Here is a 57,671-nt window from a genome sequence, read left to right as displayed (position 1 = left end):
ATCAGCCGCTACAGTGCCGAGCTGCTCACCGCCACGGCCCGCGCCGTGGCCGAGGACCCCCGCGTGCGGCTGTGCGCGCTGATCAGCGACCCCGCCCAGGCCGCGTACCTTCCCGAGCTGCCGACCATCACCGGGCCGTCCGTGACCTCCCCCGCGGAGGCACTCACGGCGCTCGCCGTGAACAGGCACGCACCCGACGTCGTGTTCTCCCCCATGCAGACCATGGGCTCCCTGGGCCGCCGCCACCGCCTGATCCTCACGCTGCACGACCTCATCTACTACGAGCACCCCCAGCCGCCCGGTGATCTGCCCCTGCCCGTGCAGTGGGGGTGGCGCGCCTACCACAAGGCGTGGTGGCCCCAGCGGCTCACCCTGAACCGCGCGGACGCCGTGGCCACCGTGTCCGAGACGTCACGGCAGCAGATCCTCGCGCACCGCCTCACGAAACGGGACGTGCGCGTGGTGGCCAACGCGGCGCCGTCGTCCGGGATCCCGGGGGCCGAGGCGCTGCAAAGGCTCGAACGCCGCGGCACGGACCTTGTGTACATGGGATCGTTCCTGCCGTACAAGAACGTGGAGACCCTGCTGCGCGCCATGGCCCACCTGCCGGGGCACACGCTGCACCTGCTCTCCCGGATCACCCCCGCGCGGGAGGCTCAGCTGCGGACGCACGTCCCCGAGGGCGCGCACGTGGTCTTCCACCGCGGGGTGGGCGAGGACGAGTACCGCGAGCTGCTCACCTCGTGCGCCGCACTCGTCACGGCTTCGCGCGCGGAGGGCTACGGGCTGCCGCTCGTGGAGGCCTTCGCGCAGGGGGCCCCGGTCGTGTGCTCGGACCTGCCGATCTTCCACGAGGTCGCCGGGGACGCCGCCGGCTACGCCCCCTCGGACGACGACGCCGCGTTCGCCGCCCGGGTGCGCGAGCTCACCGATCCCGGTGTGGCCCGCGAGCGCGTCCTCGCCGGACTGGAACGGATCCGTGAGCACACGTGGGGGGACTCCGCCCGGGACCTGCTGGACCTGGCGTGGGAGCTGCACCAGCGCGGTTGAACCGCTGTGCACAGTTCCCCCGTACTCGCCCCCCGGTTCTCGGCCCTGGGGTCTTCAACCCGGAAGATTTCAGCAGCCAGTGCTCCGGACGGTGACCGGGGGTGCCGTGGGCGACCCGCTCAGGTGCGCACCACCCGTTCCCGCAGCAGCACCTGGGCGAGGGCGTCCAGCGCAATGCCGAGCAGTCCGATGGCGAGGATCACCACGAGCATCTCGTCGTAGGCCAGCCGGTCCCGGGCATTGAGGATCTCGTAGCCCAGCCCGGTGCTGACCCCGAGCATCTCGGCGGGCACCAGCACGACCCACGAGATGCCCAGTGCCAGACGGACCCCCGTCATGACGTGGGGCCGGATACTCGGCAGCACCACCGTGCGCAGCCGCTCGAACGGCGTCGCCCCCAGGGTGCGCGCCACGCGCAGGTGGGCCGGGTCCAGAGCGGCGACCCCCGCCGCGGTGTTCAGGGCGATCGGCCACACCGCCGCGGCCGCCACGAGGAAGAGCACCGGCGCGCTGCCCACCCCGAACAGTGCCACCGCCACCGGAGCCCACGACAGCGGCGAGACCATCCGCAGGAACTGCACGACCGGCGCACTCGCCCACCGCACCCGCTGCCACGATCCGATCACCAGCCCCAGCGGCACCCCGATCACCGTGGCCAGCAGCAGTCCGCCGAGCAGCCGCCACAGGCTCGTGGCGGCGTCCTGCAGCACCACGCCGCGTTCCAGGAGCGAGCCGACGGCGTCAGGCAGCTGTTCGGGGCGGAACGCGGCGATCATCGTGGACCCGCCGGCGGCGGCGTGGGTGAACACCCACCACACGGCCACGCTCACGAGCACCCCGAAGGCGCCCCAGGCCACGGCCGCACTACGCTCGGCACCCCGGGTCGCCCGTCCCCGGGAGCTGGCGCGCGACGTGGCCCGGGAACCGTGCGGTCCGGGCCCGTTGTCGCCCGAGGCAGTCGAGCCAACCCCGTCCGACGACCGCGCGGCGTCGGGATCCGTGCGTGTGCTCTCGGGCGCGCTGCGGGACGTGCGTCTCATGCCTGGATCTCCTCGGTGCGTGTGGTGCCGTGCAGCCCGAAGACACCCCAGCCGCCCGCCTTCGCGATGCTGCGGGTCACCAGGGCGTCGTCCACCAGTTCTCGGTGCGCGGCGGCCGGGTCGAGCTCGGCGAGGAAGCCCTCGGGGGCGTCCACCACCGTGTCCTGCATCGCGCGCACCAGCTCCTGCGTGAAGCTCGGGTACGGGTAGGGCCGGAAGTCCAGTGACTCGCCGTGCCACCCGGGATGGTGCAGCGCCCCGGTGTGCTCGGCGGCCGAGTAGGTCAGGGCGCGCTGGATCACCGGCTTCGGCTGCGGGAGATAGCCGGAGGCCAGGACCGCCGCCGTCTCGGGGCGGTTCGTGCGCGCCCACGCCTGAGCGCGGACCAGCGCGTCCATGAAACCCGCCGCCTGATCGGGGCGCTCCCGCAGCAGCTGCCCGCGCAGCACGGTGACGCAGCACGCGTGGTCACGCCACACGTCCCCCAGGAACCGGTGGATCGTGCCCACGTGCTTCGCCTCCGCGGCCGCGTTGAACGGGTCCGCGACCACGTAGCCGCCGATCACCCCGTTGCTCAGGGCGGGCAGCATGTCCGAGGGGGCCATCGGCACCAGGGCCACGGTCTTGGCGCTCGTGGACGGGCTCTCGCGCATCACCGGGGTCAGCCCCTCGGCACGCAGCATCTTCTGCACCACCACGTTGTGGATCGACCACCACGCGGGAATTGCCACGGTGCGCCCCGCGAGACCCGCCAGCTCCGTGATCTCCGGGTGCACCGTCAACGACGAGCCGTTCGTGTGGTTCCACGCCGTGATCCGCACGTCCGCCTGCAGGCCGTAGCGCATGTACAGCGCCATGGGCATGAGCATGTGGATGGCATCCACCTTGCCCGCCACGAAGGCCTCCGACAGTGAGGACCAGCTGCGGAACAGGACGGGCCGCGCGACGGCCACCCCGGCGTCGTCGTAGTAGCCGTTGGCGTGGGCCACCAGCAGGGGCGCGGCATCAGTGATCGGCAGGTACCCGATGCGCACGGGCCGTGAGCCGTCGTCACCACCGCTGCCGGTGCGGGTTCCCGTGTAGAGGGAACCGGCGCCCCAGGCCGCACCCGTCAGTGCCACCGCCGCGGTCCCAGCGCGCAGGACGGCCCGCCGTGTGGTGAGCGGCCCGCTCATATCTCCCAGGTTCCCGCCTCGTCGTCCGTGCCGCGGTACGTCGCGAGAATCTGTCCGGCCGTGGTGCCGTCCTGGGACGGAACCCACTGCTGCCGGAAACCGCGCGGTCCGGCGAAGAAGCCGATCCGGTCCCCCAGCGCCATGGCCTCGGCGACGTCGTGCGTGACCAGGAAGACCGTCAGCCCGAGGTCAGTGGTCAGCTGCCGCAGCCACTGCTGCAGGTCCTCGCGGGTGGCGGGGTCCAGCGCACTGAAGGGCTCGTCGAGCAGCAGCACGTCCGGGCGCACAGCGAGGGCCCTGCCCACGGAGACCCGCTGGGCCTGGCCGCCGGAGAGCTCCTGCACGGGGGTGTGGGCGAGGTGGGAGAGGCCGAGGATCTCGAGCAGCTCGCCCACGCGCTCGTCGTCGAAGCGGTCGCGGTTGCGCCGGTACCTGCCGCCGAGGGCGATGTTGCGCCGCACGGACAGCCAGGGGAACAGTGCCGGGGACTGGAAGACCACGGCGAGGCGGGCGTCAGGGTCTGAGAACGCGATGCTGCCAGCGTCGAGGGTCTCGAGCCCGGCGATGGCACGCAGCAGGGTGGACTTCCCGGAGCCGCTGGGGCCCAGCACGGCGAGGGTCTCGCCCCGGTGCAGGGTGAGGTCCACGCCGTCGAGGGCGGGGTCGGAGGCCCCCGGGTAGGTTTTGCTGACACCGAGCACCCGAAGCGCGGTGCCCGGGTCCGTGGTCACCGCGGCGCCGTCGCGCCCGTGCCCGGACCTCACCCGAGCCTGCGCAGTTCCCACCGCAGGTGGCCTTCCGTGGGTGACTGGACGGGCAGGAACGCTGCCTCCCGTGCGCGGCGCGCCGTGGGCGAGGACAGCGCGTAGCCGCGGCCGCCCACGATCTTCGCCTCCAGGCGGGTGGCCTCGCCGGTGAGCAGGGCTGCGTCGAGGCGCAGCTGCAGGAGCTCGCGGGGTGCGGCGGCACGCGGTTCCCGTGCCAGGCGCACGAGATCCGCGCGAAGGCGCTGCTGCTCCGCCACGGCGTCGTCCAGGTCCTCGCGGAACATCTCGCCGACGCCGCCCAGGTTCTCCCGCGCGCTCGTCAGCGCCGCCGCGGAGAGACCGAGGCAGAACGAGGTCTGCAGCAGCAGGAACGGTCCGCGGACCGTGGCCAGGAACCCGGGGACGTCCTCGGTGAGGACGTCCTGCTCCGCGTCGATCTCCACGCCCTCCAGACGCAGGATGCCGGACGCCGTGGCGTTGAGCGCCATGAGGTTCTCCAGCGGCCGCACGCTGACCCCGGGCAACGCCACCCGGGTGCGGACGATCGCGGGGCGTCCGTCCTCCCGGACGACCGGCAGGATCACGACGGCGTCCGGGTACAGGTTCGAGGCCCACGGCACGGTGCCGTCGAGCACCAGGTGGTCCCCCCGGCGGGTGAGCGTCACGGGGATCTCACCGATGCCCGCCGCGGCCTTGAACGCCGGTGCCATGGCGGAGCACAGCGGCACTTCGCCGGTGCGCAGCTCAGACGCGACGGGCGCCCCCACCGCGTCGAGGTACTCCAGGCCGGAGCGGTGGCCCCACAGCGAGAACGCCGTGGCCGTGCACTCGGCCGCGAGGTCGAAGACGACGGCAGCCTGTCCACGCAGGTCCCCGCCCCCGAGACCCAGGTCCAGCAGGCCCCGCTGCCCGAGCTCGCGCAGGGTCTCGAACGGGGTGGTGTCCGCCTCGTCGGTGGCCCGGGCACGCTCGGCCGCGCGTGCCCGGACCAGGCCGTGTTCCGGGTAGTCGGTCAGTGGGGCCAGGAGATCCTGGGCGGAGGCGGTCGCGAGGGTTGCCGAAGCACTGGGCTGGGACATGGGTTCCGTTCTGACGGGGCGTGCGCCGGGTGCCGCGGCCCGTGGTGGGCGGCGGCACCCGGTGGTGGTGACGGGTGGACGCGGGACTCAGACCTCGAGCTTGAACATCCGGTCGAAGGGGGTGTCCACGGCCGCGCGGGCGCGCGCCACGGCGTCCTCGTCCGGTGCGTTGTAGAAGCACAGGCACTTGGCGGTGTCCTCGCGGACGTAGGTGCGCAGGAACGACACCTCGGGAACCTCGGCGTACTTGGGCGAGTTCGCCTTCTTGCGGGTGAGGTACTGCTCCATGGTGATTTCGGCGGGGATGTCCCACTCCACGAGGTAGTCGGTCTGGCCACGAAGCTTCTTGATGTCCTCGAGCTCCGCGCCCACCAGGCGCACCTCGTCCGGGCCGGTGACCTCGGTGACGGAATCCCCCAGCGCCGTGCGCACGGTCTGCGCAAGACCCTCGGGCGTGTCCTGCTGCGTCTCCACAACGACGAACACGCGAGCGTGGTCCGCCGTCACCTGGGACTCGATGAGTTCGGCAGAGGCCTGCGTGACAGCGCTCGACGTCGCGTCGATGATCGAGCGCACGGCCTCCTTCTCGGCCACGGCGGGAACAATTTCAATGAGCTGCAACGACATGCGGATCCTTTCGGGAACGGGTCTGCGGTGATGACTCGGGCGCACGCCGGGACTCTCTGCCCCGGTGCGCGGTGCCACCCCGCGTGAACGTGCCCTCCACCGTAGGACTGCCACGTTCGCCCCGTGCAGGAGGATTAACAGTTCGACACATTGGACTGAGCAGGTCAGCCAGTCCTGGTGCACGCATGCGGTCCCGGTCCCGCCTCGCGATCCGCGGCACGTCAGGCTCCGCCGACGACGGCTGTGACGCGCCCTACAGCAGGTCGGCGACGTCGCAGCGCACCGTGACCGGCGCGTGTTCGCGCAGCGCGGAGGCGCGTGCCTTCTCCGCCCGCAGGGCACCGGTGACCCGCGGCGCGATCCCGAACCCAAAGAACAGAAGCGCACAGTAGAGCCGGTTCCCGCCGCGCTCCGGGGAGCCGGCGACGTCGACGGCATCCTGAGTGGCGGGCTCGGCCAGGTCCGCACCGTTTCCGGGTGTTTGCTCCACCGGCGCTGGCCCGACCACGCGAACACGCTCGGGCAGTGCGAGGTCACGCAGAGTGGCCTCCACGGCGTCGCGCGGGCCGGTCAGCGCCGCGGTCCGTACCGCTGGCGGCAGACCCAGCTCATGACGCTCCTGCAGCTCCCGCGCGGAGTGCCCTGCCGGATCCCAGCGCACGAGCGCCGAGACGGCACGGTCCTGGTCCGCCGTGACCACCACGGTGCCCCCGTCGGAGGACGACCGCACCAGGGCGGCCGCGTTGAACCACCGGCGCAGGGTCTGCTCCTCCGCGCGCAGCCAGGGTCGCGCGAGCATCTGGTTGCCGTCCAGCAGCAGGGCTGCCGCGTAGCCGCCCTCGGCCACGGGTTCGGCACCCGGCGTGGCCACCACGAGTGCAGGTGCAGACCCCACTCGCGCACGCACCGTGCGCTCGCTCGAGGAGATCACCGGCACCTGGGGGAAGGCGCGGCCCAGCTCCTCGGCAGTGCGCCCCGCGCCCACCGAACTCAGACGCACCCGCGCGAACCCGCACTCCGCGCACCGCCAGTCGTGGGCCTGGCGACCGCACCAGCTGCACACGGGCACCGCCTGCGCGGAGCTCAGCGCCAGGGGCCCGTTGCACGCGCGGCAGCGCGCGGGAGTGCGGCAGCGCTGGCACGCGAGCACCGGTGCGTAGCCCTTGCGGGCCACCTGCACGAGCACCGGGCCGCGCTCCAGCCCCGCGCGCGCCACCCGGAACGCCTCCTGCGGCAGCCGGGCCCGCGCCGCAAGCGGGTCCCGCTCACTGTTGAAGGAGTCCGACGTCGCCTCGATCCGCGGGGAGAACCGCCGCAGCACGGACCGGGGCGGAGCCACCCGCGCCGCCCAGCCCGTGGTCACGAGCCGCTGCGCCTCCGGGCTCACAGCGTGGCCGGTGAACAGACTCGCGAGCCCCTCGCGCTGCGCCCGCAGCAGGAGCACGTCGCGCGTGTGCTGGTAGGGCGCACGCTGCTCCACGAAGTTGACGTCCCCGTCGTCGTGGCAGCACACGAGAGCGAGGTCCTGCACCGGGGCGTAGGCCGCCGAACGGGTCCCCACGGCCAGCTTCTTGCGGCCCAGGGCGAGCTCGAGGAAGCCTCGGTAGCGCGGGGTCGGGCCGTCACCGGCGTGCAGCCGGACGACGGCGTCCTCCCCCACCAGCTCGTGGAGCGCCTTCTCGAGGCGGTCAAGGCCCTTGTGGTCCGCGACCACACCCACCGCGCCCCGGCCAGCGGCGTAGGCCGTGGCCATGGCGTGGGCCGTGAGGAGCGCCCAGTCGTGGTCGGGGGCGGCGGGCAGCACCTCGACGACGGCGCGCGCGGGCTCGCCCGCCGCCACCGCGGCGATGTACTCGGGGCCGCCCTTGTAGTGATCCCAGAGGGCTGGCGACGGCGCGTGGGCGGGTGAGGTGTGCGCAGGCGCCTCGTGGGCGGGAAGCGAGTCCGCCCGCAGCGGGTCACCAGATGACGCTTCGGCAGGCAACGGGTTTGCCCGCGGAGGGGCGGCGGCATCGGTGGGGGCCGCCGATGAGGCAGCCTCGTGGGAAGGGTTTCCCGGTGCTTGACCGGTGGGTGAGGACGTGACCTCGCCGTCCCCGGACTGTTCCGCCGAGGAGAACTCCTTGTCCACCCGGGCGACCCGCGGGGCGATGGCCACCCGCAGCACGTCCGCGGCAGTTCCCGCGCAGCGGTCCGCCACGGCCTGCGCGAGCTCCACGATCTCGGGCCGTGCAACGGGCAGGGGGCTGAGCACCCGACGCACGGGCAGCAGACGGTCCTCGGGGACGTCCGTGTGCGCCACCCGGTGCACGACCCACCCGGACATCTTGCGGCCCGAGAACAGCACGGACACCTTGGAGCCCACCACGGCCTGCGTGTCCAGCGCGGCGGTGACGCGGTAGTCGAAGAGCCGGTCCAGGTGGGGCACGTAGGCCTCCAGCAGCACCTGCGCCACGGGGTTCTCGGGGGCTGTGCCCTCGGAGCCCACCGCACGGCGGACAGGTGCCGCAGCAGCGTCGCGCCCGGTGCCCGCAGCAGGGGCCTTCGCCGGCCTCGCCACGGCCCGCGGAAGTCCCGCGAGGGTCAGCTGCTCTCCCGGCTCGTTGGCCCCGGCAGCAGCCGCCGGTGCGGACTCGGTCGGACCGGACCCCTGCTCGGGCTCCGGGGTCACAGACCCACGGCGGAACGCAGCTCCTGGACGCGGTCCGTGCGCTCCCACGTGAAGTCCGGGTCGTTGCGGCCGAAGTGGCCGTGGGCGGCGGTCTTGGCGTAGATGGGGCGCTTCAGGTCGAGGTCCTCGATGATGGCCAGCGGGCGCAGGTCGAAGACCTCCGTGATGGCCTTCTCGATCCGCACGGGGTCCACGGTCTCGGTGCCGAAGGTCTCCACGTAAAGACCCACCGGGTGCGCCTGGCCGATCGCGTACGCCACCTGCACCTCGGCACGGCGCGCGAGGCCTGCCGCCACCACGTTCTTGGCCACCCAGCGCATCGCGTACGCGGCGGAGCGGTCCACCTTGGACGGATCCTTGCCAGAGAACGCGCCGCCGCCGTGACGGGACATGCCGCCGTAGGTGTCCACGATGATCTTGCGCCCAGTCAGCCCGGCATCCCCCACGGGCCCGCCGCGCACGAAGTTCCCCGCGGGGTTCACGATGATCCGCGCGCCGGAGAGATCCAGTCCGGACTCCTCCAGCACCGGGTTCACCACGCTCGAGGTGATGTCGCTGGTGAGTTGCTCGAGGTCGTAGTTCTCCACGTGCTGGGAGGAGACCACCACGGTGTCCACGGACACCGGCGTGTGGCCGTCGTAGCCGAGGGTGACCTGGGTCTTGCCGTCCGGGCGCAGCCCCGGCAGCACGGCGGTCTTGCGCACGCGCGTGAGCTGCTCAGACAGGCGGTGCGCGAGCAGGATCGGCGCGGGCATCAGGGCGTTCGTCTCGTCCGAGGCGTAGCCGAACATGATGCCCTGGTCCCCGGCGCCCTGCGCGTCCCGTGGGTCCTTGGCGGTGCCCGTGCGCTCCTCCAGGGACGTGAAGACGCCCTCGTAGATCTCGTTGGACTGCTCCCCCACGCTGATGGACACGCCGCAGAACTCGCCGTCGAAGCCGTGGACCGAGGAGTTGTAACCGATGTCCAGCAGGGTCTTGCGCACGATGTGGGGAATGTCCACGTACGCGTCCGTCTTGACCTCGCCCGCCACGTGCACGAGGCCCGTGGTCACCATGGTCTCCACGGCCACCGAGGACTCCGGGTCCTCCGTGAGCAGGGCGTCCAGGATCGTGTCCGAGATCTGGTCGCAGATCTTGTCCGGGTGGCCCTCGGTCACGGACTCGGAGGTGAAGATTCTCAGGTGCTCACTCGATGCTGTCACGGAAGACCACACTACCTGCAGGCTCAGACGTGGAGTTCGGAGGCGATCCGGGCCACCACGAACCGTGCCACCTCGTCCTTCGTGCCGCGCGCACCGGACTCGTCCTCCGAGTGCGCCGAGAGGACCACAACCTCGGTGTCGTCCCGGCCGAAGACCTTGTCCGTGCCCACCTCGTTGAGCACGAGGAGGTCGCAGCCCTTGCGCCGCAGCTTGGCGCGGCCGAAGTCCAGGACGGAGCGCTCGGCGTCGCCCGTCTCCGCGGCGAAGCCCACCACGAGCTGCTCCCGACCCTGCTCGTTGCGCAGCGTCACCAGCTCCCGCAGGATGTCCGGGTTGCGCACCAGGCGGATCACGGGGTCCGTGCCGTCCTCGGACTTCTTCATCTTGTGCTCGCCCACGGTGTCGGGGCGGTAGTCGGCCACGGCAGCGGCCATGACGACGACGTCGCAGCCTTCCGCCGCGGCCAGGCTCGCATCGCGCAGCTCCAGCGCCGAGGACACGCGGGTGACCCGGACGCCTTCGGGCAGCGGGGTCTCCACGTGCGCCGCGATCAGGTGCACGTTCGCACCGGCGTCGCGGGCGGCGCGGGCGATCGCGATCCCCTGCTTGCCGGACGAGCGGTTGCCGAGAAACCGCACGGGGTCCAGGGCCTCCCGTGTACCCCCGGCGGTGATGAGCACGCGCCGACCGGCCAGGGCGCGGGTGCCGGGCCCGGCGGCCTGGTCGGCCGCACCGTGAGCGACGGGTTGTCCGGTCCCCCGGGGCGGTTCGTCCAGGAGCGGTTCGTGCTGGTGCGATTCGTCCAGGCCGTGCCCCTCGGCGGTGTGGGCCGCGGGGGCAGACCCGGTGCGGTCAGCGACGAGCGCCAGGGCGGCATCGACAATCTCCCGGGGCTCCGGGAGCCGGCCGGGTCCGCTGTCCGCGCCCGTCAGACGACCCGAGGCCGGTTCCAGCACCGTGTGGCCGTGCTGGCGCAGCAGTTCCACGTTGCGCCGGGTGGCGGGGTTCTGCCACATCTCGGTGTGCATGGCCGGGGCCAGGAGCACGGGCGCAGCGGTTGCGAGCACCGTGGTGGTGAGCAGGTCGTCAGCGTGGCCGTGGGCGATGCGCGCCATCAGGTCAGCCGTGGCCGGCGCGATGACCACGAGGTCCGCCGCCTGACCCTGCGCCACGTGGTTGACGGTGTCCACGCGCTCAAACACGGAGTCCGTCACAGGCTCACCGGTCAGCGCCTCCCACGTGGGTGCGCCCACGAACTCCAGGGCGGAACGCGTGGGCATGGGCACGACGTGGTGGCCAGCCTCGGAGAGGAGGCGGGACACCAGGGCGGCCTTGTATGCGGCAATGCCCCCGCCCACACCAAGCACGATGCGCAACGAAGCGCTCGGGCCGGAGGGGACGGGGGCGGGGCCGGTGGAGTTCACCGTCACTGCTCGGTGGGCTCCGTGGAGTCCTCGGTGGCCTCCTCGGCCACGGTCTCCGTGACGGTCTCGGTGCCCTCGGGGTGCTGCTCCTCGGCAACCTGCACGCCGTCCGAGAAGACCGCCGCGCTGCCGGCATCCTCACCCTGGGCGAAGAAGTCCCCGGTGAACATCTCGGTGGCCGTGGGCTCGTCCGAGACCAGCTGGCCGTTGGGGGTGAAGCCCCCGTTGGTCACGTGGTCGGCCTCGATCAGGCCCTCGTCGATCTCGCGGAAGGCGATGGACAGGGGCTTCTCGTTGAGCTGGGTGTCCACGAGCGGGCCCACGTACTCGAACAGGCCCTCGTGCAGCTGCGAGTAGTACGCGTTGATCTGGCGGGCGCGACGCGCAGCGAAGATCACCAGGCCGTACTTGGAATCCGTCTTGTCGAGCAGCCGGTCCACGGGCGGGTCGACGATGCCTTCGTTGTTCATGCTCACGTGTGTCAGGACTCCTCTGAAGTGCAGGTGGATGTCTGTGCTGGCTCGGGGTGGACCGCGCAGGTCCCCGGACGCAACGGGCTCAGCGGCCCTGTTCGTCCGGCAGCCCCATGAGAGCCACGAGTTCGGCGGCGGCGCGCTCCACGGTGTCGTTGACCACCGTGTGGTCGAACTCCGAACGTGCCGCAAGTTCCAGTTTAGCCGTTTCCAGGCGTCGCTGCTGCTGCTCGGGGGTTTCGGTGCCCCGGCCCACGAGCCGCTGCACCATCTCCTCCCAGCTGGGCGGCGCCAGGAACACGAAGCGCGCGTCCGGAAGGCTCTGGCGGATGCTGCGCGCGCCCTGCAGGTCGATCTCCAGCAGCACGCTGCGTCCGGCGGCCAGCGCCTCTTCCACCTTGTGCCGCGGTGTGCCGTAGCGGTGCAGGTTGTGCACCACGGCCCACTCGAGCAGGTCGTGGTCCTCGATCATGCGGTCGAACTCGTCGTCGCTCACGAAGAAGTAGTGCACGCCCTCCACCTCTCCGGGCCGCGGGGCCCGGGTGGTCGCGGAGACCGAGAGCCACACCTGCGGGTAGTGGTCCCGGACGTAGGTGGAGACCGTCCCCTTTCCCACGGCCGTGGGGCCGGCCAGGACGGTCACGGTGGGCGACGGGGTCACGGAATACCTCCAGCGGAGCAGTGGTGGACGAGCGGTCGGCTCGTCCGCCACTGTACCAACCACCGGCCGCACCGACCCGGCGGGGTACCGTCAGGCGCGACGTCGCCCGCAGGCCAGTGCCGGGGCCGGGGGGCTCAGTGGTCGAGGTACTCCACGAGCGCGCGGCGTTGGTGCTGGCCCAGCCCGCGCACGCGGCGCGTGGGTGCGATCCCGATGTGCTCCATGATCGCCGCGGAGCGCACCTTCCCGATCCCGGGGGTTGCCTCCAGCAGCTCGGTGACCTTCAGTCGGCTGACGGCCTCGTCCGTCTCACTCCTGGTGAGGACGTCCGCGACGCTCAGCGAGCCGTCCCGCAGCCCCTTCTTGATCTCCGCCCTCGCGGTCCGTGCCGCGGTGGCCTTCTCCCGAGCGTGCGCGCGCTCTTCATCCGTCAGTGGCCGTAGTGCCATGCCCAGCTCTCCTCCTCGTGTGCCTTCACCCCCGGGTGCGCCCGTGTTGGGGGGTGGCGCACCGGGGTGGTCACCCTGAAAGTACCCGACGCGTTTGCCCCGGTAAACACGGTGAACGCCCCCTGACGTGGCCGGACGGCTCACGGTCAGGGGGCGTTCCCGAGGTTGGACGGGTCAGCGCAGGGCGGCGGAGAGCTCCTCGCTGGAGCGCCGGATCGCTTCCCGCAGGGCAGCCGCGTCCGGGCCGTGAGCGAGGATGCCGCGCGAGGAATTCGCGAGCACTGCCGGTCTGACGTGCTGGAACACTGCCGCGAGGTCACCCGCCCCCGCGCCCTGGGCGCCGTATCCCGGTGCCAGGATCGGCCCGTCGAGCGCGCTCAGGTCGATGTCCAGGCGCTCGAGCGCGTCCCCCACAGTGGCCCCCACGACCACGCCGCACGAGCCGAGAGCGCCCCTGACAGGTGACGTCACGATTTCGTCACGATTCGCGAGACCCGCCCGCGCGGCGTCGTGGGCTCCCACCTGGGACGACGCCGCCGCGTCGCCCCAGGTGCCGGGCCGCGCGCCATCGTGCGCCACGACGTCGCGTGCGGGCGCGTTCTCGTGAGCCACCGCGTCGAGCACGGCCCCCGCCACGGAGCTGGTGCCGCCCACGTGCTGGACCGCCGCGCCCTCCGGGTTGGAGGTCAGCGCCAGCACGAACGTGCCACGGCCAGTCTGCCGCGCGAGGTCCAGGGCAGGGCGCAAGGACTCGAACCCGAGGTAGGGGCTGAGCGTCACGGCGTCGGCGGCCAGGGGCGAGTCGTCGGCGAGCCACGCCTGGGCGTAGGCCGCCATCGTGGAGCCGATGTCCCCGCGCTTGGCGTCCGCGATGCTGAGCACCCCTGCCTCACGGGACTCCCGCAGCACTCGTTCGAGCACCACAAAACCCGCCGAGCCGTAGGCCTCGAACAGCGCGACCTGCGGCTTGACCGCGGCGGCCAGACCCGCGGCGGCCTCCACCACGCTCAGCGCGAAGCGCTCCAGTCCCGAGACCGTGCGGGGCAGAGCCCACGCGTCCAGCAGGGCCGGGTGCGGGTCGATCCCCACACAGAGGGGACCGGTCGCGCCCATGGCCGCCGCGAGGCGGGCGCCGAAGGGCTCACGCACCCGTCCGCTCCCCCGCCACCTGGCTGCGCAGGTTCTCCTCGTGCTCCTGCAGGGAGGTCACGGACCACGAGTACTGCCGCTGCGCCGTGATTGCCTGCAGTGCGGCACCGAGCTCCGAGACCGTCGTCATGGTCGGCACGCCCACGGACGTGGCCGCGGCGCGGATCTGGTAGCCGTCTCCGCGCGCCGCCTGGCCACCGGAGGGGGTGTTGAAGATCAGGTCGATCTCTCCCGCCGTGATCAGGTCCGCCACCGTGGGGCCGTCCTCGCCCGTGTCCGCGATCTTGGCCACCACACGGGACTCGATGCCGTTGCGACGGAGCACCTGCGCGGTACCGCCCGTGGAGACGATCTCGAAGCCGAGGTCCGCAAACATCTTGACGGGGATCACCGCCGAGCGCTTGTCCTTGTTGGCCACCGAGACAAACAGCCGGCCCGCGGTGGGCAGGGGGCCGCCGGCCGCGGCCTGGGCCTTGGCGAACGCGGTGTCGAAGTACTTGTCGATGCCCATGACCTCGCCCGTGGAGCGCATCTCCGGGCCGAGCAGCGAGTCCACGACCGCGCCCTCGGGGGTGCGGAAGCGGGCGAACGGGAGCACGACCTCCTTCACTGCGGTCGGTGTGTTCTCCGGCAGGGTGGTGCCGTCGTAGTCTGCCGGCAGCACGCCGTCGGCCCGCAGCTGTGCCACCGTGCGCCCGGTGCCGATCAGCGCTGCGGCCTTGGCCATCTGGACCCCCGTGGCCTTCGAGACGAACGGGACCGTGCGGGAGGCACGGGGGTTCGCCTCGATCACGTAGAGCACGTCCGAGGCCAGCGCGAACTGCAGGTTGATGAGACCCCTCACACCCACACCGCGGGCAATCGCCCCGGTGGCCTCGCGCACGCGGGCGATCACGTCGGGGCCGAGGGTGATCGGGGGCAGCACGCACGCGGAGTCACCGGAGTGGATCCCGGCCTCCTCGATGTGCTCCATGATCCCGCCCACGTAGCAGTCCCGGCCGTCGTAGAGGGCGTCCACGTCGATCTCGATCGCGTCCTCGAGGAACTTGTCGATCAGGGCGGGGCGGCTCGGGCTGATCTCCGTGGCGTTGTCCAGGTAGGTCTTCAGGGAGGCCTCGTCGTAGACGATCTCCATGCCCCGGCCACCCAGCACATACGAGGGGCGCACGAGCACGGGATAACCGATCTCGTGGGCGATCCGCCGCGCCTCGGCGAAGTCGTAGGCCGTGCCGTTCTTGGGCTGGCGCAGTCCGGCCTCGGTGAGCACGCGGGCGAACTCCCCGCGGTCCTCGGCGAGGTCGATCGCCTCAGGAGTCGTGCCCAGGATGGGCACACCCGCGGCCTTGAGGTCCGCGGCGAGCTTGAGCGGGGTCTGCCCGCCGAGCTGCACGAACACGCCCAGCAGCCCGCCCGAGCGGCGCTCGGCCTCCACGACCTCCATGACGTCCTCGAACGTCAGCGGCTCGAAGTACAGGCGCGTGGAGACGTCGTAGTCCGTGGACACGGTCTCCGGGTTGCAGTTGAGCATCACCGTCTCGTAACCGGCCTCGCGCAGCACCATGGAGGCGTGCACGCACGAGTAGTCGAACTCGATGCCCTGCCCGATCCGGTTGGGCCCGGAGCCCAGGATCATCACCGAGGGCTTCTCGTGCGGGGCGACCTCCGACTCCTCGTCGTAGCTCGAGTAGTGGTACGGGGTGAACGCCTCGAACTCCGCGGCGCACGTGTCCACGGTCTTGTAGACGGGGCGGATGTCCAGGGCGTGGCGCACCCCGCGCACCACGGACTCCTCCAGGTGCACGAGCTCGCCGATCTGCGCGTCCGAGAAGCCGTGCCGCTTGGCCTCTTGCAGGGTGGCGGGGTGCAGGTCCGGGTCCTGGCGGATCAGCTCGGCGGTCTCGTTGAGCAGCTGGACCTGGTCCAGGAACCACGGGTCGATCGCGGTGGCCTCGAAGACCTGTTCCACGGTGGCACCAGCCAGCAGCGCACGCTGCACGTTGCGCAGCCGCTGCGTGGTGGTCTCCCGGGTCTTCTCGACCAGGCGCGCCACCGTGTTGGGCCCGGGCTCCACGGCGGGCCTGGCGAAGCTGAAGGACGAGCCCTTCTGCTCCAGCGAGCGCATGGCCTTCTGCAGGGCCTCCGTGAAGTTGCGCCCGATGGCCATGGCCTCGCCCACTGACTTCATGGTGGTGGTCAGCGTGGGGTCCGCCGCGGGGAACTTCTCGAACGCGAAGCGCGGGACCTTCACCACCACGTAGTCCAGCGTCGGCTCGAAGCTCGCCGGGGTCTTCTGCGTGATGTCGTTGGGGATCTCATCCAGTGTGTAGCCCAGGGAGAGCTTCGTGGCGATTTTGGCGATCGGGAAGCCCGTGGCCTTGGACGCCAGCGCCGAGGAGCGGGAGACGCGGGGGTTCATCTCGATCACCACGATGCGCCCGGTGTCGGGCTCCACCGCGAACTGGATGTTGCACCCACCGGTGTCCACGCCCACCTCGCGGATCACGGCGATCGCGATGTCGCGCATGCGCTGGTACTCGCGGTCGGTCAGGGTCAGGGCGGGGGCCACGGTGATGGAGTCGCCGGTGTGCACTCCCACGGGGTCCACGTTCTCGATCGAGCACACGACCACCACGTTGTCGTTGGCGTCGCGCATCATCTCGAGCTCGTACTCCTTCCAGCCCAGGATGGACTCCTCCAGGAGCACCTCCGAGGTGGGCGAGTACTGGATGCCGGCGCCGGCGATGCGGTGCAGGTCCGTCTCGTTGTACGCGAGCCCGGAGCCGAGCCCGCCCATGGTGAAGGAGGGCCGCACGACCATGGGGTAGCCCAGCTTCTCCGCGGCCGAGAGCGCCTCGTCCATGGAGTGGACGATGACCGAGCGGGCGGACTCGGCGCCGCAGCGCTCGACGACGCCCTTGAAGGCCTCGCGGTCCTCACCGAGGTTGATGGCGGCGACGTCCGCGCCGATCAGCTCGACGTCGTACTTCTCGAGCGCTCCGTTGGCGTCCAGGGCGAGCGCGGTGTTCAGCGCGGTCTGACCACCCAGGGTGGGCAGCACGGCGTCCGGGCGCTCCTTGGCGATGATCTTCTCGACCGTCTCCGGGGTGATGGGCTCCACGTAGGTGGCGTCCGCGAACTCCGGGTCGGTCATGATGGTGGCCGGGTTGGAGTTGACCAGGATCACGCGCAGCCCCTCGTCCTTCAGGACGCGCAGGGCCTGGGTGCCGGAGTAGTCGAACTCCGCGGCCTGGCCGATCACGATGGGCCCGGAGCCGATCACCAGGACGCTGTTGAGGTCTTGCCTGCGGGGCATCAGTTGTCTCCTGCTTCCGGATCGGAGCCCTGGCCGGCCCGGTCCATCACGTCGATAAAGCGGTCGAAGAGGTAGGCGGAGTCGTGGGGACCGGCCGCGGCCTCGGGGTGGTACTGCACCGAGAACGCGGGGATGTCCTCGCAGCGCAGGCCTTCCACCACGTTGTCGTTGAGCCCCACGTGGGACACGGCCACCCGGCCGTAGCGGGACTCGGGGGCGGTCACGGTCTCGCCCACTGGGGCGTCCACGGCGAAGCCGTGGTTCTGGGAGGTGATCTCCACCGTGCCCGTGGCGAGGTCCATCACGGGTTGGTTGATGCCGCGGTGGCCGAAGGTCAGTTTGTACGTGCCGAAGCCGAGCGCGCGACCCAGCAGCTGGTTGCCGAAGCAGATTCCGAAGAACGGGATGCGGGCGTCGAGCACCTGGCGCAGCAGGGCCACCTGCTCGTCGGCGGTCGCCGGGTCACCGGGACCGTTGGAGAAGAACACACCATCCGGGTCCAGCTCGCGGAGCTGCTCGAAGGTCACGTCCGCGGGCACCACGTGCACGCGCACCCCGCGCTCGGCGAGTCGCTGCGGCGTCATGGACTTGATGCCGAGGTCCACGGCGACGACGTCGTGGCGCACCGGGGCGTCCCAGCCGTGCTCGGAGGGCTCCACCACATAGGCCTCGTCCACGCTCACGTGCTCCGCGAGCGAGCGTCCCGCCATGGCGGGCTGCCCGGCCACCTGCTGCACGAGCTGCGCGGTGGGCTGCTCGGCGGCCTCCCCGGAGAAGATGCCGGCGCGCATCGCACCCTTGTTGCGCAGGTGGCGGGTCAGGGCGCGGGTGTCCACGCCCTGGATCCCGGTGATGCCCTGCTCGGCGAGCTCCTCGTCCAGGCTGCGCTCGCTGCGCCAGTTGGAGGGGCGGCGGGCGGGGTCACGGACCACGAAGCCGTTCACCCAGATCCTGTGGGACTCCATGTCCTGCAGGTTCACGCCCGTGTTGCCGATGTGCGGCGCGGTCTGGATCACGATCTGCCCCGCGTAGGAGGGGTCCGTGAGCGTCTCCTGGTAGCCGGTCATCCCGGTGGCGAAGACCGCCTCGCCGAATGCCGTGCCGGGGGCGCCCCAGGCACGGCCACGGAAGACCGTGCCGTCCTCGAGGACCATGACGGCCGGTTCGATGCGTGGTGAGTTCATGGTGAACTCCTTTCGTTGAGCATGCTGGGAGGCTCCTTTGCGGTGCCGTCCCGGGATCAGGTTCTCGGGGTGTCTTCTCGGGTTCTGTGCTCAGGCGTCCAGCAGGGCCGACGCCGCGTCCTCCAGTTCGCGGGAGCCCTCACCGGTGCGGGCGCGGAAGCCGGTGTCCACACGGGTGTCCCCCAGGTCCCACGTGAGCACCACGAGTCCGCCGCGCTCCACGAACTTGCCGACCATCCCGGAGGCGGTCGACACAGCGCGCAGATGCTCCCGGGGGATGAAGACGTCCGGGGCGCCCTGGCGGTTGAGGAACACGCCCTCGGGTGCCACCACGGCCTCCGCAGTGGTGCGCACGCCGAGGCCGTGGCTCGCGATCCGCTCCAGCGGCTGGGAGGCGTAGGTGGTGACCACGTACATCCCGTCCACCCGGGCCGTGGCGCGCTGCATCAGGTCCCGCGGGGCCTGCGCCACGGGAGGCAGCCCCGACTGGCGTCGCACCCGACCCCGCCAGCCCCACCAGAGCAGGGCGAAGAGCACCACCACGATGAGGATGGTGAGCAGGGTGGGGACGAGCTTGTCCGACATCGAGACAGAACCTTTCGTGAACGCGCGGGGATCAGCGGGCCAGGGGGGTGGTCAGTTCCCCGTCCAGGACAACGGGGTGGCCGCGGTAGAACGTGGCGCGCACAGCCCCCGGCAGGTTCATCCCCCGGTAGGGGCTGTTGCGGCCCTTGGAGACGTGGCTCGCGGGGTCCACCGTCGTGGAGCCCTCCGGGTTCCACAGCACGATGTTCGCCGGCGCGCCGGGCTCCAGCTTCTGCCCCTGGTCGGAGAGCCCGAGGATCTCGGCCGGACGGTGGGACATGATCTGCGCCACCCGCTCCCAGCCCATGAGTCCGGTGTCCACGAGGGTCTGCTGCACCACGGCCAGAGCGGTTTCCAGCCCGGTCATCCCGTGGGCCGCGCAGCTCCACTCGCACTCCTTGTCCTCTGCGGGGTGCGGCGCGTGGTCGGTGCCGACCACATCGATCACGCCCTCGGCGACGGCGCGGCGCAGGGCCTGGACGTCCTCGTCCGTGCGCAGCGGGGGGTTGACCTTGTAGACGGGGTCGAAGGTTCGCACGAGCTCGTCCGTGAGCAGCAGGTGATGGGGGGTCACCTCGGCGGTGACGACCACTCCGCGCTCCTTGGCCCAGCGCACGATCTCCACCGAGCCAGCGGTCGAGACGTGGCACACGTGCAGGCGGGAGTCCACGTGCTGCGTCAGCAGCACGTCCCGGGCGATGATCGCCTCCTCGGCCACCGCGGGCCAGCCCGTGAGGCCGAGGTCCGCGGACACGGTGCCCTCGTTCATCTGCGCGTCCTGCGTCAGGCGCGGCTCCTGGGCGTGCTGCGCGATGATGCCACCGAAGGACTTCACGTACTCCAGCGCCCGGCGCATCAGGAGGGGGTCGTGCACGCACTTGCCGTCGTCGGAGAACATCCGCACGCCCGCGCGGGACTCGGCCATGGCGCGCAGCTCCGAGAGCTGCGTGCCCTCGAGGCCCACGGTGACCGCGCCCACCGGGTGGACGTCCGCCCAGCCCGCGTCGCGGCCCAGGCGCCAGACCTGCTCCACCACGCCAGCAGTGTCCGCCACGGGGTGGGAGTTGGCCATTGCGAAGACGGCGGTGAACCCGCCCTTCGCCGCGGCACGGGTGCCGGTCTCCACGGTCTCGGCGTCCTCGTGGCCTGGTTCACGCAGGTGGGTGTGCATGTCCACGAGACCGGGCAGTGCGACGGCGCCCGCGGCGTCGACGGTCTCGGTCCCCTCGGGCGCCTCCAGGGTTCCGGGGGCGCCCACGGACGCAATGACGCCGTCCGTGACGAGGATGTCCGCCGGCTCACCGCCCTCGGGGCGGGCACTGTTGATCAGGTAGGAGCTCATGGGACCGCCTCAGTTCTCGCTCGGGTAGGGGGTGCTCTCGTCTCCGGAGAGCAGCTGGAAGAGCACGGCCATGCGCACGGAGACGCCGTTGGACACCTGTTCCAGCACGGTGGAGCGCTCCGAGTCTGCGGCCTCGGAGGAGATCTCCAGGCCGCGGTTCATTGGACCGGGGTGCATGAACACCGTGGGCGCGCCGAGGGCCTCGAGACGCTGCACCCGCTGGGAGGTCAGCCCCCAGCCCCGGGTGTACTCGGCCTCGCTCGGGAAGAACGCCGCGTTCATCCGCTCACGCTGCAGCCGCAGCATCATCACGGCGTCCGGAGCCTCCGCCAGCACGGCGTCGAGGTCGTAGGAGACCTCGCACGGCCAGTCGTCCATGGCCACGGGCAGCAGCGTGGGCGGGGCCACGAGCGTGACCCGGGCGCCCAGGGTTGTGAGCAGCCACACGTTGGAGCGGGCTACCCGCGAGTGCAGCACGTCACCCACGACCACCACGTGCATACCGTCCAGGTCCATGCCCGTCGTGGGCGTGCCCGTGCGGCGGGAGCGCACCTGGCGCAGCGTCATCGCGTCCAGCAGCGCCTGCGTGGGGTGTGCGTGCTTGCCGTCCCCCGCGTTGACGACGGCGGCGTCGATCCACCCGGAGTCCGCGAGCTGCTGCGGCGCGCCGGAGGACGCGTGGCGGATCACCACGGCGTCCGCGCTCATGGCCATCAGGGTCTGGGCGGTGTCCTTCAGGGACTCGCCCTTGGACACGGACGAGCCCTTCGCGGAGAAGTTGATCACGTCCGCGCTCAGCCGCTTGGCCGCCGTCTCGAACGAGATCCTCGTGCGCGTGGAGTCCTCGAAGAACAGGTTCACCACGGTGCGCCCGCGCAGCGCGGGCAGCTTCTTGACGGAGCGGGAGGACACGGCGGCCATCTGGTCCGCGGTGTCCAGGATCTGGACGGCCTCCCCGTAGGAGAGCTCGGCAGTGGAGAGCAGGTGCCTCATCAGCTCGTCCCCTCCCCCGCGGCCTCGGCGTCCCTGGCGACGTCCGGGTCCGAGGCCACCGGCGCGTCGATCACCACGCAGTCCTCGTGGCCCTCAGCGCGCGTGTCCGGGTCCGTCTCGCGCAGCAGCACCCGCACCTTCTCCTGAGAGGAGGTCGGCAGATTCTTGCCCACGTGGTCCGCGCGGATCGGCAGCTCGCGGTGCCCGCGGTCCACCAGGACGGCCAGCCGTACGGCCCGGGGCCGACCCACGTCCACGAGGGCGTCGAGCGCAGCGCGGATGGTGCGCCCGGAGCACAGGACGTCGTCCACGAGCACCACGGTGCGCCCGTCGATCCCGGAATCTGGGATCAGCGTGGGCTGCGGGGTGCGGGCGGGGTGGCGGCGCAGGTCGTCGCGGTACATGGTGATGTCCAGCTGCCCCGTGGCGGCGCGGGCCGTGAAGTCGGGGTCGATCTGCTCGAGCCTGGCCGCGAGGCGCTGGGCCAGCGGGAAGCCGCGACGGGCGATCCCCAGCAGCACGAGGTTCTCCGAGCCCTTGTTGGACTCCAGGATCTCGTGGGCGATCCGGGACAGGGCCCGGTCGATGTCGGATGTCGAGAGGATCACTCGGGAGACTGTGCTCCCCGGTGCCTGCTCGGCGTGTTCGGGCACGCTCACGTGCCGCCTCCTTCCCCGCCTCACCGGACGGAATTTAAAGGGTGCGATCTGTCTTTGAAGCTACCACACGGAAAAACCCCGGCCCGTGGGGTCCACGAACCGGGGTCACGGTCTCAGTCGTCCAGCAGGGACGGCTTGACCTTCTGCAGACGGCCCAGCAGGCCGTTGACGAAACGGGGCGAGTCGTCAGTGGACAGCTCCCGCGCCACGGCCACCGCCTCCGCCACGGCCACGCCGTCCGGGACGTCGTCGTTGTAGAGAAGCTCCCACGCGCCCACGCGCAGGGCGTTGCGGTCCACTGCGGGCATCCGCGAGAGCTCCCAGCCCTGCGAGTAGGTCTGCAGGAACTCGTCGATGTCCTCGCGGCGCCCGTCCACGCCCTCGAGGATCTCCACGGTGTAGGGCTGGATGGGCGAGGTCGAGTTCTCCCGCCGGCGCACCAGGGCGTCGCGGACCGACTCGTCACGTTGTTCGGCCTCGAAGAGGATCTCGACGGCGCGGACCCGGGCCTTGCTGCGTGCCCCGCTCACTCGTTGACGCGTCCCAGGTAGTCGCCGGTGCGGGTGTCCACCTTGACCTTGGTGCCCTGCTCGAGGAACAGGGGGACCTGGATCTGGTAGCCGGTCTCCACGGTGGCGGGCTTCGTGCCGCCCGTGGAGCGGTCACCCTGCAGGCCGGGCTCGGTGTAGGTGATCTCCAGGACCACCGAGGGCGGCATCTCGATGTACAGCGGCGCGCCCTCGTGGATGGCCACGGTCACGTTCTGGTTCTCGAGCATGAAGTTCGCCGCGTCCCCCACCACGACACCCGGGACAGTGATCTGGTCGTACGTGGAGTTGTCCATGAACACGTAGTCCTCACCGTCCTGGTAGAGGTACTGGTACTCGCTACGGTCCACCGTGGCGGTCTCGATCTTGGCACCCGCGTTGAACGTCTTGTCCACCACCTTGCCGCTCGTCACGTTGCGCAGCTTGGTGCGCACGAACGCGCCCCCCTTGCCGGGCTTGACGTGCTGGAACTCGATGGTCTGCCAGAGGTTGCCGTCGAGTTTGAGGATGGTGCCGTTCTTGATGTCGTTGCTGGTTGCCACGGTGTCACTTTCTCGTCGGGAACGTCTGCGGGCGGGATCGGCTCGTGGAGCCGCACCAGTCTACCGCGTGGCCGGGCCCGTCCGCCCGGTGGCCACGGCACGGGCCGGCGTGGCGGGTCTCAGTCCGCGATCTCCTGGTAGCACGCGAAAAGGATCGCGGGGTCCGGAACCTCCATGATGCGCGGTGCGGCAATGCGGTCCAGGACCACGAAGCGCAGCAGGTTGCCCCGCGTCTTCTTGTCGCGCTTCATGACCTCCAGCAGCCGCGGCCACTGGTCCGCACGGTAGCTCACGGGCAGCCCCAGGGAGGTGAGGATCTCGCGGTGACGGGCCACGACGTCGTCGTCCAGGGTTCCTGCCGCTCGCCCCAGTTCCGCCGCGAAGACCATGCCCACCGAGACTGCGGCACCGTGGCGCCACTGGTAGCGCTCGTTGTGCTCGATCGCGTGGCCCAGGGTGTGGCCGTAGTTCAGGTACTCACGCCGCCCGGACTCCTTCAGGTCCGAGGAGACGACCTCCGCCTTGACCCGTACACTGCGCTCCACCAGTTCCCGGACCACGTCCGACTGGCTGTCGCGCACCTGCTCGGGGTTCTCCTGGATCAGCTGCAGGATCTGCGGATCGGCGATGAAACCGCACTTGACCACCTCGGCCATCCCGGTCAGCAGCTCGTTCTCGGGCAGCGTGGCCAGGGAGTCGAGGTCGCACACGACCGCGGCTGGCGGGTGGAAGGAGCCCACCAGGTTCTTGCCCTCCGCGGTGTTGATCCCGGTCTTTCCGCCCACGGCGGCATCCACCATGCCCAGCAGAGTGGTGGGAAGGTGGACCACCCGCACCCCGCGCAGCCACGTGGCGGCCACGAAACCAGCGAGGTCGGACACGGCCCCGCCGCCCACGGAGACCACGGCGTCCGTGCGCGTGAAGTCGGACTGGCCCATGATCTGCCAGCAGAAGGCCGCCACCTCCACGCGCTTGCCCTCCTCCGCGTCCGGGATCTCCGCGACGAAGCTCTGGATGCCCGCCTGCCCGAGGTCCTCCTGCACCACGTCCCCGGTGGTTCGCAGGGCGCGCGGGTGGATGATGAGGACCTTCTTGACGCGCTCACCCAGCAGCTGGGGCACGCGGCCCAGCAGGCCGTGGCCCACCAGGACGTCGTACTGGTTCTCGGGGGTCTCCCCGCGGACGGGGATCACGGTCTCGGTCATGCGGTGTGCTCCTTCCCGCGTGCGGTGAGCACGGAGGTCTGCGGCTCACCGAGCGCGGCGTAGAGGTCGTGGGCGATCTGCGCGACGCTGCGGGGCGCGCGGCCGTCCAGGCGGATGGTGGCGAGCCGCTCGAAGGTCTCCCGGCGCTCGTCCAGGATCTGGCTCCATCGGACCTCGGGGTCCGGCTGCAGCATGGGCCGGGTGGTGTTGCCGCGGATCCGGGGTCGCACGGTGTCCAGGTCCACTTCCAGGTACGCGACCATTCGTCCACTGAGCAGGGGCTGCACGAGCGGGGACATGGGTGCTCCCCCGCCCAGGGAGATCACGCACTCCCGGTTCTGCGGGTCGTCGAGGGCCTCGGCCACGACTTCGGCCTCGACCCGGCGGAACTCCGCCTCCCCTCGCGCGCGGAACAGCTCCGGGATGGGTCCGTGGCGGGACACGATCAACCTGTCCGTGTCCACGTGGCGCAGTCCGTAGTGCGATGCCATGTGACGGGCCACGTGGGACTTGCCGGCAGCCATGGGCCCGATCAGCACCACGGGCAGGGGTGCGTGCCTCACGAGAGGTCCCCGCGCACCTCGTCCAGGGCCGCCAGCGCGGCGGGATCGGCAAGTTCCGGGGAGGTGCGCAGCTGGGCTGGGATCGCGGCCAGGTAGGCGTTCCTGTTCCGGATGACCTCCGCCACGGAGTCCCCGCCGAACTTCTCGAGCACGGCCTCGGCGAGCACGAGGGCCACCATGGCCTCGGCGACGACGCCCGCGGCCGGCACCGCACACACGTCAGAGCGCTGGTGGTGGGCCCGTGCGGGCTCACCCGTGGCGACGTCCACCGTGTGCAGGGAGCGCGGCACGGTGGCGATCGGCTTCATGGCCGCACGCACGCGCAGCAGGTCCCCGATGGACATGCCGCCCTCGATGCCGCCGGCGCGGTTGGACACGCGGTGCACTGCACCCTCCTCGGGCAGCGTCTCGTCGTGCGCCTGGGATCCGGGGCGCGCGGCCGTGCGGAAGCCGTCCCCGACCTCCACGCCCTTGATGGCCTGGATGCCCATGAGCGCGGCAGCGAGCCTGGCGTCGAGACGGCGGTCCCAGTGGACGTAGGAGCCGAGTCCCGGGGGCAGCCCCTCGGCGAGTACCTCCACGACGCCGCCCAGGGTCTCCCCCGCCTTGTGGGCCTCGTCCACGGCGGCCACCATGGCCTGGGAGGTCGCGGCGTCGAAGCAGCGCAGCGGGTCCGCGTCGAGCGCGGCGACGTCGTCCGGGCCGGGCAGCGGGGCGTCGTCGGGCACGGCGACGTCGGCGATGGCGGTGGTGTGCGCGACCAGGCGGATCCCCAGGGCCGCCAGGATCTGCGCAGCGACCACCCCGAGGGCCACGCGCGTGGCGGTCTCGCGCGCGGAGGCGCGCTCGAGCACCGGACGGGCCTCGTCGAAGCCGTACTTCTGCATGCCCGTGAGGTCCGCGTGGCCGGGACGCGGGCGGGTCAGCGGCGCGTTGCGGGCGCGCCCGGCGAGCACCTCAGAGTCCACGGGGTCGGAGCTCATGACATCCTGCCACTTGGGCCACTCCGTGTTGGCGATCTCGATGGCCACCGGCCCGCCCTGGGTGATCCCGTGGCGCACCCCGCCCAGGATCCGCACGCGGTCCTGCTCGAACTTCATGCGCGCGCCCCGGCCGTAGCCGAGCCGGCGCCGGGCCAGTGCGTCCTGGATCATCCCCGTGGTCAGTTCCACCCCGGCGGGGACGCCCTCGATGATTCCCACAAGTGCTTCACCGTGGGACTCTCCGGCCGTGAGCCAACGCAACATCCAACACTCCAGTTCTCAAGTTTTCGCGAGTCGTCTGCGCCGGGACCCGTGCGGTCCCGGTGTCGTGCGTGCCCTCCCGCGGCTCCGCGGCCCGGACGACACCTGCCACCCACGGTACGGGGCCGCGGCGGGCGGGTCAGCGCGGGAGCCGCGTGGTCTGCGCCTGCCGGACGCGCGCCGGGACGACACGCTCCGGGCGCTCCACCGCCCGGCACATGGCTGCGGTGACCTCGTTCTCGCGGGGCAGCGCGCGGGACGAGTCCCCCTGCGTGAACCAGCGCAGCTGGTCCACCGCCTGGAAGATGAGCATATCGACCCCGGGGGCAATGGCGCCGCCCGCGTCCTGCCACGCGGCCGCCAGGGCCGAGGGCCACGGGTCGTAGGCGACGTCGAGCAGCACACCGGACACCCGCGGGTGCTCCTCGCGCCAGCCCCGGGCCAGCTCGTCCGCGCCGCGGGGCGGGAGGGTGGCAACCACGACGTCCGCGCCGTGCAGAGCGGCACCCGCCTGCTCCCACGGCAGCACACGGATGCTCGTGCCCAGGGCCTCGGCCACCGCGGTCAGGGACTCGGCCCGCTGAGCCGTGCGCACCGCCACGTCCACGCAGTCCGCGCCTAGCCCGTGCAGCGCCGCCACCGCGGCACTCGCGGTGGCACCCCCGCCCAGGACGACGGCGCGCGGCGAGGCGGGGATCTCCCCCGCGGCGCCGAGGGCCGCCATGATGCCCATGACGTCCGTGTTGTCCGCGGCCACGCTCCCGTCCTGAGCGAACGTGAGCGTGTTGGCCACCCCGAGGGCACGGGTGAGAGGAGTCACACGCTCCGCGTCCCGAGCCGCGAAGGGCTTCAGGGGCATCGTGACGGAGAACCCCCGCCAGTGCCCCGACGCACGGGCCCCGGCCCAGAACTCGTCCCACTGCTGCTCGGGGACGTCGTGACGGACGTAGTCCGCGTCCAGACCCAGTACTTCGAACGCCGCGGAGTGCAGCGCTGGTGAGAGCGAGTGGTCCACGGGGTGCCCGAGGACCGCTGCGTGGAGCGTCGCCGTCATCTCAGGAGCACTTGCCGTCGTTGTCGGAGCACCACTTCTGGTACTCCTCCACGTACCTCTGGTGCTCCTCGTAGGTCTTGGCGAACTTGGTCTCGCCGGTGTCGAGGTTCACGGTCACCCAGTAGTAGTAGTCGTTCTTCTCGGGCTTTGCCGCCGCGGCGATGGCCTCGTCGCTCGGAGAACCGATGGGCCCCACGGGCAGGCCCGGGTTGGCGTACGTGTTGTACGGGTTGGACTTGTCCCGCTTCTCCTCGTCCGTGAGGTGCACGGTCTTCTTTCCCAGACCGTACGTCACGGAGGCGTCCGACTGGATGAAACCGCTCGTCTCGCCGTCCGGGTTGTTGATCCGGTTCTCGATCGCGCCGGCCACGGCCGGGTAGATCTTGGGTGTGCCCTCGAACTCCACGATGGACCCGATGGTCAGCACGTCGAACCACTTGTCCTCGGCGACGTCGTTGTCCTTCAGCGTCTGCTTGGTGCGGTCGACCATCTCCTGGATGATCTGCTCAGCCGTGGCGTCCAGCGGGAAGCGGTACTCGCCGGGGTGCAGCCAGCCCTCGAGGTTGGGGAACTTGTCCGGGACACCGAACTTCGCCTTCTCGGTGGAGAGCTTCTCGAACTCGGACTTGTCGAGGCCGGTGGCCTCGCTGAGCGTGGTGAATGTGTCATCCATGCGCTGGGTCTTCGCGATGGCCGCGTAGTGCGAAGCCTCGTCGCGCTCCATGAGGGCGCTGACGACGTCGTCCGCGGGCATGTGGGTCTTGAGCTCGTACGTGCCCGGCTGGATGAAGTCCTCCGGGTAGCGGTCCTGGAACTTCTCGACGAAGTACGAGGCGTTCGCCACGATTTCCTGCGACTGCAGGTCCTGGGCGATCTGGCCCGTGGTGCTGCCGTCCGCGACGGAGAAGCTGACGTCCTGGTCGCCCGAGCCGTGGTAGTCCTTGCGCTCGAACAGCCCGAAGGCGGACCCCAGCACGGCCACGACCACGACCAGCGCTGCGACGAACAGGGCGACGGCGGTCGCGAGGGACGCGCGCGACCGCACCTTGCGACGCTTGCGCTGCTCCGGGGTCACGTCGTGGTGCTCGAACGAGCCCGCCAGGTTCGACGTGGCATCCCGGTCCGAGGCCGATGAAGAGTTCCGCACGTCGCCGTGGGACCCGTGGTCGGGCGTCCCGTCTCCGGTGCCGTTGCCTCGCGGCTCATCGCTCACGAATTGTCTCCGTCCGCCGTTCTGGTGGTGTGGTGTGGTCTCTCGTTTCCCCCCGGGCCTGCCGCGGCCCGGGCAGACACGATACCGCTCGTACTCAGCCCTGGACCGGGTCCCCGGGCTCGGCCCCGGTGCGCAGCCCCTGCTCGACGGCCGACTGCAGGAACGTCACGGCCGCGGCCTGGTCGACCTTGTCCATGTGGTGCCGCCGCGAGATCCCGGAGTCCCACAGCGCCCGGTGCCCGGCCACCGTGGAAAGCCGCTCGTCCACCAGGCGCACCGCGGTGGTGCACCCCCGTGAGCCTAGCCGACGAACGAGCGCTGCGGCGTAATCGCGCGCCATCTGGGTCGAGCGGTTCTCCGCGCCGTCCAGACTCAGCGGCAACCCCACGTAGACGGTGACCACGTCCCGCTCCTCGCACAGCCGTGTGATGATCTTCACGTCGAAGGCCTTGCGGGGGTTCGTATCGCGCTTCAGGGTCTGGTGCGGCGTGGCCAGGACGCACTCCGGGTCGGTCAGGGCTATCCCAACCCTGACCTGGCCCACGTCCACGCCCATGCGCACGCCGCGCTCGAAGCCCTCAGGCATCAGCCCGCGGTGGCCAGGATCTGGGCGCGGATCGCCTCGAGCGCCTCGGAGACCTTCGAGGGGTCCGAGCCGCCGCCCTGGGCAACGTCGGGCTTGCCACCCCCGCCACCGCCGAGCGTGGTCGCCGCCGTGCGCACGAGCTGTCCCGCTGCGAGACCGGCCTCCCGAGCGGCGTCGTTGACGGCCACGACGACGAGCGGACGGCCGTTGGCCACGCCCGTCACCGCGGCAACCGCGGGCTCCGAACCCAGCCGGGTCCGCAGGTCCAGCGCGAGGCTGCGCAGGGCGTCTGCGGAGGCGACCTCCCCGGCGTGGTGAAGCACGGCCGTGACGCGTCCCACCCGCTCTGCTTCCTGGGCCAGCTGCCCGGCCTTCGCCTGCAGCTGCTGCTGGCGCAGGGCGCTCAGCTGCCGCTCTGTCTCCTTGAGCTTCTCCAGCGTGGCCGAGAGCCGCTCGGGCAGCTCCGCGCTGGACTGCACCTTGAGCATCCCGGTGAGCTGGTTGACGAGGGTGCGCTCCGCGGCCAGGTGGTTGAACGAGTTCAGGCCCACGAGCGCCTCGACGCGGCGGTTGCCCGAGCCCACGGACTGCTCCGAGACCAGGCACAGCGAGCCGAGCTGGGAGGTCGAGCCCACGTGCGTTCCGCCGCACAGCTCACGGGACCACGGGCCGTTCATCTCGACCACGCGCACCTGCTCCCCGTACTTCTCGCCGAACAGGGACATCGCGCCCAGCTTCTTGGCCTCTGCGAGGGGCATCTCGCGGGTGACGACCTCGAAGTCGTCGCGGATGGCCGTGTTCGCGATCTGCTCGATCTCCTGCAGCTGGGACGCCGTGACGGCCTCCCCGTGGGAGAAGTCGAAACGCAGGTAGCCCTCCTTGTTGAAGGAGCCGCGCTGGACCGCGTCGGGCCCGAGGACGTCGTGCAGCGCAGCGTGCACCACGTGCGTGCCCGAGTGGGCGGCCTCGCCGTCGTGGCGGCGCCGGGAGTCCACGCGCGCGGTGACCTCATCCCCCACGACCACCTGGCCCTCGGAGACCTTCACCCGGTGCACGGACAGACCCTTGACCGGCTGCTGGACGTCCTCGACGGTCAGCTTCAGCCCGTCAGAGTTCTCGATCACGCCGACGTCCGCCGCCTGGCCGCCGGCCTCCGCGTAGAACGGGGTGCGCTCGAGCACCACCTCCACGCTCTCGCCCTGGCTCGCCGCCGGGACGGAAACCCCGTCCGAGAGGATGGCGCGCACCGTGGTGGGGGTGACGAGCTCGGTGTAGCCGGTGAACTCGCTGCCGTGCTCGTCGAGCATCCGCCGCAGCTCGGAGAGGTCCGCCAGCGCGCCCTTCTTGGCGCGGGCGTCCTCCTGGGCCCGGTGGCGCTGCTCGGCCATGAGCTCGCGGAACGCGGTCTCGTCCACGCTCACCCCGGCCTCACCGGCCATCTCGAGGGTGAGGTCGATCGGGAAGCCGAACGTGTCGTGAAGGGCGAAGGCGTCCGCGCCGCTGAGTGCGCGCTTCTCGCCCTTCGCCACAGCCACGGCGCCCTCAAGGCGCGTGGTGCCGGACTCGATGGTCTTCAGGAACGCACGCTCCTCGGCGTACGCGATCCGGGAGATCCGCTCGAAGTCCTCCGCGACCACCGGGTACACGCCCTTCATGGCGTCTCGGGACTCCGGCAGCAGCACCGGCAGGCAGGGGTCCGTGACGCCCAGCAGGCGCATGGCACGCACCGCGCGGCGCAGCAGCCGGCGCAGGATGTAGCCGCGGCCCTCGTTGCCCGGGGTCACGCCGTCCGCGATGAGCATGAGGGAGGAACGGACGTGGTCGGCGACGACGCGCATGCGGACGTCGTCCTCGTAGCCCTCCTCCCCCGGCTTCTCGGAGCCGCGGTACGCGCGTCCGGAGAGCTTCGCGGCGGCATCGAGCACGGGGCGGACCTGGTCGGTCTCGTAGAAGTTCTCCACGCCCTGCAGCAGCATGGCCAGGCGCTCGACGCCCAGACCGGTGTCAATGTTCTTCTTGGGCAGCTCGCCCAGGATCTCGTAGTCCTTGCCGTTGCCCTCGCCGCGCTGGTACTGCATGAACACGAGGTTCCAGATCTCGATGTAGCGGTCGTCGTCCACCGCCGGACCGCCGTCCTTGCCGTAGCGCGGACCGCGGTCGTAGAAGATCTCCGAGTCCGGACCGGCGGGGCCGGGCTGGCCCGTGTCCCAGTAGTTCTCGTCCCGGCCCATGCGCTGGATCCGCTGGGCGGGAAGGCCCACGGTGTCGTGCCACAGGTCGTAGGACTCCTGGTCCCCCTCGTACACCGTGACCCACAGCCGCTCGGGGTCCAGCCCGAACCCGCCGTCCGCCACGGCGGAGGTCAGCAGCTCCCAGGCCATCGGGATCGCCTCGGACTTGAAGTAGTCGCCGAAGGAGAAGTTGCCGGCCATCTGGAAGAACGTGCCGTGGCGGGCGGTCTTGCCCACCTCGTCGATGTCCAGGGTGCGGATGCACTTCTGCACGGACGTGGCCCGCGAGTAGGGCGGGGTCTCCTGGCCCAGGAAATACGGGATGAAGGGCACCATCCCGGCGATGGTGAACATGGCCCCGGACTGCTGCGAGACGAGGGAGGCCGAGGGCACCACCTGGTGCCCCTTCGCCTCGAAGTAGCTCAGCCAGCGCTGGGTGATCTCATGAGAGAGCATTACCGCTCGTTTCCTTCCGAAGGGTCATGGTCGATGATCCGGTGCCCGGTGTGCCCGGGACCGGTCGAGGGACGGGGGTCGACGGCGTGCCACGGCGCCCCCGCAGGGGCCACGGCATCGTCGCCGGAGTGGTTCGCCGTGTGGTCCATGGGTGAGCGCACGCCAAACTGCTCCCGCAGCTCGCTCTCGCGCTCGTCCATGCCGGCGCGCACACGGGCCGTGAACTGACGCAGCCGCCGGGCACCGCCGCGCAGCAGGGCCACGGGGCCGGACTCGGGGCGGCGCTCGACGTCCCCCGCAGTCCTGGCCGCAAGGGTTCCGCCGGTGTCCTCTGCGGCAGGCGCGCCGCCGGAGACCTGGCGTGCGAGGACCTGGCGCGCGGTGGGATCCGAGGCGACCCGCGTGGCGGCGCCCCCCATGAGGGCACCCGCGGCGAGCAGGGCGAGTTTCGACCAGACTCCCACGCTCAGCTCCCCGATCCGGTGGAACGGGGCCCCGACGTCGCGGAGGGACCGGGAGCCCCGGAAGCGGACGTCCCGTAGCGGGAGGCACGCGCGGTTCCCGACGCCGCGGCGTCGCCTGCGGGCCGGTCACCGGCCCCCGACGTGGGTGCGGAACCCTCCGGCCGGGCGGTCGAGGGGTTCGAGGCGTTCGCGTCGCCCGGGGAGCCTGCGGTGGGCGCCGTGCGGGGCGCCCCCGCAGGGCCAGGCTGCGGGGAGAAGGCCCGGCGCAGCCCGTGCGAGAAGGACGCCACCTTGATCAGGGGCTGCCCCACCGTGGAGGCCACGAGCGAGGACAGGGCCGAGACGTTCGCGGAGGCGTCCGAGACGTTCGAGGTGATGCCGTCCACCTTCTCCAGCTGCGTGTTGGTGGTGCTCACGGTGCGCGTGACCTCGTCGATCAGCGGTGTGGTGCCGTCGTTGATCGAGCGGATGGTCAGCCGGAGTTCGTCAAAGACACGACCGAGCTTGACGATGGGCAGTGCGAGCAGGCCCACCAGCACCGCGAAGACGAATGCCGCGATCAATCCGGCGATATCGCCACCGTCCATGGGGATCACTTCTTCCGTTCGGGCTCGACGATCTGGGTGCCGGCGAGCAACGCCGACCGACTGGCAACTCTACCCAACAACCCGCGTCGCTCGGCGAACCGTGCCGCAGACGGCGAACAGCCCGCGACCGGGGTCGCGGGCTGTCCGTCCGCCGCCCCAGGGGGCGGCGTGGCGCTCGGAGGATCAGGCCATCCGGGCGTAGTACTCGACCACGAGCTGCTCTTCACAGGTCACGGGGACCTCGGAGCGCTCGGGCTTGCGCGAGAGCGTGGCCTGCAGCCGGTCGATCGTCACGTCCAGGTACGGCGGGGTGTTCGGCAGAACATCCTGGTTCGCACCCGTCGCGGCGATCTGGAACGGGACCATCTTCTCGGAGCGCGGGTGCACGTGGATCATCTGACCCGGGCGCACGCGGAACGAGGGACGGTCCACGCGCTGGCCGTCCACCATGATGTGGCGGTGGACCACAGCCTGGCGCGCGGCAGCCATCGTGCGCACGAAGCCCGCACGCAGCACCAGGGCGTCCAGACGGGTCTCGAGCAGAGCGATGAGGTTTTCACCGGTCTGGCCTTCGACGCGCTTGGCCTCGACGTAGGCACGGTGCATCTGCTTCTCGCGGATGTTGTACTGCGCACGCAGCCGCTGCTTCTCGGTCAGACGGACCTTGTAGTCCGAGTCCTGCTTGCGGCGGGCACGGCCGTGCTCACCGGGAGCATACGGGCGGCGCTCGAAGTACTTCTCGGCCTTGGGCGTCAGGGCGATGCCGAGGGCACGAGACTTGCGCACCTGGCGGCGCGCACGAGAACTGTTGTTCTGGGACAAGACTTGCCTTTCCTGCGGTTCGACGGTGCACGGGCGGGGCCCGTGCTCCGTTCTGGGTGGTACTGGCCTCCGGCGCGGAAAGTGGTTCCCGCGGGAGAGGTGCGGATCAGCCGCAATCCGACGTGCCTAGCGTCCGCGCAGCAGCCCGGGGCGGTGAGTGTTCACCGTCCGAGGGCATGCCGCAACGCGACGTGCCAGCCAGCCGTCCACTATATCCGATTCAGCTGACGTCCTCGTCCACCCAGTCGAGGGACTTGCCCACGGCCTTCGTCCAGTTGCGGAAGAGCCTGTCCTCCTCCGCGCGGTCCCCTTCCGGCTCCCAGCGCTTGTCCTCCGCCCAGTTCTGGGTGATCTCGTCCAGGTCCGCCCAGAACCCCACCGCGAGGCCCGCCGCGTAGGCGGCACCGAGAGCCGTGGTCTCCGTGATCTTCGGGCGGATCACGGGAACGTCCAGCTGGTCCGCCTGGAACTGCATGAGCAGCTCGTTGGCGGTCATGCCGCCGTCCACGCGCAGCTCCGTGAGATCCTGCTTGGAGTCATTGTTCATGGCCTCCACGACCTCGCGGGACTGGAACGCGGTGGCCTCCAGGACGGCGCGGGCAATGTGTTCCTTGCGCACGTAGCGGGTGAGACCCACCAGGGCACCGCGGGCGTCAGGGCGCCAGTGCGGCGCGAAGAGCCCGGAGAACGCCGGCACGAAGTACGCGCCACCGTTGTCCTCCACGGCCCGGGCGAGGGGCTCGATCTCCTTGGCGTCCTGGATCAGGCCCAGGTTGTCGCGCACCCACTGCACCAGCGAACCTGTGACGGCGATGGAGCCCTCCAGGGCGTAGACCGGCTTCTGGCCCTCGATCTGGTAGCAGACCGTGGTGATGAGCCCGTACTCCGAGCGCACCGGGGTCTCCCCCACGTTCATGAGCAGGAAGCTGCCCGTGCCGTACGTGTTCTTGCCCATGCCCGGCTCGAAGCAGGTCTGACCGAACATGGCCGCCTGCTGGTCACCCAGGATGCCGGCGATCGGAACGCCCTTGAGGAATCCGCGGGCACGGCCCTTGCCGTAGACCTCGCTGCTGCAGCGGATCTCCGGGAGCATGGACATCGGAATGCCCATGGTCTCGCACAGCTCCTCGTTCCAGTCGAGGGTGTCGATGTTCATGAGCAGGGTGCGGGAGGCGTTGGTCACGTCCGTGACGTGGACGCCGTCCCCGCTGCCGCCGGTCATGTTCCACACGAGCCAGCTGTCAGTGGTGCCGAAGAGCAGGTCCCCGGCCTCGGCCTTCTCCCGCGCGCCCTCGACATTGTCCAGGATCCACTTGACCTTCGGGCCCGCGAAGTAGCTCGCCAGGGGGAGGCCGGTGAGCTCCCGGAACTTCTCGTCCCCGCCGTCCTTCGCAAACTCGTCCACGATGGCCTGCGTGCGGGTGTCCTGCCACACGATCGCGTGGTAGACGGGCTCACCGGTGTTCTTGTCCCACACGACGGCGGTCTCGCGCTGGTTGGTGATGCCCACCGCCGCGAGGTCGTCCCTGGTGAGCTCGGTCTCCGCGAGCGCGTCCGCCACGCAGCGACGGGTGTTGCGCCAGATCTCCTGGGCGTCGTGCTCGACCCACCCCGCACGGGGGAAGATCTGCTCGTGCTCGTGCTGGCCCACTCCCACGATGTTGCCGGAGTGGTCGAAGACGATCGCGCGGGTGCTGGTGGTGCCCTGGTCGATCGCCATCACGTGCTTGGCTTCGGTCATGTCTGACTCCTTCGTCAAAAAGTGTGTTGCCTGCTGGGTGGGGCCGGTCAGCCGATGACCAGGGCCGCGGCACCCGCGAGGGCGCCGCCCACGAGCGGGCCCAGCACGGGGACCCAGCTGTAGGACCAGTCGCTGCTCACCTTGTTCGGAATGGGAAGCAGCGCGTGGGCGAGGCGCGGGCTGAGGTCACGGGCGGGGTTGATCGCGTAGCCCGTGGGCCCGCCGAGGCAGGCACCGATGGCCACGACGAGCATCGCCACGGCCAGCGGGCCGAGTTCGCTCGGGGTCTCGCCGAAGACGAGGATCACGTAGACGAGCACGAACGTGGCGACGACCTCGGTGACGAAGTTCCAGCCGTAGCTGCGGATCTCCGGGCCGGTGGAGAAGACGCCGATCGTCGCGACGCCCTCCTCACCGGCCGCGTCGAAGTGCTTCTTGTAGGCCAGCCAGCACACGAGGGCGCCCACGAAGCCGCCCACGAACTGCGCCACCAGGTACACCACGGTGCTCGCCGGGGTGATGGTGACGCCCGGGGCGTACTCCGCGTTGTGACGCGCCAGCATGCCGATGGTCACCGCCGGGTTCAGGTGCGCGCCGGACGCGTGCGCCACGTAGACGCCCGAGAACACCGCGAGTCCCCAGCCGAAGCTGATCAGCAGCCAGTCGGCGCCGTTGCCCTTCGTCCGGGGCAGGACCACGTTGGCCACCACACCGCAGCCCAGCAGCACCAGGATCGCCGTGCCGAACGCCTCGGACATGAAAACGGTGGACAACGCCACCTCGGTCACTTCATTCACTTCACCCTCCGTTGGGTGCTCGGGGGCCCGGAGGGGTTCCGGGCCCGAGGTCTCGGATCAGTCCCGGCCGGGGTACGGGTCGCCCGCTCCGGCGCGCAGCTGCTGCGCCGTGGCCTCGTCCGTCTCCTGCAGGGCCGCCTGCTCGGCGTCGCGCAGCTCGGTGTAGAGCTGGACCTGGCGGGCGCGCTCGGCCTCGTCCCAGCCCAGGGCGTCACCCATGATGCGGGCGATCTCCGGGGCCGCGGCGATGCCGCCGTCGCGCTGCTCGTAGTTCAGGTGCGTGCGCCGGCACATCACGTCCTCGAGGTCCAGGGCGCCCTCGTGGGTGGCCGCGCGCTGGATCTCGATCTTCAGGTACTGCTCGGCGCCGGGCACGGGCTCGCCGAGCTCCGGGTGCTCGGTGACCGCGTCGATCATCTCGAGGGCCTCGTCACCGTAGCGGTTGAGCAGACGCTCGATCACCACCCGGTCCATGCCGGTGCGCTGGGCGAGGTGCTCGGACTGGTTCATCAGACCGGACCAGCCCTGCGCGCCCAGCAGGGCCACGTGCTCGGTGATGGACGGGTTCTCCTTGGCGGCCTTCTTGCCGAGTGCCGCGTCCACGGCGTCCTTGGCCATCACGCGGTAGGTGGTCAGCTTGCCGCCGGCGATCGTAAAGAGACCGGGGGTGGCCTCCACCACGGAGTGCTCGCGGGAGATCTTGGTGGACGGCGTGGTCTCGCCCTTGGTTCCCGGCTGCACCAGCGGACGCAGGCCCGCCCAGGTGCCGATCACGTCGTCCGTGGTCAGCGGCTCGCGCAGGATCTTGTTCGCGTGCTCCAGCACGTACTCGACGTCCTCGCGGGTGGCCGTGGGCGTGGTGAGGTCCTGCTCGTAGGGGGTGTCGGTGGTGCCGATGACCCAGTAGTTGTCCCACGGGATGATGAACAGCACGGACTTCTCGGTCTGCAGGATGATGCCCGTGGAACCGTCCAGGCGCTCCTTCGGGACCACCACGTGGATGCCCTTGGAGGCGAGGACCTTCAGCCCGGTCTCCGCCTGGGCGAGGTCCTGCACCGGCTCCGTCCACACGCCCGCGGCGGAGATCACCATCTTGGCGCGCACCTCGCGGGTCTCGCCGGTGGTGAGGTCCTCCACGAGGGCTCCGACCACGCGCCCGGACTCGTCGCGGACCAGCTTGCGGGCCGCGGCACGGTTGGCCGCGAGCGCGCCGTAGCGCTGCGCGGTGCGCACGAGGTCCAGGGTCAGCCGGGCGTCGTCCACGCGGCCGTCCCAGTAGGCGATGGCGCCCACGGCGGCGTCGTCGCGCATGGCCGGGAAGGTCCTGCGCACGCCGGCGGCGCTGAGGTGGCGCTGGACGGGCAGGGACTCGGCCTTGGCACCCACGTGGGCGAGGGTGTCGTACATGCCGATGCCGGTGGCCACGAACGGGCGTTCCCAGCCCTTGTGGGTGAGCGGGTACATGAACTGGATGGGCTTGACCAGGTGCGGGGCCAGCCGGTGCATGAGGAGGTCGCGCTCCTTGAGGGCTTCCGCCACGAGCGCGAAATTGAGCTGCATGAGGTAGCGCAGCCCGCCGTGGACGAGCTTGGAGGAGCGCGAGGAGGTGCCCTGGGCCCAGTCCTGCGCGTCGATGATGGCGGTCGAGAGGCCACGGGTGGCGGCGTCGAGCGCGATCCCCGCGCCCGTGACGCCGCCGCCGATGACCAGGACGTCCACGGGGTTCTCGGCCATGTCTCGCAGGTCGTCGCTGCGCTGCTGTGCGTTCAGAGATGTCAGTGGCACGGTTGCCGCTCCTGTCTACCAAGGGGTTGCCGGTTGAGGTTGTCGGGTCACATTCACGATAGTCCGCGTGCGACGGCACGGAAACATCCGGGGGCCCGGCGGCAGGGGTGTCGCACCGTGCCCGTATGCCCGTATGCCCGGGAGTTCCGTGGCCGCGGCGCCCGCTGCTATCCGCCGGCGGTGCCGCGCACGAGGCCGCGCAGGATCTCCAGCCGCCTGGCCACATTCTTCTCGTGGCCGAACTGGGTGGGTTCGTAGTAGTCGCGTCCCACGAGCTCGTCGGGTGGGTACTGCTGGGCGGCGACGGCGTTGGGCGCGTCGTGGGCGTAGACGTAGTGCGCTCCGTGGCCGAGCTCGGCGGCCCCGGGATAGTGGGCGTCGCGCAGGTGCCGGGGCACGGTCCCGGCGCGGCCGGCTCGCACGTCCGCGATGGCGGCGTCCACCGCGAGGTACGCGGCGTTGGACTTGGGGGCGGTGGCGAGGTGCACGACCGCCTCCGCCAAGGGGATCCGGCCCTCTGGCATGCCGATCAGCTGCACGGCCTGTGCCGCCGCCACGGCGGTCTGCAGTGCCGTGGGATCAGCCATCCCGATGTCCTCGGACGCGGAGATGATGAGCCGGCGTGCGATGAACCGAGGGTCCTCCCCCGCCTCGATCATCCGGGCGAGGTAGTGCATCGCGGCGTCCACGTCCGAGCCTCGAATGGACTTGATGAACGCGCTCACCACGTCGTAGTGCTGGTCGCCCGTCTTGTCGTAGCGCACCGCCGCCCGGTTCACGGCCTCCTCGGCGTCCGCGAGGGTCACCGTGGGCGGGGCTGCGGCCCGCCCGTCCGTATCTTCCCGGGTGACGCCGCTGCCCTCCCCGGTCCCACGGCTTGCTCCGGTCTGTCCGCTCGTCCCAGTCCCACCGCTGCCGGCGGCCCCGCCGTCCGCTCCGACCCCCACCGGTTCCCCGGCCTCGTCGTATCCCACGGCCCTCTCGCGCGCCCCGGTGCCGTTGCCTGCTCTCCCAGCGCCGTCCGTGGCCGCTGCGGCGGAGCTGTCCGTGGCATGGGAGAGCGCCACCGCGGCCGCCGCCTCGAGCGAGGTCAGCGCCTTGCGGGCGTCCCCGCCGGCCACGTCAAGCAGGTGCTCGCGCGCAGCGGGGTCCAGCCGCACGGCACCGTCGAGCCCGCGAGGCTCCGTGACAGCACGCTCGAGCAGCTCGCCGATGTCGGAGCGCTCCAGGGGCTGCAGGGTGAGCAGCAGTGACCGGGAGAGCAGCGGGGAGATCACGGAGAAGGACGGGTTCTCGGTGGTCGCGGCCACCAGGACCACCCACCCGTTCTCCACCCCGGGCAGCAGGGCGTCCTGCTGGGCTTTGGTGAAGCGATGGATCTCGTCCAGGAACAGCACGGTGGTGCGCCCGTGAAGGTCCCGCGCGGTCAGCGCCTCGTCCATGACCCGCCGGACGTCCTTCACCCCGGCCGTGACGGCGGAGAGCTCCACGAAAGTGGTGTCGTGGCCTCGCGCGATCACGTGGGCGATGGTGGTCTTGCCCGTTCCTGGTGGGCCCCACAGGATCACCGAGGACGGCGCGGCGGGACCCGTGAGTCCCGTGACGAGCGCGCGCAGCGGGGAGCCGGTGCGCAGCAGGTGCTTCTGGCCCACGACCTCGTCGAGGGTGCGCGGTCGCATCCGCACGGCCAGGGGTGCGCGGGAGCGGCGCCGCCCGTGCTCCGAGGCAGAACCCCCGGAAGCGGCCGAGGGCTCCGGGAACGCGGGGTCGTTGGCGTGCGCCCGGCCGCCGCGTGCGGGGTCCGGCAGGTCGAACAGGGAGTCGCTCACGCCTCGACCCTACTGCCCGACCCGGACACGCACACGAGCCCGTTCCGGGCGTCAGTCGCGGCGCGGGCGCTGCAGGTCGTCGCTGTCCACCACGAGCGTGATGGGCCCGTCGTTGACCAGGGAGACCGCCATGTGCGCCCCGAACCGGCCGGTCTCCACCGTCAGGCCACGCTCGCGCAGCGCGGCGACGAACGCGTCGAACAGCGGCTCGCTCAACGCTGCCGGGGCGGCGTCCGACCACGAGGGCCGCCGACCCCTGCGCACGTCCCCGTAGAGGGTGAACTGGCTCACGGCCAGCACGGGCGCGCCGCTGTCCTCGCAGGAGGTCTCCCCCGGCAGCACCCGCAGCCCGGCGATCTTCGCGGCGAGCTTCTGCGCCGTGGCGGGGGTGTCCGTGTGGGTGATCCCCACGAGCAGTGCAAGCCCCGGACCGTCGATCTCCCCGACCGTGAGGTCCTCGACCGTGACCCGGGCACCCGTCACCACTTGCAGCACGATTCGCATGCCGTCCACTCCACCACATCCGGAACCCGCAGCGGAACCGGCGACGACGCCGCGGTGCGCGGGCGGCGTCGTTGTCCCTATCCCGGGCCCGAGTCCTCCATGAAGCGGTGCGGGGCGGTCACCAGTACGCCGACGGCGAGCACCCCGAGCATGAGCCAGAGGTACCCGAAGGAGGTCCACCAGTTGCCCGTGGCCCCGAAGAGCAGACCGAACATCAGGGGCCCGGCGCAGCCAGCGAGGTAGCCCAGGCCCTGCCCGAAGCCGGAGAGCGCGCCGGCGCCCGCAGTGGTGCGGGTGCGGATGTTGATCAGTGTCAGCGCCAGGGGGAAGGAGGCCTGGCCGAGCCCGGCGATCGTGATCCACACCCACACCAGCGGCAGGCCACCCAAGACCTCCCGTGGCCACTGCAGCAGCATGAGGTAGCCGGTGCCGTACAGCAGCACGGCGCACAGACCCGGCACGAGGGTGTTGCCCGTGCGGCGCACCAGCAGGGGCACCACGAGACTCACGGGCAGGCCGAGGATCGCGTAGAAGGAGAGCATTGCGCCGGCCTCGTGCTCCGAGAAGCCGGTGTCCACCACGAAGCGGGGAAGCCAGGTGAACATGGCGAACGTGTTGGACGAGGTGCCCACGAACATCAGCACCACCCCCCAGCCCACGCGGGTGCGCCACGGGGAGGCCCGCCCGGGGCCCGCCGCGGGGGCGGTGACGCCCGGGACGGGGACCTCGGCCAGCTCGGAGGCGCCCAGGACCCCACGGACGCACGCCACCCCGCGGCGTCGGCGATCGGGACCGCGAAGAACGGGGCCATTGCCGTGGACACTCCCAGCAGCATCGAGTACACGGCCGTGAGCGGCGCGATCCGGTTCGGGAAGTACTTCTTGATCACCGGCGGCAGCGCCACGTTGCCGATGCCCAGACCGCACATGGCCACGAACGTGAACACGAGGAACAGGATGACGTCCGTGCACAGGGCGCGCGCCACCAGACCCGCAGCGGCCAGGGCGCACGAGAGCATCAGCAGCGCCTCGAGCCCCATGCGGCGCATCAGGAACGCGGTGAGGAAGCCCGTCAGCGCGAAGCCCAGGGTGGGCATCATGGCGAGCACACCCGTGTTCGCTGCGGTGAGGTGCAGGTCGGTGGAGAGGCGTTCGAGCACCGGGGACACCCCGGAGACGCCGAGTCGGAGGGTGAAGGCAGTCAGAAGCACACCGGCCAGGGCCATCAGGCTCCGGCCGGTGTGCTGTTCAGCGGGTTGGACGACTACCGCCCGCTCTCGTTGGTCGTGGTGGTCTTGGACTCGCCGCCGGAGGTGCGGGGCTCGGGCTTGGCGTCCACGCCCGCCTCCTTGCGCTGCTGCGCCGTGATCGCGGCGGGAGCGGCGGTCAGCGGATCGTAGCCGTTGCCGGTCTTGGGGAACGCGATGACGTCGCGGATGGAGTCGGTGCCCGCGAGCAGCGCGACCACGCGATCCCAGCCGAAGGCGATGCCGCCGTGCGGGGGCGCACCGAACTGGAAGGCGTCCAGGAGGAAGCCGAACTTCTCCCGGGCATCCTCCTCGCTCAGGCCCATCACGCGGAAGACCCGGTCCTGCACGTCCCGGCGGTGGATGCGGATGGAGCCGCCGCCGATCTCGTTGCCGTTGCACACGATGTCGTAGGCGTAGGCCAGCGCGGAGCCGGGATCGGTGTCGAACGTGTCCCTGAATTCGGGCTTCGGCGAGGTGAACGCGTGGTGCACCGCGGTCCAGGCGCCGGAGCCCACGGCCACGTCACCGGACTCCACGGCGTCGGCGGCCGGCTCGAACAGGGGCGCGTCCACGACCCACACGAAGGCCCAGTCGTTCTCGTCGATCAGGCCCACGCGGTGACCGATCTCCACGCGCGCCGCTCCGAGCAGCGCACGGGAGGTCTTGACCCCGCCGGCGGCGAAGAACACGCAGTCTCCCGGCTTTGCACCCACGGCCTCGGCCAGTCCGGCCTTCTCCTCCTCGGAGATGTTCTTGGCCACCGGTCCGGCGATCTCGCCGTCCTCCTTGAACAGGACGTACGCGAGGCCCTTGGCGCCGCGCTGCTTGGCCCACTCCTGCCACGCGTCGAGCTGACGGCGCGGCTGGGACGCACCACCGGGCATCACCACGGCGCCCACGTACGGGGCCTGGAACACGCGGAACGGGGTGTCCTTGAAGTACTCGGTGAGCTCGGTGAGCTTCAGGTCGAAGCGCAGGTCCGGCTTGTCGGAGCCGTAGTCAGCCATGGCCTGCGCGTAGGTCATGCGCGGGATCGGGGTGGTGATCTCCACGCCGATCAGCGCCCACAGCGCCTTCACGATCTGCTCGCCCAGGGCGATGATGTCGTCCTCCTCCACGAAGGAGGCCTCGACGTCCAGCTGGGTGAACTCGGGCTGGCGGTCCGCGCGGAAGTCCTCGTCCCGGTAGCAGCGGGCGATCTGGAAGTACTTCTCGATCCCGCCCACCTGCAGCAGCTGCTTGAACAGCTGCGGGGACTGCGGCAGGGCATACCACGAGCCCGGAGCCAGGCGCGCCGGAACCAGGAAGTCGCGCGCGCCCTCGGGGGTGGAGCGGGTGAGGGTGGGCGTCTCCACCTCGGTGAAGCCCTGCTCGTGCAGCAGGTTGCGGGCCACGCGGTTGACCTCGGAGCGCAGCCGCATGATGCGGGCGGGCTCCGGGCGGCGCAGGTCCAGGTAGCGGTACTTCAGGCGCGCTTCCTCCCCCACCTCCACGTGCTCGTCGATCTGGAACGGCAGGGGCGCGGCGGTGTTGAGCACGGCGAGCTCGTCCACCATGACCTCCACCTCGCCCGAGGGCAGGTTCGGGTTCTCGTTGCCCTCCGGGCGGCGCTCCACGGTGCCGGTGACCTGCAGGACGTACTCGTTGCGCAGCTGGTGGAACTGCTCCTCGTCGCGCACCACGATCTGCGCCACGCCGGAGGCGTCCCGCAGGTCCACGAACGCCACGCCGCCGTGGTCCCGGCGGCGGCCGACCCAGCCCGCCAGCGTGACGGTCTGTCCGATGTTCTCGGCGCTCAGCGCGCCAAGCTCATGTGTTCGCAACAAGTGCATTCACCTTTTCATTGGTTGTGGTGCGGGGAGCACGTCCCCGGAGTTCTCTGGGCCGCGCGCACGCGGCGCCACGGGCACGGGGCACGACGTCGCCCGGCCCGGTGGGTTGTCTCCCGCGAGTCTACAAGCGCGCGGCGGCTCAGTCGTCGGCCGGCCCGGCGGCGACGCCCGGGCGGAGGTCCTCGACGGGCGGCTGCCACGACTGCGGGTCCGCCGGGACCTGCTCGCCGGAGCGGATGTCCTTGACCTCGTGGCCCACCGTGCCGTCCTCCGCCACCGTGGTGAACCACACGAACGGGATGCCCCGGCGCTCGGCGTAGCGGATCTGCTTGCCGAACTTCTGGGCCGTGGCGGCCACCTCGGTGGCGATTCCCCGGGAGCGCAGGGCGCCTGCGACGTCCTGCGCGGCGGACCACGACTCGTCGTCGTTCAGGGCCACGAGCACGGCTGAGGGCACGGAGCGGGAGGCGGAGGCCATCTTCTGCGAGAGGATGCGCGTGACCAGCCGGGTCACGCCGATGGACAGGCCCACGCCCGGGAAGTTCTTCTTGCCGGTGCTCGCGAGGGATTCGTACCGCCCGCCGGAGCACACCGAGCCGAGCTGCTCGTGGCCGACCAGGACGGTCTCGTAGACGGTGCCCGTGTAGTAGTCGAGACCGCGCGCGATCGACAGGTCTGCCACCACCTTGCCCGGCGCTCGGCGAGCGGCCTCCCCCACGACCTCCGCGAGCTCCGCGAGGCCCTCCTCAAGCAGCTCGTTGGTCTGGCCAAGGGCACGCACCTGCTCCACGAAGGAAGTGTCCTCGGTGCGGATCTCCGCGAGTGCCAGCGCGGCCCGTGCCTGCTCTGGGCTCGCGCCCACGGCGTCCTGGAGGTTGCGGGCCACGGCGTCCGCACCGATCTTCTCGAGCTTGTCGATCTCCCGCAGCACTGCGGGGGCGTCCTCGAGGCCGATGCCGCGGTAGAAGCCCTCAGCCAGCTTGCGGTTGTTGACGCGCAGCACGAACGGGGGGATGGGCAATGCGGACAGGGCGTCGATCATCACGAGGGCGAGCTCGACGTCGTAGCGGAACGGGAGGGTGCCGTCCCCGACGACGTCCACGTCCGCCTGGGTGAACTCGCGCGCGCGGCCCTCCTGGGGGCGCTCGCCGCGCCAGACCTTCTGGATCTGGTAGCGGCGGAACGGGAAGGTGAGGTGTCCGTTGTTCTCCACCACGTAGCGGGCGAACGGCACGGTGAGGTCGAAGTGCAGCGCGAGCGCACCCTCCTTGGAGGAGTCCTCCTCGTCCTGCTGCAGCCGCGAGACGCCGTAGACCTCCTTGTCGATCTCGCCCTTGCGCAGCAGCTGCTCGACGGTCTCGACCGCGCGGGTCTCGATCGAGGTGAACCCGTGCAGCTCGAAGGTGCGGCGCAGCGAGTCGAGGACGTGCTGCTCCACGATCCGCTCCTCCGGGAGCCATTCGGGGAAGCCGGACAGGGAGGTGGTGCGAGCCATGGGTGGAACTCCTCGGTGTGGGTGGGCCACCGGCCGTGTTCGCCCTCGGCACGGTACCCGGGACGGTCGTGACGGTGTCTGCGGCCATTCTAGGGCGCACCCCTCGTTAGGATGGCCGTGTCCACCAATGGAGCCCCCGCCGGGTGAGCAGCGCCACAGAGCCCTTCCGGCGAGGCCGTGCAGAAAGAGTTGTAGCGGTGACAGAACGTCCTGAATCCGACGACCGCCGTCCCGAGCAGGGACCGCAGACCCCCGAGGCGCCCGAGGAGCGCTCCCCCCAGACACCCGCGGCTGAGACTCCCGCATCCGAGTCCTCCGCCGCCCCGGCGGCGCCTGCACCGGTGGACCACGCCGCCGACGCGTCCGACGACGCAGCTGTGTCCGAGACCGCTGCGACACCAGAGACCGCTGCTGCGCCCGAGACGGCCACCGCGGCAGAGACGGGCAGCGCTCCCGCGACACCCGCGCCCACCCCGCGGCCGTCGGCTCCCACGCCGGGTGCGCCGTCGCCGTCGGCCGCCGGACGTCCCACCCCGGCCGCGCCCAAGACCCCGAGCCCCGCGGCCCTGAAGACCCCGGCCGCCGCGACGTCGACCCCCGGGACTGCCGCGGAGAGCGCGCCCGCCGCGCTTTCCCCGGCCGAGTCCGTGGCCCGTGCCAAGCGCTTCGGCCGCGCGGACGAGAACGGCACCGTCTACGTCACCGTCCAGGGCACCGAGTACGAGTGCGGCCAGTTCCCGGACGCCACGAGCGACGAGGCCCTGGCCTACTTCGCCCGCAAGTTCGACGACGCCGAGGCGCAGGTCGCGCTGCTCGAGCAGCGCATCGCCGCAAAGGCCCCTGCTGGCGACATGCGCAAGACCGTGCAGCACGTGCGGGAGCAGGTGGACGCGCACGCCATGGTGGGTGACCTCGTGGACCTCTCCACGCGCCTGGACACGCTCGAGGACGCCATCCGCGTGGCACTGGAGCGCGAGCGGGAGGAGTCGAAGAAGCACAGGGCCGAGCAGCTGGCCCGCCGCACGGCCATCGTGGAGGAGGCAGAGGAGGTTGCTGGCCAGGACCCCGAGAAGACCCAGTGGAAGCGGTCCTCGGCCCGGATGGAGCAGTTGTTCACGCAGTGGCAGGAGCACCAGCGCTCGGGCGGGCGGCTGTCCAAGTCGGACGAGGACGCCCTGTGGAAGCGCTTCCGCAAGGCGCGCACCACGTTCGACCGCCACCGCAAGGCGTTCTTCTCCTCCCTGGACGAGACCAACGCCAAGGCCAAGCGTGTCAAGCAGGCCCTGATCGCCGAGGCCGAGGCGCTGTCCTCCTCCACGGACTGGGGCGAGACCGCGGGGAAGTACCGCGAGCTCATGGACCGCTGGAAGCAGGCCCCGCGCGCCTCCCGCAAGGACGACGACGCCCTGTGGGCCCGGTTCCGCGCGGCGCAGGACGTCTTCTTCAACGCCCGCAAGGCCGCGAACGAGCAGATCGACAAGGAGTTCGAGGGCAACCTGGGCGTGAAGGAGAAGCTGCTCGCCGAGGCGAAGCAGATCCTGCCGGTCAAGGACCTCGAGGCCGCCAAGAAGAAGCTCGCCTCGATCCAGCAGCGCTGGGAGGAGGCCGGCAAGGTGCCGCGCGCCCACATGCGCCGGGTGGAGAACGAGCTGCGCTCCGTCGAGGACGCCGTCAAGAAGGCGGAGGACGACAAGTGGCGTCGCACCGACCCGGAGACGAAGGCGCGCTCGAACTCGATGCTCTCCCAGCTGGAGAACAAGATCGCGGACCAGCGCGCGGCGGTCGAGACCGCCCGCGCCTCCGGCAACGAGAAGAAGGCCGCCTCCCTGGAGAAGGACCTGGCTACGAGCGAGCAGTGGCTCGCCACGCTGCAGACTTCCGCCTCCGAACTGGGCTGAGGCCCGCCCCGGGGCGGCACCGCTGACGGCGTGCCGTCCCGGGTCTCCTGGTGAGAGCGCCCGGTTCCGAGCTTTTCACGGCCAGCGCCCCCGTTCCGGTCCGCCGGACGGGGGCGCTTCTCGTGGGTTCTCCACAGGTGCGGCGCGGGTCTGCCGTGGCGCCGGTTCGTGGGGTGGGATGGGTCCATGACCTCCCTCGCCCCTGCGCTGCGCCCCTCCGGTTCCCGCTACGACGGCGCGTTCACCGTGTTCCTGCCCGGCCACCCGTTCAGCCGCGCGGAGCTACACGCCATGACCGTGGACGGTGTGCTGCGCCGCGAATTGCTGGACGCCCACGTGCACGCGTCCCAGCCCGTCACCGACTCCCTGCGGGCGGTGGTGCTGAGCCGGGTGGTGCCGGGCAACCTGCAGCGCCGGGGTGTGCTGGGGCGGCTGGGTGCGGCGTGGTTCTACCGCTGCGCGCCGGAACCTTCGCCCCTGCCCGTGCTCGTGGACAAGAGCGCGCGCACCACGGCCACCGTTCCGCCGGGGATCGTGCTGCACCAGACGAGCTTCGCTCCGGAGGACGTCGTGACGTTGCGCGGAATTTCTCTGACGTCTCCTCGGCGCACGGCCCTGGACATCGCGCTGTACGTTCCGGGCCCCGCCGGCGACGCCGCCCTGCTGGCCCTCATGAGCGCCTCACGGCTGCAGTGCACTCCGCAGGACGTCCGCCACGGCCTGGAGACCTTGCCCAAGACCCCCGGACGGCGCGCGGCGCTCACGCGGGTGCGCAAGCTGTCACGGGGGATGCAGACCGAGGCACAGGGCCGAACGGTGCAGCCCGCGGCGGTCACCGGGACCTGAGAATCGCGGTGGAGCTTGACCACGCCGAACGGCCCGGCCCGGGAAGGCGTGCGCTCCCGGGCCGATCACCTGCCAGACCGCTCACCCGCCGGACCGCACGCCGGAGGCCCAGGAAGTAGGCGCCCGCCCGGGCTGGCGTCAGGACACCACGGGCTGGTGGCCCGACACGCGGTACACGTCGTACACGCCGTCGATCCGCCGGACCTGGTTCAGCACGTGGTCCAGGTACCGGGTGTCCCCCATCTCGAAGGAGAAGCGTGAGATGGCCAGACGGGCACGAGAGGTGTGCACCTGGGCGGAGAGGATGTTCACGTGGTTCTCGGAGAGCACGCGCGTGACGTCGTAGAGCAGGGACTTGCGGTCCAGCGCCTCCACCTGGATCTCCACGAGGAACAGCGATGACTGCGTGGGAGCCCACGAGACCTGCTTGACCCGGTTGTCTCCCTCCGGCAGCGCCTTCATGTTTGCGCAGTCCACCCGGTGCACCGAGATCCCTGAACCACGGGTCACGAAGCCCACGATCTCGTCCGGGGGCACTGGCGTGCAGCAGCGGGCGATCTTCACGTAGACGTCCGAGGCGCCCTGCACGAGCACTCCCGCATCCGCCACGCCCGACCGCACCGGCTTGGTGACACGCGTGACCTCCGTGAGGTCCTCCTCCGTGCCGTCCGCACCGCCCAGGTGCTCCAGCAGCTTCTCCACCACCTGCTGGGCGCTGACCGCGTCCGAGCCGAGCGCCTCGTAGAGGGCGGCCACGTCCCCGCGGTTGAAGTCCTGCGCCACCGCGAGCAGCGACTCGCTCGTGACCGTGCGCTGCAACGGCAGGTGGTGCTTGCGCAGGGCCTTGGTGAGCATGTCCTTGCCTCGCTCGATCGCCTCCTCGCGCCGCTCCTTGGAGAACCACTGGCGGATCTTGGTGCGGGCGCGCGGGGAGCCCACGAACTTGAGCCAGTCCTGGGAGGGCGCGGCCTGCTCCGACTTCGAGGTGAGGATCTCCACCCGGTCCCCGTGCTGCAGCGTCGAGGACAGCGGTGCCAGCTTGCCGTTGACCCGCGCACCGATCGTGCGGTTGCCGACCTCCGTGTGCACGGCGTAGGCGAAGTCCACCGGCGTGGAACCCGCGGGCAGGGCCATGACCTCGCCCTTGGGCGTGAACACGTACACCTCGGCGGTGTTGATCTGGTAGCGCAGCGAGTCCAGGAAGTCCGAGGAGTCCTTGGCCTCCTCCTGCCAGGAGACCAGGGAGCTGAGCCAGTTCAGCTCGCCCTCCTTGGCCTTGGGCGTGGCGGAGTTCGCCTGGTTGACCTTGTCCTTGTACTTCCAGTGCGCGGCCACGCCGTACTCCGCGCGTCGGTGCATCTCGTGGGTGCGGATCTGGATCTCCACGGGCCGCCCGTTCGGTCCGATCACCGTGGTGTGCAGCGACTGGTACATGTTGAACTTGGGCATGGCGATGTAGTCCTTGAACCGCCCGGGCAGCGGCCGCCACTTGGCGTGCAGCACACCGAGGGCCGCGTAGCACTCGCGCACGGAGTTCACGAGCACGCGCGCAGCCTGCAGGTCGTGGATCTCGTCGAAGTCCTTCCCGCGCACGATCATCTTCTGGTAGATCGAGTAGTAGTGCTTGGGTCGGCCCGTGATGGTGGCCTCAATCCCGGAGGCGTCCAGCGCCTCGCCGATCTCTCCACGAATCTGGGCGAGGTGCCGCTCCCGCTCGGGGGTCCGCTCCCCCACCATGCGCACGATCTCGTCGTAGACCTTGGGGTAGAGCGCGGCAAAGGAGAGGTCCTCGAGTTCCCACTTGATCGTGTTCATGCCCAGCCGGTGGGCCAGGGGCGCGAAGATCTCCAGCGTTTCGCGCGCCTTGCGGCCCGAGGACTCGGAGGAGACGAAGCGCCACGTGCGGGCGTTGTGGAGGCGGTCCGCAAGCTTGATGACCAGCACCCGGATGTCCTTGGCCATGGCCACGATCATCTTGCGGACGGTCTCGGCCTGGGCGTTCTCCCCGTACTGGATCTTGTCCAGCTTGGTCACGCCGTCCACGAGCTCGGCGACCTCCTCGCCGAACTCCGCCCGCAGCTCGTCCAGCGTGTAGGAGGTGTCCTCCACCGTGTCGTGCAGCAACCCGGCCACCAGGGTCGCACCCGTCATGCCGAGCTCCGCGAGGATCGTGGTCACTGCCACCGGATGGGTGATGTACGGGTCCCCGGACTTGCGCTTCTGGCCCTCGTGGTGCGCATCCGCCACGGCGAAGGCGCGCTCCAGCACGCTGAGGTCCTGCTCGGGGTGCGAGTTCTGCACCGTGCGCAGCAGCGGCACGAGCACGGGCGAACTGGGCACTGACTCCCCGCTCAGCACGGACAGCGTGGAGCGGGTCTTCTCGCTGCGACCGGGGAACACGGCGCGGCCGAAGACGGGGCGAGAGGCCGGGAGCACGAAGTGGGTCCCGCTGAAGTCCCCGCGGGCCACGGCGGTGCGCTGACCGCCGGCCGCGCGCGACGCGCCGTCGGCGGCCACGCTGGTTCCCACGGCGGACGTGGGGGCCGACCCCAGCGATGTGGCGTGACCCGTGGTCGTGCCGACAACCTCGGCAGACGCGGGAGCGGACGCCGACGACGTCGTGCGCGCCGTCGTCGCAGCGGCCGTGGCCTCGGCAGATCCCCTGGAAACGGGCGCGGGTGAGTCTGCGGGTGCGCGGGTACCCGCGTGGTCGGACGTGCTGGACATGAGTCGTGGCCTCCTCACCGTGCCGCGGTGCCGGGGAGGTGGGATCCTGGCCCGGCGCGGCTGATGACCCAGTGTAATGCCGCGGCCCAGTGCTCCGTGCACGGGGCCGCGGGGGGCGTGAGCGCTGGCGGGGCCCGTGGTCCGGGTGTCCGGGCTCAGGCGGAGACGGGGTCCGAGCTCACCGGGGGCGCATCCGTGGTCCGCTCCTCCAGCACCTTCCGGGTCTGCTCGCGCACCGCGGGATCGCGGTCCCGCAGCCACGAGTACAGCGGCGCCGCGACGAACAGCGTGGCCAGGGTGCCCACGATGATGCCCACGAACAGCGAGAGCGAGAGGTCCTTCAGGGTTCCCGCGCCCAGCAGGTAGGCGCCGATGAACAGGATGGAGCCCACCGGCAGGATGCCCACCACGGAGGTGTTGATCGAGCGCACGAGCGTCTGGTTCACCGCCAGGTTCACCTGCTCCCCGTACGTGCGCTTCGCGCGCTCCGCAGGTGCGGTGCCGTCCAACAGCCCCGCGGTGTTCTCACGGACCTTGTCGAAGACCACCACCGAGTCGTAGAGCGAGTAGGAGAGCACCGTGAGGAAGCCGATCACGGCGGACGGGGTGATCTCGAAACCCACGAGCGAGTAGACACCGCCCGTGACCACCACGGTCACGAGCATCGCAGCAATCGAGGACACAGACATCTTCCACGTACGGAAGTACAGCGCCATCAGCGCGAGGGCCAGCACCACGAAGACCAGCAGGCCCCACAGCGCCTGCTGCGTGACGCCCTGACCCCACGTGGGACCCACGAAGTTCGAGGTCACCTGGTCCTCGCCCACGCCGTAGGAGTCCTGCAGCTTGGACTTCACACTCAGTGTCTGGTCGTCGTCGAGCTGCTGGGTCTGCACCCGAATGGTGCCGGGGGCGATGTTGGTGACCGTGGCCTCGTCCGCGCCGGGGGTGCCCGCCACGGCGCGCTGGCCGAGGGAGACGTCCGTGTTCTCGACCCCGGAGACCGTGAACTCCGATCCCCCGGTGAAGTCGATGCCCAGGTTGAACCCGCCTTTGACCACGGGGATCAGCACGGAGACCACCACGAGCGCCAGGCTCACCGCGAGCCACAACCCGCGCTTCTGGACGAACGGGTAGGAGCGGCGCCCGCTGTGCAGGTCGTTGCCGAATCGCGCGAGTCGGTTGCTCATCGCTGGGCCTCCTGAGTGTCGGAGTGGGCGGAGGACGACGCCGTGTCGTCACCGGGGGCCGCCTCGCGTGCCGCGCGGCGTCGTCGTTCGGCGATCGTGAGGCCGTCGTTCTCGGAGGGGTCGCGCAGCCGCCCGGCGCCGCGGTAGAGCGGCACGGCGTCGAGGGCCTCCGGGTCCAGGCCGGAGTTCTTGGCGCCGGAGCCGAAATAGCGCGTGCGGGCCAGCAGCACCATGACCGGGTGCGTGAACAGGAACACGACCAGCAGATCCGCGATGGCCGTGAGACCCAAGGTGAACGCGAAGCCGCGCACGTTGCCCACGGCCACGAAGTACAGGACCACCGCGGCCAGCAGGTTCACGGCCTTGGAGGCGAGCACCGTCTGACGTGCCCGCTGCCAGCCGTGGTCCACGGCGGCAGGAATCGTACGCCCGGCGCGGATCTCGTCGCGGATGCGTTCGAAGTAGACGATGAACGAGTCAGCAGTCTGCCCGATAGCCACCACCAGGCCCGCCACGCCGGCGAGTGAGAGCCGGTAGTTGGCGCCCCAGCCGAGCAGTGTGATCGCGAGGTACGTGAGCACACCGGCCACGACGAGCGACGCGATGGTCACGAGCCCCAACCAGCGGTACTGGAACAGCGAGTAGATGCACACGAGCGCCAGACCGATCAGACCGGCCACGATGCCCATGCGCAGCTGGTCGCTGCCCAGCGTCGCGGAGACCTGCTGCTCCGAGTCGATCGAGAAGGACACCGGCAGCGCACCGTACTTCAGCTGCTGGGACAAGAACTTGGCCTCGTCCTCCGTAAAGCTGCCCGTGATCTGCGCCTTGCCGTCCGTGATGACGGAGTTCATGCTCGGCGCGGAGATCACGGAGCCGTCCAGCACGATGGCGAACTGGGAGCGGGGATCGCCCTGGCTGCTCTGCCCCAGGCTGTAGAGCCGCTCGGAGAGGTCCTTGAAGGTCCTGGTGCCCTGCTCGTCGAACTGCAGGTTCACGGCGAAACCACCCGTGGCGTGGCCCTGCGAGTTCGTGGCCTGGGCGTAGGACGCGTCCGAGATCTCGGTGCCGGGGATCTCCACCGGCCCAAGGATGAACTTGGTGCCGTTCTCGGAGCCGCCCTGCGAGTCGCACGCCACCACGGCCTTGTCCTGCGGCTGCGCGGCACGCTCTTCCTGCGACTGACCCTTGGTGCAGTCCAGGGCCTCGTACTGGGCGTAAAGCTCGCGGGTCACCCAGTTGGGGTCCGAGGAGTTGGTGGGCTTCGCGTCCGGCTCCGGGATGGACTTCGGATCCGTGCGCTTGTCCGCCGGTGTGGGCGCACCGTCGCCGGTGACGATCACGGGGCGGAACGCCATCTGCGCCGAGGTCTGGATGAGGTCGCGGGTCTCGCTCGAGGGCACGCCGGGCATCGACACGACGATGTTGCGCCCGGACTGGGTCGTGATCTCCGCCTCCGAGACACCCGCGCCGTCCACGCGCTGGCGGATGATCTCCACGGCCTGGTCAAGCTGCTCCTGGGAGATCTCCTTGCCGGCGTCATCACCCTGGAGGGTGGGCGAGAGCACCATCTGCGTACCGCCCTCGAGGTCCAGGGCCAGCTTCGGACCCCACCCCGTGCGGTCCGTGCTGACCCCGTAGACCAGCACCCCCGCCAGGATCGCGACCACGGCCACGAGGGCGAGCAGGGCCTTGCGGGCCGACGCCGCAGCAGCAGCAGCCCCCGAGCGCGGCCGCGGCGTAGCGCCCCCGCCCTTCGCGCCGCTCGCGCGCAAGCCGGTCTCCTCCGATGTCCTGTGCCGACGCCAGCGGGAGCCCCTGGGCTCCCCGGGGGTCCCCGACGCCTTCTTCTGTGCTGCCATAGCCGTCCTTCAACGAGCCCGTCACCGGCACCGCACGGGCCGGTCGACGCATGAGAAACGGGCCGATGTCATCGGCCCGTGTCCCAGCGGGGGGGGGGTGGATCAGTTGGTGGTGGTACCGCGGTCCTCGCCGTTGCGGGCGTCGCGCCAGGTCCGGTGATCCTGCTCCGGTGCGACGTCGCCAGCTGCGGTGTTCCCGGCGGCGGTTGCACCTCCGGGGGTGGTTCCGGTCGTGTCCGACTCACTGCGCGCGGCGCCGGTCACGACGTTGCCGTTCTCAGCGGCTGTGTTCCCGGACGCGTCGTGCACGGTGCCCGCGGTCGTCGTACCAGTGGCCGCAGGGCCGTCGACGACGGCGCCCCCATCCGCCCCGGAGTCCGCGGGAGTCTCGTCCACCACGGTGGTCACGGTCTGGGAGTGCACGGTGACGAGCTGGCCCGGGGAGATCTCCAGGACGGCCTTGTTCTGCTCGCGGTCCATGTCGCGCAGCGTTCCGTAGAGGCCGAAGCTGGTCATCACGCGCGTGCCGGGTTCCATGGTCGCCTGCTTGGCCCTCATCTGGGCCTGGGCCTTCTTCTGGCGGCGCATGGGCAGCCAGAGCAGCAGCACCATCACCACGAGCATCACGGGCAGGAACCACACGGTCCCACCTCCGCCGGCAGCAGCTTCCTGGGTTTCTGCGAGGAGCGTCACAAATGATCCGTTCTGTCGTCGTGCGAGGGGTCGCGCGTGGCAGGTGCCCGCTGACCCGCGGGAATGATTCGAGCACGCGCTCGGGTTCGCATGAAGTTTAGTGGATGGATCTGGTGACCCGCTGGACGGTGACAGGACCGGCTAGGAGGAGGCGTCCTGCTCCTGCTCCGCGTTCGAGGCCAGCGCCGTGCGCAGGGCCGGGTCCTTGAACGCCGCGTGGTTCGGGACCTCCAGACCCAGGTGTTCCCACGCGGCCGCCATGGCGATGCGCCCGCGCGGCGTGCGCCCCAGCAGTCCCTCCCGCACGAGGAACGGCTCGGCCACGGTCTCCACGGTCTCGGTCTCCTCACCCACCGCGATCGCCAGGGTGGACAGCCCCACGGGGCCACCGTTGAACTTTCCCACGAGCGCCGAGAGCACGTTGCGGTCGAGCCGGTCGAGGCCACGGACGTCCACCTCGTACATGTCCAGTGCGGCGCCGGCGGCGCGCGCGTCGATCCGGTCCACGCCGTGCACGAGTGCCCAGTCCCGCACGCGGCGCAGCAGCCGGTTCGCGATGCGGGGGGTTCCCCGGGAGCGGGAAGCCACCTCGCTGAACGCCTCCGTGGTCATGGTGAGGTCCAAGAGGGCGGCCGAGCGGCGCAGCACGAGTTCCAGCTCCGGGACGGAGTAGAACTCCAGGTGCCCTGTGAAGCCGAAGCGGTCCCGCAGAGGGCCAGGCAGCAGACCGGCACGCGTGGTCGCGCCCACGAGCGTGAACGGTGGGAGGTCCAGCGGGATAGACGTGGCACCGGCCCCCTTGCCCACAACGATGTCCACGCGGAAGTCCTCCATGGCCATGTAGAGCATCTCCTCGGCCGGGCGGGACATGCGGTGGATCTCGTCCAGGAAGAGCACCTCCCCGTGGGTCAGGGAGGACAGGATCGCGGCGAGGTCCCCGGCGTGCTGGATGGCGGGGCCGGAGGAGATCCGCAGGGGGACGTCCAGGTCCTGGGCAATGATCATGGCGAGCGTGGTCTTGCCGAGCCCCGGGGGTCCCGAGAGCAGCACATGGTCCGCCGTGCGACCGCGCAGCTTGGACGCCTCCAGCACGAGCGAGAGCTGGGCACGCACGCGCTGCTGGCCCACGAAGTCCTCGAGCGTGCCCGGGCGCAGGGACGCCTCGAGCTGCTGGTCGTCGTAATCGCCCTCCGCACCAACGAGCCGCTGCTGCCCGGTGGACGCGCCGTCCTCGATGGCCATGCTCAACGCCCCCCGGTGCGGGCGTGAGAGGTGCCCTTGGAGGTGCCGAGCCAGGACAGGACGGCGCGCAGGATCTCCGCCACGTTGCCCGAGTCGGCGAGCTCGGGCTGGGTCTGCAGGGCGTCGTCGATGCCCCGGGCGGCGTCCTTCTCGCTCCACCCCAGACCGGTCAGGGCATCAATGACCTGCTCACGCCAGACCTGCATCTGCGGCTGGGCGCCCTGCACGCTTGCGGGCTCGGGGAGTACAAGCTTGTCGGCCAGTTCGAGCACGATCCGGCGCGCGGACTTGGGACCGATGCCCGGCACGGCGGTGAATGCCTTGTCGTCACCCGCGGCGATCGCGCGCCTGGCGTCGTCCGGGCCGAGCACGGAGACCGCCGCCAGGGCCGTGCGCGGGCCCACCCCGGAGACCCCGAGCATCACGGTGAACACTTCCTTCTCGTCCGCGCGGGAGAAGCCGAAGAGCAGGGGGGACTCGTCCTTCCGCGCGATGTACGCGGTGTGCAGACGCGTGGTGGAACCCACCCGCAGTCCCGCGAGGGTGTGGGTGCTCGCGTGGACCTCGACCCCGAAGCCGGCGACCTCCACGACCGCGAGCGTGGTCCCCACGAACTGCACCTCACCGGTGACCGAAGCAATCACGGTCCGCTCCCCTCTCCCGGCTCCGCGCGGGTCGTCTCAGTGGCGGCGGCCCCGCCGCCGGGGCGCCCGTCCGTGCGCAACCGTCCCACCGAGGGGGCAGCCGCACACGTTCGAACAGATGTGCGAATACTGCTGGCCACTGTACCAAGGCCCGGGGACATGATGAGCGACACCCGGATGCCCCAGCGCGCCGTCGCGATCCTGTCGCAACGGGGCGGGTCAGCGGAAGCGAGACCCGCCGGAGTGCCCGGAGGACCGGGGCTTTCCCGCACCCGGCGCGCGGGACGCCGTCTCGGCCCGCCGCCACGCCTGCTGCGCGGGGGTCAGCGTGCCGGCAGTGCCTGCGCGGGAGGGTCTGGACCCCGAGTGGGTGGAGGTCCGCTCGGCCGCATTGACCCCGGAGACGCCGCCACGCCAGCCGTGGCACACCGCCAGAGCAAGGGCGTCCGCGGCGTCCGCGGGACGCGGCGGGGCATCCAGGCGCAGGATCCGCACGACCATGCGGTTGACCGACTCCTTGTCCGCGGACCCGTCACCGGTGACCGCGGCCTTGACCTCGGACGGTGTGTGCCAGGCCACGGGGATTCCGCGTCTGGCAGCCGCTGCGATGACGACGCCGGTGGCCTGCGCGGTGCCCACCACGGTGGGGGCGTTGTTCTGCGCGAACACGCGCTCCACGGCCACCACGTCCGGCCGGAAGCGCTCGATCAGCTCCTCGGCGGTCTCCATGATGGTCAGCACGCGCCGCTCCAGCGCCTCGTCCGCCTTCGTGCCGCTGACCTGGACGTGCACGAACGTGCCCGTGCGCTGGGCGGACATGTCCACCACGGCGAACCCGCAGCGTGTGAGGCCAGGGTCCACGGCGAGCACCCGACGCCCCCCGCGGTCCTGGGTGCGCGGCACGGTCCTACTCGTCGTCCTCGAGCTCGGCCATGACTTCGGCCGGGATGTTCGCGTTCGAGTAGACGTTCTGCACATCGTCGAGCTCCTCGACGGCGTCCACGAGCTTGAGGAACTTCCGCGCGCCGTCCGCGTCCAGGTCCACCTTCATGGTCGCCCGGAACTGGGGGTCGTCGTTGTTGTACTCGAGCCCGGCCTCGTCCAGCGATGTACGGATCGCGGGCAGGTCCGTGGCCTCGCTGACCACCTCGAAGACGTCCGACTCGTCCAGCACCTCGTCGGCGCCGGCATCCAGGACGGCCATCAGGACGTCGTCCTCCGTCAGCCCGTCCGTCTTCGCGACCTCGACCACGCCCTTGCGCTCGAAGAGGTACGCCACGGAGCCGGAGTCCGCCATGGAACCGCCGTGGCGGGTCACCGCCACGCGCACCTCGGACGCCGCACGGTTCTTGTTGTCCGTGAGGCACTCGATGTACAGCGCGGTGCCCTGAGGGCCTCGGGCCTCGTAGAGGATCTCGGTGTAGTCGATCGTCTCACCCGTCAGCCCGGCACCACGCTTGACGGCGCGGTCGATGTTGTCGTTGGGCACCGAGTTCTTCTTGGCCTTGGAGACGGCGAGCTCGAGCGCCGGGTTGCCGGAGGTGTCGGCGCCGCCCATGCGTGCCGCGACCTCGATCCCCTTGATGTACTTCGCGAACGCCTTCGCACGCTTGGCGTCGATCGCCGCCTTCTTGTGCTTGGTCGTGGCCCACTTGGAGTGACCTGACATGGATGACCTCCTAGAAACAGTGCGTCCGGCCGTGCTCGGGCCGGACGCGGTGGTGGATTGACTGCCATGATACCGAGCGTGCCCCGTGCGCTGTCACACCAGCGCCTGCGGACAGCCCCCCCGGGCGGCGTCGTCAGCGGGGCCGAGAGCTCGCGACCTCGCGGGCCCGCTCCGCGAGCGTGTCGTCGAAGGTCTTCTCCGGCAGGGCCTCACCCCGCACCTCGAGCGCGGCTGAGAGCAGGAAGTCCGCGACGGCCGGGTTCTTCGGCAGCATGGACCCGTGCAGGTAGCTGCCCAGCACGTTGGCCGT

Annotated in this window: 50 protein-coding genes and 1 pseudogene (2 of these 51 only partly in view); 3 read left to right on the top strand and 48 right to left on the bottom strand. The window is 70.9% G+C overall.

Going from position 1 to position 57,671, the window contains the following annotated elements; all coding sequences use genetic code 11:
• Positions 1–1,050: the 3' portion of a glycosyltransferase family 4 protein gene (locus tag B3G12_RS07650; protein ID WP_144942896.1), read on the top strand. The gene continues 51 nt to the left of window position 1, outside the view; 1,050 of the gene's 1,101 nt are visible here — the last part of the coding sequence; the start codon falls outside the window, past its left edge; its stop codon occupies positions 1,048–1,050.
• A gap of 119 nt (positions 1,051–1,169) precedes the next feature.
• Here the strand turns inward: B3G12_RS07650 and B3G12_RS07645 are convergent, their stop codons facing one another.
• From B3G12_RS07645 to hisS, 39 genes and pseudogenes are all read right to left on the bottom strand, one after another.
• Positions 1,170–2,090, bottom strand: a complete 921-nt coding sequence (locus B3G12_RS07645; protein ID WP_222128307.1) for an ABC transporter permease — start codon at positions 2,088–2,090, stop codon at positions 1,170–1,172.
• Positions 2,087–3,265, bottom strand: coding sequence for an ABC transporter substrate-binding protein (locus B3G12_RS07640; RefSeq protein ID WP_144942895.1), 1,179 nt, complete (start codon positions 3,263–3,265; stop codon positions 2,087–2,089). The genes B3G12_RS07645 and B3G12_RS07640 overlap by 4 nt, the downstream gene beginning before the upstream one ends.
• The gene (locus tag B3G12_RS07635; RefSeq protein ID WP_290499845.1) at positions 3,262–3,996 is read right to left on the bottom strand and encodes an ABC transporter ATP-binding protein; all 735 of its coding nucleotides are present in this window, start codon (positions 3,994–3,996) and stop codon (positions 3,262–3,264) included. The genes B3G12_RS07640 and B3G12_RS07635 overlap by 4 nt, the downstream gene beginning before the upstream one ends.
• Positions 3,997–4,025: 29 nt before the next feature.
• The gene (locus tag B3G12_RS07630; protein WP_290499844.1) at positions 4,026–5,111 is read right to left on the bottom strand and encodes an acyl-CoA dehydrogenase family protein; all 1,086 of its coding nucleotides are present in this window, start codon (positions 5,109–5,111) and stop codon (positions 4,026–4,028) included.
• An 87-nt stretch (positions 5,112–5,198) separates the two neighbouring features.
• Positions 5,199–5,738: a DUF4242 domain-containing protein gene (locus B3G12_RS07625; RefSeq protein WP_290499843.1), complete on the bottom strand. Its 540-nt coding sequence runs from the start codon at positions 5,736–5,738 to the stop codon at positions 5,199–5,201.
• 253 nt (positions 5,739–5,991) lie between these two features.
• Complete coding sequence (locus tag B3G12_RS07620) at positions 5,992–8,409, bottom strand: primosomal protein N' (protein WP_290499842.1); 2,418 nt, start codon at positions 8,407–8,409, stop codon at positions 5,992–5,994.
• Positions 8,406–9,611: a methionine adenosyltransferase gene (gene metK, locus B3G12_RS07615; protein ID WP_290499841.1), complete on the bottom strand. Its 1,206-nt coding sequence runs from the start codon at positions 9,609–9,611 to the stop codon at positions 8,406–8,408. The genes B3G12_RS07620 and metK overlap by 4 nt, the downstream gene beginning before the upstream one ends.
• Positions 9,612–9,634: 23 nt before the next feature.
• Entirely contained in the window at positions 9,635–10,987 is a 1,353-nt protein-coding gene (locus tag B3G12_RS07610) for a bifunctional phosphopantothenoylcysteine decarboxylase/phosphopantothenate synthase (RefSeq protein WP_144942951.1), read from the bottom strand.
• 50 nt (positions 10,988–11,037) lie between these two features.
• On the bottom strand, positions 11,038–11,511 hold the full coding sequence (gene rpoZ, locus B3G12_RS07605; protein ID WP_055084672.1) for a DNA-directed RNA polymerase subunit omega: 474 nt from the start codon (positions 11,509–11,511) through the stop codon (positions 11,038–11,040).
• Positions 11,512–11,593: 82 nt separating this feature from the next.
• A complete protein-coding gene (gmk, locus tag B3G12_RS07600) occupies positions 11,594–12,169 on the bottom strand; it encodes a guanylate kinase (RefSeq protein WP_055084670.1) in 576 nt (191 codons plus the stop codon).
• 134 nt (positions 12,170–12,303) lie between these two features.
• A complete protein-coding gene (gene mihF, locus B3G12_RS07595) occupies positions 12,304–12,618 on the bottom strand; it encodes an integration host factor, actinobacterial type (protein WP_055084668.1) in 315 nt (104 codons plus the stop codon).
• Between the two features lie 174 nt (positions 12,619–12,792).
• Entirely contained in the window at positions 12,793–13,731 is a 939-nt protein-coding gene (pyrF, locus tag B3G12_RS07590) for an orotidine-5'-phosphate decarboxylase (protein WP_414672741.1), read from the bottom strand.
• A 28-nt stretch (positions 13,732–13,759) separates the two neighbouring features.
• On the bottom strand, positions 13,760–17,080 hold the full coding sequence (gene carB / locus B3G12_RS07585) for a carbamoyl-phosphate synthase large subunit (protein ID WP_144942891.1): 3,321 nt from the start codon (positions 17,078–17,080) through the stop codon (positions 13,760–13,762).
• Positions 17,080–18,264, bottom strand: a complete 1,185-nt coding sequence (gene carA, locus B3G12_RS07580; RefSeq protein WP_290499840.1) for a glutamine-hydrolyzing carbamoyl-phosphate synthase small subunit — start codon at positions 18,262–18,264, stop codon at positions 17,080–17,082. Before carA ends, carB begins: the two co-directional genes overlap by 1 nt.
• Positions 18,265–18,354: 90 nt before the next feature.
• Positions 18,355–18,849, bottom strand: coding sequence for an ABC transporter permease (locus B3G12_RS07575; RefSeq protein ID WP_144942889.1), 495 nt, complete (start codon positions 18,847–18,849; stop codon positions 18,355–18,357).
• Between the two features lie 31 nt (positions 18,850–18,880).
• The gene (locus tag B3G12_RS07570; RefSeq protein ID WP_290499839.1) at positions 18,881–20,191 is read right to left on the bottom strand and encodes a dihydroorotase; all 1,311 of its coding nucleotides are present in this window, start codon (positions 20,189–20,191) and stop codon (positions 18,881–18,883) included.
• 9 nt (positions 20,192–20,200) lie between these two features.
• Positions 20,201–21,184 (bottom strand): aspartate carbamoyltransferase catalytic subunit, encoded by a 984-nt coding sequence (locus B3G12_RS07565; protein ID WP_290499838.1) that lies wholly within the window; start codon positions 21,182–21,184, stop codon positions 20,201–20,203.
• Positions 21,184–21,843 carry a bifunctional pyr operon transcriptional regulator/uracil phosphoribosyltransferase PyrR gene (gene pyrR, locus B3G12_RS07560; protein ID WP_144942888.1) on the bottom strand — a complete coding sequence of 220 codons (660 nt, stop codon included), beginning with the start codon at positions 21,841–21,843 and terminating at the stop codon, positions 21,184–21,186. The genes B3G12_RS07565 and pyrR overlap by 1 nt, the downstream gene beginning before the upstream one ends.
• Before the next feature lie 113 nt (positions 21,844–21,956).
• The gene (nusB, locus tag B3G12_RS07555; protein WP_055084653.1) at positions 21,957–22,373 is read right to left on the bottom strand and encodes a transcription antitermination factor NusB; all 417 of its coding nucleotides are present in this window, start codon (positions 22,371–22,373) and stop codon (positions 21,957–21,959) included.
• On the bottom strand, positions 22,370–22,933 hold the full coding sequence (gene efp, locus B3G12_RS07550; RefSeq protein ID WP_055084651.1) for an elongation factor P: 564 nt from the start codon (positions 22,931–22,933) through the stop codon (positions 22,370–22,372). The genes nusB and efp overlap by 4 nt, the downstream gene beginning before the upstream one ends.
• Positions 22,934–23,052: 119 nt before the next feature.
• Positions 23,053–24,138, bottom strand: coding sequence for a 3-dehydroquinate synthase (gene aroB / locus B3G12_RS07545; RefSeq protein ID WP_055084649.1), 1,086 nt, complete (start codon positions 24,136–24,138; stop codon positions 23,053–23,055).
• Positions 24,135–24,701: a shikimate kinase gene (locus B3G12_RS07540; protein WP_094393890.1), complete on the bottom strand. Its 567-nt coding sequence runs from the start codon at positions 24,699–24,701 to the stop codon at positions 24,135–24,137. The genes aroB and B3G12_RS07540 overlap by 4 nt, the downstream gene beginning before the upstream one ends.
• Complete coding sequence (gene aroC, locus B3G12_RS07535; protein ID WP_144942887.1) at positions 24,698–25,948, bottom strand: chorismate synthase; 1,251 nt, start codon at positions 25,946–25,948, stop codon at positions 24,698–24,700. Before aroC ends, B3G12_RS07540 begins: the two co-directional genes overlap by 4 nt.
• Before the next feature lie 136 nt (positions 25,949–26,084).
• Complete coding sequence (locus B3G12_RS07530; RefSeq protein ID WP_126874996.1) at positions 26,085–26,999, bottom strand: shikimate dehydrogenase family protein; 915 nt, start codon at positions 26,997–26,999, stop codon at positions 26,085–26,087.
• 1 nt (position 27,000) lies between these two features.
• Positions 27,001–28,212: an endolytic transglycosylase MltG gene (mltG, locus tag B3G12_RS07525; protein ID WP_055084643.1), complete on the bottom strand. Its 1,212-nt coding sequence runs from the start codon at positions 28,210–28,212 to the stop codon at positions 27,001–27,003.
• Between the two features lie 94 nt (positions 28,213–28,306).
• Positions 28,307–28,798: a Holliday junction resolvase RuvX gene (gene ruvX, locus B3G12_RS07520; RefSeq protein ID WP_094393884.1), complete on the bottom strand. Its 492-nt coding sequence runs from the start codon at positions 28,796–28,798 to the stop codon at positions 28,307–28,309.
• Positions 28,798–31,485: an alanine--tRNA ligase gene (alaS, locus tag B3G12_RS07515; RefSeq protein WP_290499837.1), complete on the bottom strand. Its 2,688-nt coding sequence runs from the start codon at positions 31,483–31,485 to the stop codon at positions 28,798–28,800. The genes ruvX and alaS overlap by 1 nt, the downstream gene beginning before the upstream one ends.
• Complete coding sequence (locus B3G12_RS07510; protein WP_145010777.1) at positions 31,485–31,949, bottom strand: hypothetical protein; 465 nt, start codon at positions 31,947–31,949, stop codon at positions 31,485–31,487. Before B3G12_RS07510 ends, alaS begins: the two co-directional genes overlap by 1 nt.
• Positions 31,950–32,167: 218 nt before the next feature.
• Positions 32,168–32,536 (bottom strand): annotated as a pseudogene (locus B3G12_RS07505) (DUF948 domain-containing protein); the annotation flags it as partial.
• A gap of 183 nt (positions 32,537–32,719) precedes the next feature.
• The gene (gene rpsD / locus B3G12_RS07500) at positions 32,720–33,358 is read right to left on the bottom strand and encodes a 30S ribosomal protein S4 (RefSeq protein ID WP_144942884.1); all 639 of its coding nucleotides are present in this window, start codon (positions 33,356–33,358) and stop codon (positions 32,720–32,722) included.
• A 220-nt stretch (positions 33,359–33,578) separates the two neighbouring features.
• Positions 33,579–35,099, bottom strand: coding sequence for a glycerol kinase GlpK (gene glpK, locus B3G12_RS07495; protein WP_290499836.1), 1,521 nt, complete (start codon positions 35,097–35,099; stop codon positions 33,579–33,581).
• A gap of 47 nt (positions 35,100–35,146) precedes the next feature.
• Complete coding sequence (locus B3G12_RS07490) at positions 35,147–35,896, bottom strand: MIP/aquaporin family protein (RefSeq protein WP_290499835.1); 750 nt, start codon at positions 35,894–35,896, stop codon at positions 35,147–35,149.
• 57 nt (positions 35,897–35,953) lie between these two features.
• Entirely contained in the window at positions 35,954–37,681 is a 1,728-nt protein-coding gene (locus tag B3G12_RS07485; protein WP_290499834.1) for a glycerol-3-phosphate dehydrogenase/oxidase, read from the bottom strand.
• A 167-nt stretch (positions 37,682–37,848) separates the two neighbouring features.
• Complete coding sequence (locus B3G12_RS07480) at positions 37,849–39,510, bottom strand: replication-associated recombination protein A (RefSeq protein ID WP_290499833.1); 1,662 nt, start codon at positions 39,508–39,510, stop codon at positions 37,849–37,851.
• A gap of 51 nt (positions 39,511–39,561) precedes the next feature.
• Positions 39,562–40,014: a D-aminoacyl-tRNA deacylase gene (dtd, locus tag B3G12_RS07475; RefSeq protein WP_290499832.1), complete on the bottom strand. Its 453-nt coding sequence runs from the start codon at positions 40,012–40,014 to the stop codon at positions 39,562–39,564.
• A 77-nt stretch (positions 40,015–40,091) separates the two neighbouring features.
• On the bottom strand, positions 40,092–40,652 hold the full coding sequence (locus B3G12_RS07470) for a hypothetical protein (protein WP_290499831.1): 561 nt from the start codon (positions 40,650–40,652) through the stop codon (positions 40,092–40,094).
• Positions 40,652–41,224, bottom strand: a complete 573-nt coding sequence (locus B3G12_RS07465) for a CynX/NimT family MFS transporter (protein WP_290499830.1) — start codon at positions 41,222–41,224, stop codon at positions 40,652–40,654. The genes B3G12_RS07470 and B3G12_RS07465 overlap by 1 nt, the downstream gene beginning before the upstream one ends.
• 53 nt (positions 41,225–41,277) lie before the next feature.
• Complete coding sequence (gene aspS / locus B3G12_RS07460) at positions 41,278–43,089, bottom strand: aspartate--tRNA ligase (protein ID WP_290499862.1); 1,812 nt, start codon at positions 43,087–43,089, stop codon at positions 41,278–41,280.
• A 145-nt stretch (positions 43,090–43,234) separates the two neighbouring features.
• Positions 43,235–44,590: a histidine--tRNA ligase gene (gene hisS / locus B3G12_RS07455; RefSeq protein WP_290499829.1), complete on the bottom strand. Its 1,356-nt coding sequence runs from the start codon at positions 44,588–44,590 to the stop codon at positions 43,235–43,237.
• Positions 44,591–44,787: 197 nt separating this feature from the next.
• Between hisS and B3G12_RS07450 the strand changes: the two genes are divergently transcribed.
• Both B3G12_RS07450 and B3G12_RS07445 read left to right on the top strand, forming a co-directional pair.
• Positions 44,788–46,488 carry a DUF349 domain-containing protein gene (locus B3G12_RS07450; RefSeq protein ID WP_260983379.1) on the top strand — a complete coding sequence of 567 codons (1,701 nt, stop codon included), beginning with the start codon at positions 44,788–44,790 and terminating at the stop codon, positions 46,486–46,488.
• Between the two features lie 186 nt (positions 46,489–46,674).
• The gene (locus B3G12_RS07445) at positions 46,675–47,334 is read left to right on the top strand and encodes a type IV toxin-antitoxin system AbiEi family antitoxin (RefSeq protein WP_144942877.1); all 660 of its coding nucleotides are present in this window, start codon (positions 46,675–46,677) and stop codon (positions 47,332–47,334) included.
• A gap of 138 nt (positions 47,335–47,472) precedes the next feature.
• On the opposite strand, the gene B3G12_RS07440 is transcribed toward B3G12_RS07445, so the two are convergent.
• The 9 genes from B3G12_RS07440 to B3G12_RS07400 form a co-directional block, all read right to left on the bottom strand.
• Positions 47,473–50,061, bottom strand: a complete 2,589-nt coding sequence (locus tag B3G12_RS07440; RefSeq protein ID WP_260983378.1) for a RelA/SpoT family protein — start codon at positions 50,059–50,061, stop codon at positions 47,473–47,475.
• Positions 50,062–50,216: 155 nt separating this feature from the next.
• The gene (gene secF / locus B3G12_RS07435; RefSeq protein ID WP_144942876.1) at positions 50,217–51,251 is read right to left on the bottom strand and encodes a protein translocase subunit SecF; all 1,035 of its coding nucleotides are present in this window, start codon (positions 51,249–51,251) and stop codon (positions 50,217–50,219) included.
• Positions 51,248–53,113 (bottom strand): protein translocase subunit SecD, encoded by a 1,866-nt coding sequence (secD, locus tag B3G12_RS07430; protein ID WP_144942875.1) that lies wholly within the window; start codon positions 53,111–53,113, stop codon positions 51,248–51,250. The genes secF and secD overlap by 4 nt, the downstream gene beginning before the upstream one ends.
• Before the next feature lie 102 nt (positions 53,114–53,215).
• The gene (locus B3G12_RS07425) at positions 53,216–53,806 is read right to left on the bottom strand and encodes a preprotein translocase subunit YajC (protein ID WP_244944796.1); all 591 of its coding nucleotides are present in this window, start codon (positions 53,804–53,806) and stop codon (positions 53,216–53,218) included.
• A gap of 141 nt (positions 53,807–53,947) precedes the next feature.
• The gene (gene ruvB, locus B3G12_RS07420; RefSeq protein ID WP_144942874.1) at positions 53,948–55,048 is read right to left on the bottom strand and encodes a Holliday junction branch migration DNA helicase RuvB; all 1,101 of its coding nucleotides are present in this window, start codon (positions 55,046–55,048) and stop codon (positions 53,948–53,950) included.
• A 2-nt stretch (positions 55,049–55,050) separates the two neighbouring features.
• Complete coding sequence (ruvA, locus tag B3G12_RS07415) at positions 55,051–55,692, bottom strand: Holliday junction branch migration protein RuvA (protein WP_144942873.1); 642 nt, start codon at positions 55,690–55,692, stop codon at positions 55,051–55,053.
• Between the two features lie 219 nt (positions 55,693–55,911).
• Positions 55,912–56,595, bottom strand: coding sequence for a crossover junction endodeoxyribonuclease RuvC (gene ruvC / locus B3G12_RS07410; protein ID WP_144942872.1), 684 nt, complete (start codon positions 56,593–56,595; stop codon positions 55,912–55,914).
• A 4-nt stretch (positions 56,596–56,599) separates the two neighbouring features.
• Entirely contained in the window at positions 56,600–57,361 is a 762-nt protein-coding gene (locus B3G12_RS07405) for a YebC/PmpR family DNA-binding transcriptional regulator (protein WP_144942871.1), read from the bottom strand.
• A gap of 133 nt (positions 57,362–57,494) precedes the next feature.
• Positions 57,495–57,671, bottom strand: partial view of a type 1 glutamine amidotransferase gene (locus B3G12_RS07400; RefSeq protein WP_144942870.1) — the final stretch only. It continues 555 nt past the right edge of the window; only the last 177 of its 732 coding nucleotides appear in the window; its start codon lies off the right edge, out of view — the gene reads right to left on this strand; its stop codon occupies positions 57,495–57,497.

It is taken from the genome of Kocuria sp. UBA5001, from assembly GCF_002398425.1.
Taxonomy (GTDB): domain Bacteria; phylum Actinomycetota; class Actinomycetes; order Actinomycetales; family Micrococcaceae; genus Kocuria; species Kocuria salsicia.
The sequence above is the reverse complement of the archived record's forward strand: the minus strand, read 5'-3'. Positions and strand labels throughout refer to the sequence as shown.

What these genes read in the sequence shown, in the direction of transcription:
- mihF (WP_055084668.1), bottom strand. Translation starts at nt 12,618, where the DNA reads ATGGCACTACGGCCACTGACGGATGAAGAGCGCGCGCACGCTCGGGAG.
- B3G12_RS07640 (WP_144942895.1), bottom strand. Translation starts at nt 3,265, where the DNA reads ATGAGCGGGCCGCTCACCACACGGCGGGCCGTCCTGCGCGCTGGGACC.
- secD (WP_144942875.1), bottom strand. Translation starts at nt 53,113, where the DNA reads ATGGCAGCACAGAAGAAGGCGTCGGGGACCCCCGGGGAGCCCAGGGGC.
- carA (WP_290499840.1), bottom strand. Translation starts at nt 18,264, where the DNA reads ATGAACTCACCACGCATCGAACCGGCCGTCATGGTCCTCGAGGACGGC.
- B3G12_RS07445 (WP_144942877.1), top strand. Translation starts at nt 46,675, where the DNA reads ATGACCTCCCTCGCCCCTGCGCTGCGCCCCTCCGGTTCCCGCTACGAC.
- B3G12_RS07565 (WP_290499838.1), bottom strand. Translation starts at nt 21,184, where the DNA reads ATGAGGCACCTGCTCTCCACTGCCGAGCTCTCCTACGGGGAGGCCGTC.
- B3G12_RS07440 (WP_260983378.1), bottom strand. Translation starts at nt 50,061, where the DNA reads ATGTCCAGCACGTCCGACCACGCGGGTACCCGCGCACCCGCAGACTCA.
- carB (WP_144942891.1), bottom strand. Translation starts at nt 17,080, where the DNA reads ATGCCCCGCAGGCAAGACCTCAACAGCGTCCTGGTGATCGGCTCCGGG.
- secF (WP_144942876.1), bottom strand. Translation starts at nt 51,251, where the DNA reads ATGAGCAACCGACTCGCGCGATTCGGCAACGACCTGCACAGCGGGCGC.
- aroC (WP_144942887.1), bottom strand. Translation starts at nt 25,948, where the DNA reads ATGTTGCGTTGGCTCACGGCCGGAGAGTCCCACGGTGAAGCACTTGTG.
- aroB (WP_055084649.1), bottom strand. Translation starts at nt 24,138, where the DNA reads ATGACCGAGACCGTGATCCCCGTCCGCGGGGAGACCCCCGAGAACCAG.
- ruvX (WP_094393884.1), bottom strand. Translation starts at nt 28,798, where the DNA reads ATGCCTGAGGGCTTCGAGCGCGGCGTGCGCATGGGCGTGGACGTGGGC.
- pyrF (WP_414672741.1), bottom strand. Translation starts at nt 13,731, where the DNA reads ATGGGCGCGACCGGTCCCCTCTGTGTGGGGATCGACCCGCACCCGGCC.
- B3G12_RS07405 (WP_144942871.1), bottom strand. Translation starts at nt 57,361, where the DNA reads ATGTCAGGTCACTCCAAGTGGGCCACGACCAAGCACAAGAAGGCGGCG.
- glpK (WP_290499836.1), bottom strand. Translation starts at nt 35,099, where the DNA reads ATGACCGAAGCCAAGCACGTGATGGCGATCGACCAGGGCACCACCAGC.
- B3G12_RS07470 (WP_290499831.1), bottom strand. Translation starts at nt 40,652, where the DNA reads ATGTTCGTGGGCACCTCGTCCAACACGTTCGCCATGTTCACCTGGCTT.
- B3G12_RS07570 (WP_290499839.1), bottom strand. Translation starts at nt 20,191, where the DNA reads ATGAGCTCCTACCTGATCAACAGTGCCCGCCCCGAGGGCGGTGAGCCG.
- B3G12_RS07630 (WP_290499844.1), bottom strand. Translation starts at nt 5,111, where the DNA reads ATGTCCCAGCCCAGTGCTTCGGCAACCCTCGCGACCGCCTCCGCCCAG.
- dtd (WP_290499832.1), bottom strand. Translation starts at nt 40,014, where the DNA reads ATGCGAATCGTGCTGCAAGTGGTGACGGGTGCCCGGGTCACGGTCGAG.
- B3G12_RS07575 (WP_144942889.1), bottom strand. Translation starts at nt 18,849, where the DNA reads ATGTCGGACAAGCTCGTCCCCACCCTGCTCACCATCCTCATCGTGGTG.
- B3G12_RS07625 (WP_290499843.1), bottom strand. Translation starts at nt 5,738, where the DNA reads ATGTCGTTGCAGCTCATTGAAATTGTTCCCGCCGTGGCCGAGAAGGAG.
- B3G12_RS07530 (WP_126874996.1), bottom strand. Translation starts at nt 26,999, where the DNA reads ATGACGGCGACGCTCCACGCAGCGGTCCTCGGGCACCCCGTGGACCAC.
- hisS (WP_290499829.1), bottom strand. Translation starts at nt 44,590, where the DNA reads ATGGCTCGCACCACCTCCCTGTCCGGCTTCCCCGAATGGCTCCCGGAG.
- alaS (WP_290499837.1), bottom strand. Translation starts at nt 31,485, where the DNA reads ATGCTCTCTCATGAGATCACCCAGCGCTGGCTGAGCTACTTCGAGGCG.
- ruvB (WP_144942874.1), bottom strand. Translation starts at nt 55,048, where the DNA reads ATGGCCATCGAGGACGGCGCGTCCACCGGGCAGCAGCGGCTCGTTGGT.
- B3G12_RS07645 (WP_222128307.1), bottom strand. Translation starts at nt 2,090, where the DNA reads ATGAGACGCACGTCCCGCAGCGCGCCCGAGAGCACACGCACGGATCCC.